Source organism: Candidatus Goldiibacteriota bacterium HGW-Goldbacteria-1, from assembly GCA_002839855.1.
Lineage (GTDB): Bacteria > Oederibacteriota > PGYV01 > PGYV01 > PGYV01 > PGYV01.
The window spans coordinates 187,191-244,861 of sequence record PGYV01000002.1 but is presented as its reverse complement, the minus strand read 5'-3'; the positions used below and the strand labels follow the sequence as shown (position 1 = coordinate 244,861).

At 42.3% G+C, this 57,671-nt stretch carries 52 protein-coding genes (2 of these 52 cut by a window edge); 4 read left to right on the top strand and 48 right to left on the bottom strand.

Features of this window, described 5'->3' with window-relative positions; all coding sequences use genetic code 11:
• A protein-coding gene (locus CVV21_02575; GenBank protein PKL92746.1) for a hypothetical protein crosses the window boundary here: on the bottom strand, positions 1-170 show its 5' end (the start). Its footprint begins 343 nt before the window's first position; the window shows 170 of its 513 coding nt (coding positions 1-170); it begins with the start codon at positions 168-170; its stop codon lies off the left edge, out of view.
• A gap of 150 nt (positions 171-320) precedes the next feature.
• On the opposite strand from CVV21_02575, the gene CVV21_02570 reads away from it, so the two are divergent.
• Positions 321-1,688, top strand: a complete 1,368-nt coding sequence (locus tag CVV21_02570) for a hypothetical protein (protein PKL92660.1) — start codon at positions 321-323, stop codon at positions 1,686-1,688.
• A 143-nt stretch (positions 1,689-1,831) separates the two neighbouring features.
• Here CVV21_02570 and CVV21_02565 read toward each other — a convergent pair whose 3' ends face one another.
• The 3 genes from CVV21_02565 to CVV21_02555 are packed head-to-tail and all read right to left on the bottom strand — an operon-like array spanning position 1,832 to position 5,996.
• Positions 1,832-3,775: a MacB family efflux pump subunit gene (locus CVV21_02565; GenBank protein PKL92659.1), complete on the bottom strand. Its 1,944-nt coding sequence runs from the start codon at positions 3,773-3,775 to the stop codon at positions 1,832-1,834.
• A gap of 3 nt (positions 3,776-3,778) precedes the next feature.
• Positions 3,779-4,750: an RND transporter gene (locus tag CVV21_02560; GenBank protein PKL92658.1), complete on the bottom strand. Its 972-nt coding sequence runs from the start codon at positions 4,748-4,750 to the stop codon at positions 3,779-3,781.
• Positions 4,737-5,996 (bottom strand): hypothetical protein, encoded by a 1,260-nt coding sequence (locus tag CVV21_02555; protein PKL92657.1) that lies wholly within the window; start codon positions 5,994-5,996, stop codon positions 4,737-4,739. Before CVV21_02555 ends, CVV21_02560 begins: the two co-directional genes overlap by 14 nt.
• Before the next feature lie 101 nt (positions 5,997-6,097).
• Here CVV21_02555 and CVV21_02550 point away from each other — a divergent pair, with 101 nt between their 5' ends.
• Complete coding sequence (locus CVV21_02550; protein ID PKL92656.1) at positions 6,098-6,580, top strand: DUF456 domain-containing protein; 483 nt, start codon at positions 6,098-6,100, stop codon at positions 6,578-6,580.
• A 3-nt stretch (positions 6,581-6,583) separates the two neighbouring features.
• On the opposite strand, the gene CVV21_02545 is transcribed toward CVV21_02550, so the two are convergent.
• From CVV21_02545 to CVV21_02500, 10 genes are all read right to left on the bottom strand, one after another.
• Positions 6,584-7,900 (bottom strand): hypothetical protein, encoded by a 1,317-nt coding sequence (locus CVV21_02545; protein PKL92655.1) that lies wholly within the window; start codon positions 7,898-7,900, stop codon positions 6,584-6,586.
• Positions 7,901-8,380, bottom strand: coding sequence for an rRNA maturation RNase YbeY (gene ybeY, locus CVV21_02540; GenBank protein ID PKL92654.1), 480 nt, complete (start codon positions 8,378-8,380; stop codon positions 7,901-7,903). It lies immediately after the preceding gene.
• Positions 8,310-9,260: a hypothetical protein gene (locus tag CVV21_02535; protein ID PKL92745.1), complete on the bottom strand. Its 951-nt coding sequence runs from the start codon at positions 9,258-9,260 to the stop codon at positions 8,310-8,312. The genes ybeY and CVV21_02535 overlap by 71 nt, the downstream gene beginning before the upstream one ends.
• Positions 9,261-9,320: 60 nt before the next feature.
• On the bottom strand, positions 9,321-9,758 hold the full coding sequence (locus tag CVV21_02530) for a hypothetical protein (protein ID PKL92653.1): 438 nt from the start codon (positions 9,756-9,758) through the stop codon (positions 9,321-9,323).
• A 12-nt stretch (positions 9,759-9,770) separates the two neighbouring features.
• On the bottom strand, positions 9,771-10,133 hold the full coding sequence (locus CVV21_02525) for a hypothetical protein (GenBank protein ID PKL92652.1): 363 nt from the start codon (positions 10,131-10,133) through the stop codon (positions 9,771-9,773).
• A gap of 2 nt (positions 10,134-10,135) precedes the next feature.
• Positions 10,136-10,882 (bottom strand): hypothetical protein, encoded by a 747-nt coding sequence (locus CVV21_02520; GenBank protein PKL92651.1) that lies wholly within the window; start codon positions 10,880-10,882, stop codon positions 10,136-10,138.
• Positions 10,883-11,008: 126 nt separating this feature from the next.
• The gene (locus CVV21_02515) at positions 11,009-12,772 is read right to left on the bottom strand and encodes an aspartate--tRNA ligase (protein ID PKL92650.1); all 1,764 of its coding nucleotides are present in this window, start codon (positions 12,770-12,772) and stop codon (positions 11,009-11,011) included.
• A 90-nt stretch (positions 12,773-12,862) separates the two neighbouring features.
• Positions 12,863-13,354, bottom strand: coding sequence for a hypothetical protein (locus CVV21_02510; protein PKL92649.1), 492 nt, complete (start codon positions 13,352-13,354; stop codon positions 12,863-12,865).
• Between the two features lie 86 nt (positions 13,355-13,440).
• Complete coding sequence (locus CVV21_02505; protein PKL92648.1) at positions 13,441-13,839, bottom strand: hypothetical protein; 399 nt, start codon at positions 13,837-13,839, stop codon at positions 13,441-13,443.
• Positions 13,840-14,046: 207 nt separating this feature from the next.
• Positions 14,047-15,183: a hypothetical protein gene (locus tag CVV21_02500; GenBank protein ID PKL92647.1), complete on the bottom strand. Its 1,137-nt coding sequence runs from the start codon at positions 15,181-15,183 to the stop codon at positions 14,047-14,049.
• Positions 15,184-15,253: 70 nt separating this feature from the next.
• Between CVV21_02500 and CVV21_02495 the strand changes: the two genes are divergently transcribed.
• Entirely contained in the window at positions 15,254-15,733 is a 480-nt protein-coding gene (locus CVV21_02495) for a hypothetical protein (GenBank protein ID PKL92646.1), read from the top strand.
• Between the two features lie 28 nt (positions 15,734-15,761).
• Here CVV21_02495 and CVV21_02490 read toward each other — a convergent pair whose 3' ends face one another.
• The 25 genes from CVV21_02490 to CVV21_02370 form a co-directional block, all read right to left on the bottom strand.
• A complete protein-coding gene (locus CVV21_02490; GenBank protein ID PKL92645.1) occupies positions 15,762-16,319 on the bottom strand; it encodes a hypothetical protein in 558 nt (185 codons plus the stop codon).
• Between the two features lie 32 nt (positions 16,320-16,351).
• Complete coding sequence (locus CVV21_02485; protein ID PKL92644.1) at positions 16,352-17,452, bottom strand: redox-regulated ATPase YchF; 1,101 nt, start codon at positions 17,450-17,452, stop codon at positions 16,352-16,354.
• Positions 17,453-17,570: 118 nt separating this feature from the next.
• Positions 17,571-19,865 carry a sodium-translocating pyrophosphatase gene (locus CVV21_02480; protein PKL92643.1) on the bottom strand — a complete coding sequence of 765 codons (2,295 nt, stop codon included), beginning with the start codon at positions 19,863-19,865 and terminating at the stop codon, positions 17,571-17,573.
• Between the two features lie 457 nt (positions 19,866-20,322).
• Positions 20,323-21,840 (bottom strand): hypothetical protein, encoded by a 1,518-nt coding sequence (locus tag CVV21_02475; GenBank protein ID PKL92642.1) that lies wholly within the window; start codon positions 21,838-21,840, stop codon positions 20,323-20,325.
• A gap of 237 nt (positions 21,841-22,077) precedes the next feature.
• Positions 22,078-24,489, bottom strand: a complete 2,412-nt coding sequence (locus tag CVV21_02470) for a hypothetical protein (GenBank protein ID PKL92641.1) — start codon at positions 24,487-24,489, stop codon at positions 22,078-22,080.
• A 359-nt stretch (positions 24,490-24,848) separates the two neighbouring features.
• Entirely contained in the window at positions 24,849-26,051 is a 1,203-nt protein-coding gene (locus CVV21_02465; GenBank protein ID PKL92640.1) for a hypothetical protein, read from the bottom strand.
• Positions 26,052-26,258: 207 nt separating this feature from the next.
• A complete protein-coding gene (locus tag CVV21_02460; GenBank protein PKL92639.1) occupies positions 26,259-26,807 on the bottom strand; it encodes a hypothetical protein in 549 nt (182 codons plus the stop codon).
• Positions 26,808-26,853: 46 nt separating this feature from the next.
• Positions 26,854-27,705 carry a hypothetical protein gene (locus tag CVV21_02455; protein PKL92638.1) on the bottom strand — a complete coding sequence of 284 codons (852 nt, stop codon included), beginning with the start codon at positions 27,703-27,705 and terminating at the stop codon, positions 26,854-26,856.
• 186 nt (positions 27,706-27,891) lie between these two features.
• Positions 27,892-29,214: a hypothetical protein gene (locus tag CVV21_02450; protein ID PKL92637.1), complete on the bottom strand. Its 1,323-nt coding sequence runs from the start codon at positions 29,212-29,214 to the stop codon at positions 27,892-27,894.
• Between the two features lie 52 nt (positions 29,215-29,266).
• On the bottom strand, positions 29,267-30,523 hold the full coding sequence (locus tag CVV21_02445) for a hypothetical protein (protein ID PKL92636.1): 1,257 nt from the start codon (positions 30,521-30,523) through the stop codon (positions 29,267-29,269).
• Between the two features lie 19 nt (positions 30,524-30,542).
• Entirely contained in the window at positions 30,543-30,722 is a 180-nt protein-coding gene (locus CVV21_02440; protein ID PKL92635.1) for a hypothetical protein, read from the bottom strand.
• Between the two features lie 502 nt (positions 30,723-31,224).
• Complete coding sequence (locus tag CVV21_02435) at positions 31,225-32,091, bottom strand: F0F1 ATP synthase subunit gamma (protein PKL92634.1); 867 nt, start codon at positions 32,089-32,091, stop codon at positions 31,225-31,227.
• Positions 32,078-33,595 carry a F0F1 ATP synthase subunit alpha gene (locus CVV21_02430; GenBank protein ID PKL92744.1) on the bottom strand — a complete coding sequence of 506 codons (1,518 nt, stop codon included), beginning with the start codon at positions 33,593-33,595 and terminating at the stop codon, positions 32,078-32,080. Before CVV21_02430 ends, CVV21_02435 begins: the two co-directional genes overlap by 14 nt.
• A 31-nt stretch (positions 33,596-33,626) precedes the next feature.
• On the bottom strand, positions 33,627-34,409 hold the full coding sequence (locus CVV21_02425; protein ID PKL92633.1) for a hypothetical protein: 783 nt from the start codon (positions 34,407-34,409) through the stop codon (positions 33,627-33,629).
• Position 34,410: 1 nt separating this feature from the next.
• Positions 34,411-34,689, bottom strand: coding sequence for an ATP synthase F0 subunit C (gene atpE, locus CVV21_02420; protein ID PKL92632.1), 279 nt, complete (start codon positions 34,687-34,689; stop codon positions 34,411-34,413).
• Positions 34,690-34,710: 21 nt separating this feature from the next.
• A complete protein-coding gene (locus tag CVV21_02415; protein ID PKL92631.1) occupies positions 34,711-35,382 on the bottom strand; it encodes a F0F1 ATP synthase subunit A in 672 nt (223 codons plus the stop codon).
• The gene (locus CVV21_02410) at positions 35,366-35,674 is read right to left on the bottom strand and encodes a hypothetical protein (protein PKL92630.1); all 309 of its coding nucleotides are present in this window, start codon (positions 35,672-35,674) and stop codon (positions 35,366-35,368) included. The genes CVV21_02415 and CVV21_02410 overlap by 17 nt, the downstream gene beginning before the upstream one ends.
• Before the next feature lie 12 nt (positions 35,675-35,686).
• Positions 35,687-36,001, bottom strand: a complete 315-nt coding sequence (locus tag CVV21_02405; protein PKL92629.1) for a hypothetical protein — start codon at positions 35,999-36,001, stop codon at positions 35,687-35,689.
• Position 36,002: 1 nt separating this feature from the next.
• Positions 36,003-36,392, bottom strand: coding sequence for a F0F1 ATP synthase subunit epsilon (locus CVV21_02400; GenBank protein PKL92628.1), 390 nt, complete (start codon positions 36,390-36,392; stop codon positions 36,003-36,005).
• Complete coding sequence (locus CVV21_02395; protein ID PKL92627.1) at positions 36,389-37,783, bottom strand: F0F1 ATP synthase subunit beta; 1,395 nt, start codon at positions 37,781-37,783, stop codon at positions 36,389-36,391. Before CVV21_02395 ends, CVV21_02400 begins: the two co-directional genes overlap by 4 nt.
• 303 nt (positions 37,784-38,086) lie before the next feature.
• On the bottom strand, positions 38,087-39,118 hold the full coding sequence (locus tag CVV21_02390) for a hypothetical protein (GenBank protein ID PKL92626.1): 1,032 nt from the start codon (positions 39,116-39,118) through the stop codon (positions 38,087-38,089).
• A complete protein-coding gene (locus tag CVV21_02385; GenBank protein ID PKL92625.1) occupies positions 39,115-40,146 on the bottom strand; it encodes a hypothetical protein in 1,032 nt (343 codons plus the stop codon). Before CVV21_02385 ends, CVV21_02390 begins: the two co-directional genes overlap by 4 nt.
• A 160-nt stretch (positions 40,147-40,306) precedes the next feature.
• Positions 40,307-40,573, bottom strand: coding sequence for a type II toxin-antitoxin system mRNA interferase toxin, RelE/StbE family (locus CVV21_02380; GenBank protein ID PKL92624.1), 267 nt, complete (start codon positions 40,571-40,573; stop codon positions 40,307-40,309).
• The gene (locus CVV21_02375) at positions 40,566-40,820 is read right to left on the bottom strand and encodes a hypothetical protein (protein ID PKL92623.1); all 255 of its coding nucleotides are present in this window, start codon (positions 40,818-40,820) and stop codon (positions 40,566-40,568) included. The genes CVV21_02380 and CVV21_02375 overlap by 8 nt, the downstream gene beginning before the upstream one ends.
• A gap of 171 nt (positions 40,821-40,991) precedes the next feature.
• Positions 40,992-42,704, bottom strand: coding sequence for a hypothetical protein (locus CVV21_02370; GenBank protein PKL92622.1), 1,713 nt, complete (start codon positions 42,702-42,704; stop codon positions 40,992-40,994).
• A gap of 183 nt (positions 42,705-42,887) precedes the next feature.
• Between CVV21_02370 and CVV21_02365 the strand changes: the two genes are divergently transcribed.
• Entirely contained in the window at positions 42,888-43,937 is a 1,050-nt protein-coding gene (locus CVV21_02365; protein PKL92621.1) for a hypothetical protein, read from the top strand.
• A gap of 592 nt (positions 43,938-44,529) precedes the next feature.
• On the opposite strand, the gene CVV21_02360 is transcribed toward CVV21_02365, so the two are convergent.
• From CVV21_02360 to CVV21_02320, 9 genes are all read right to left on the bottom strand, one after another.
• On the bottom strand, positions 44,530-45,285 hold the full coding sequence (locus CVV21_02360) for a hypothetical protein (protein ID PKL92620.1): 756 nt from the start codon (positions 45,283-45,285) through the stop codon (positions 44,530-44,532).
• Entirely contained in the window at positions 45,282-45,587 is a 306-nt protein-coding gene (locus CVV21_02355) for a hypothetical protein (GenBank protein ID PKL92619.1), read from the bottom strand. Before CVV21_02355 ends, CVV21_02360 begins: the two co-directional genes overlap by 4 nt.
• Before the next feature lie 73 nt (positions 45,588-45,660).
• Complete coding sequence (locus tag CVV21_02350) at positions 45,661-46,302, bottom strand: hypothetical protein (GenBank protein PKL92618.1); 642 nt, start codon at positions 46,300-46,302, stop codon at positions 45,661-45,663.
• A gap of 123 nt (positions 46,303-46,425) precedes the next feature.
• The gene (locus CVV21_02345) at positions 46,426-50,226 is read right to left on the bottom strand and encodes a hypothetical protein (GenBank protein PKL92617.1); all 3,801 of its coding nucleotides are present in this window, start codon (positions 50,224-50,226) and stop codon (positions 46,426-46,428) included.
• Positions 50,227-50,438: 212 nt separating this feature from the next.
• The gene (locus tag CVV21_02340; protein PKL92616.1) at positions 50,439-51,161 is read right to left on the bottom strand and encodes an RluA family pseudouridine synthase; all 723 of its coding nucleotides are present in this window, start codon (positions 51,159-51,161) and stop codon (positions 50,439-50,441) included.
• 58 nt (positions 51,162-51,219) lie between these two features.
• Positions 51,220-55,536 (bottom strand): activase, encoded by a 4,317-nt coding sequence (locus CVV21_02335; protein PKL92615.1) that lies wholly within the window; start codon positions 55,534-55,536, stop codon positions 51,220-51,222.
• 109 nt (positions 55,537-55,645) lie between these two features.
• The gene (locus tag CVV21_02330) at positions 55,646-56,104 is read right to left on the bottom strand and encodes a pyridoxamine 5'-phosphate oxidase family protein (GenBank protein PKL92614.1); all 459 of its coding nucleotides are present in this window, start codon (positions 56,102-56,104) and stop codon (positions 55,646-55,648) included.
• Between the two features lie 15 nt (positions 56,105-56,119).
• Complete coding sequence (locus CVV21_02325) at positions 56,120-56,905, bottom strand: hypothetical protein (GenBank protein ID PKL92613.1); 786 nt, start codon at positions 56,903-56,905, stop codon at positions 56,120-56,122.
• 444 nt (positions 56,906-57,349) lie between these two features.
• Positions 57,350-57,671: the 3' portion of a hypothetical protein gene (locus CVV21_02320; protein PKL92612.1), read on the bottom strand. The gene runs 326 nt beyond the window's last position; the window shows 322 of its 648 coding nt (coding positions 327-648); its start codon lies beyond the right edge, outside the window; it ends in the stop codon at positions 57,350-57,352.

The window sequence follows — 57,671 nt, the reverse complement described above, 5'->3', positions numbered from 1 at the left end:
CAATGGTCAAACGCTCCTATAATGCCGGCAAAGGCGCTTCCCACAAACCACCCTATAAACGTCATTCCCGCCTGAAAAATACCAAACATTATAGCCATCTTCAGCAGAATTGACGTTTTAACCTTTACCCTGCATGTGCCGGCTGACAGCGAAACAGCAAAACAGTCCATTGCCAGCCCCACCGCCGTAATTATTATCAGTGAAAGTTCCACTTTAAAATTTCCTCCTGTATAATATTAAAAAATTATACCACAGTAATCATATTGATAATACCGCGCTTTAGTATTAAAATATTGCCTGATTTTAATGAAGGAGTATTTATGAAAAATTTAACAGAAGGAAATGTCCTTAAAAATCTTTTTATATATTCCTGGCCCATAATGGCCGGCGACCTGCTGCAGTCTTTATACAGCGCAATTGACGCGTTCTGGGTGGGGCGGCTTTTAGGCCCCGACGCCCTTGCCGCCGTTTCCTCTTCCATGCCTGTAATGTTTTTCCTGATATCGCTTATCATAGGCCTTTCCGTATCCACAGTGATAATGATTGGCCAGGCATACGGAATGGATGACATGGAATTTGTTTCAAAAATAATATCAAATTCATTTATCACAATTTTCTCTTTATGCCTGCTTATCACGGTTTTAGGGACAACACTTGCCATGCCCATGCTTAAATTTCTAGGCACACCGGATACCATAATAAAAGACGCGCATCTGTTTCTGGTTATAATTTTCAGCGGCCTTATTTTTATGTTCACCCAGAACTGGTTTGCGGGAATACTGCGCGGCCTGGGCGATTCAAAAACCCCTCTTATATTTTCCTGCATTTACGTGGCATTAAACATCATACTTGCCCCCCTGCTTATAAAAGGATGGTGGCTGTTTCCGGAATTAAAAATAGCCGGCTCCGCGGCCGCCACGGTAATATCGGGAGCTGTCACCACTTTAATTTCCTTTATTTATCTGGCAAGAAAAAATGTAATCTTCAACGTGCTTAAATGGAAATTTCAGCTGAATTACAGCATTATAAAAAACATGTTCACAATAGGAATCCCCGTGACTTTTCAGATGGTTATTGTGTCGCTAAGCGCAATCGCGGTAATCTCTTTTGTAAACAGGTTCGGCCCCGGAATAATTGCCGCGTACGGAATAGGTTTAAGGATAGACCAGTTTTCGTTTATCCCCGCCATGTCGCTTGGCGCCGCGGCTTCATCTTTTACAGCTCAGGCGATAGGCGCGAAAAAAGAGGAATTAATACGCGAAGTGGCGCTTTGGGTTACCATTTTATCTCTTGCGTTTGCCGCGGCGGCGTTTACGGCTATTAACCTTTTCCCTTCGCAGATAACCGCTATATTCACCGGCGACGCCTCTGTTATTTCTCACGGCGCCGTATACTTTAGATACATCACCCTTACCTATTTCGCCTATGCCGTTATGTTCGCGTTTCAGGGTATTGTCCGTGGTTCAGGCGATACGCTGCCATCCACGCTGTTCGCGTTTATAACTTTAATTGTTTTACGCGTGGGGCTGTCGTGGGCGCTGCTGGATAAAGCGGGCATGGATGAACGCGGTATTTGGATTGGAATTACGGCAAGCGCTTATCTTGGCGCTCTGTTAAATTTCTGGTATTACAAAAGCGGCCGCTGGAAAAACCGTGAAAGGTTAAAACCATATTCAAGGGAAATTTAACAGCTAACAGCTAACAGGTTACAGGTTACAAGTTACAGGTTACAGGTTACAAGTTACAGGTTACAGGTTACAAGTTACAGGTTACAGGTTACAAGTTACAGGTTACAGCTGACAGTTGTAACTTGTTAGTTGTACGTTGTTAATCATTCGTACCTTAGCGCGTCAATAGGATTTAATTCCGCGGCCTGCCTGGCAGGCCATATACCAAAACCCAACCCTGTCGCGGCAGAAAAGAAAACGGATAAGAGTACAGAAAAAACAGAAACCTTTACAGCCCACCCTGCCAGCACGGCCATTAAAAAAGCAATCAAAGCGCCTAAAACAATCCCGGCAAAACCGCCTGTAAGCGTCATTAACACGGCTTCTATCATAAACTGATATAATATGTCAAAACTTCTGGCGCCCACCGCTTTTCTTAAACCAATTTCCCTGGTACGCTCTTTTACGGACACAAGCATAATATTCATAATACCTATTCCGCCCACAAGAAGGGATATGGCGGCGATAGAACCTAAAAGCCATGTTAATGTCCGGCTTGTGCTTTGTATGGCTTCCTGCATTTCCGCCATATTTCTTATTTCAAAAGCCGGGTCTTTTCTTAATGCGCTTATATTGTGCCTTTTATTCAAAAGCTCCATTATTTCCGCCTGCGCGCTTTCAAGTGAATCCGCGCTTTTTGCCTGCACATATATCTGATCAACATACTGTTTGCCCAGAAGCCTGTACATGGCCGTATTAATAGGAATTATTATGGTGTCGTCCTGGTCGCGCCATCCGCTTGAACCCTTTAAAGGCAGAACTCCTATCACCTTAAAATTTACCCTGTTAATTTTTATCGTAGCGCCTATCGGGTCTTCGCTTACAAAAAGTTCCTTTACAACCGTGGCGCCAAGAAGAGCCACCCTTTCCCTCTGTTTTTCTTCGGCCTGCGTAAAAAAACGGCCTGCTTCGGGTTTATAACTTCTTAATTCCTCATAGGAATGCGCCGCGCCTTCAACCCTTGTAGCCTTATTTTTATTGCCATATACAGCCTGAACATTGCCGCTGACCAGGCCTGAAGCGTTTTTTACCGAAACAAGCCTTGCTGCTTCCTGTGAATCCTGAAGGGTAATCCTTGTGGCTCCTTCCCTTGACACGCCGCCTGACCTGTTATATGCCGGGCTTACCACAAGAAGGTTTGACCCAAGTGATGAAAGCTGTTTATTTATTGACTCTTTGGCTCCTTCCGCCAGCGCAAGCATTGCTATGACAGAAGCCACACCGATAAGTATGCCAAGAACCGACAAAGCTGACCTTAACTTATTGCCCATTACGGATATAAGCGCCTGCTTAAGATAATCCTTAAATTCTATTTCAAGGACCGCGCTTCCCTGCTTTTCTTCGTGCTGCTGTACATTTAATAATTTTGTTTCGCCGTTTGAAGTTTTTTTATCGGACAGAATTTTACCGTCCCTTACGGTTATAATGCGGTGCGCGTACTGCGCTATTTCCGGCTCGTGGGTCACCATTACTATTGTCTTTCCCTGCTTATTAAGCGCGGTAAATATATCCATTATCTCTTTTTCACTTTTAGAATCAAGGTTGCCCGTGGGTTCATCCGCAAAAAGAATTTCCGGGTCATTAATCAGCGCGCGCGCTATTGCCGCCCTTTGTTTTTCACCGCCGGACATTTCACCCGGCAGGTTTTTTAGTTTTGTCCCCAGCCCCACGCTTTCAAGCAGCTCTTTTGCCCTGTGTTCAAATAATTTTTTCCCGGAATAAACAAGCGGCATTGCCACATTTTCCTCGGCGCTGCTTCTGGGCAGCAGGTGAAACTGCTGAAACACAAAACCAATTTTATCCTGCCTTAACCGCGCGTATGCTTCATCGGCCAGCCCCGCGGTCTCATTTCCTTCAAGCAGATATGAACCCGAATCCGGCTTATCAAGAAATCCAAGCAGGTGCATTAAAGTGGACTTGCCTGACCCGGAAGGCCCCATTATGGCTACAAATTCGCCCCTATTAATATCTATACTGACGTCATTTAACGCCTGATACTCCATTTTTCCGGACTTGTATATCTTTGAAATACCCTTAACAGATATCATCTTTTAGCGCCTTGCGCCCGGGCGTTTCGGCATAAAAGGGCTGGTCCCCGCGCTTCTTGCATTATCATTATTGGCGGTATAACCGCTTTTAACGGCAAGCACGGCTTCATTCTGCGTTATACCTGATTTTATCTCTACATAAGTGCCGTCATCAATGCCCGTTACAACCTCTTTTCTTTTGGGTTTGTCCCCGCTTTTAATCATGACAAATGAAACACCGTCTTTTATTTTTACGGCGTTAACAGGCAATGAAAGGGCCCCTTTACTTTCAGCCCTGATAATATTCACATTTGCGGTCATTCCCGACCTGAAGAAATCCGGAACCTTATCCGGTTTCACAAAAGTTTCATATATGGATACGTTATTCATTACGCTTGATTCATAACTTATGTGATAAACACTGCCCGGGATTTCGGTATCCGAATAAGCGTCAAGCGTTATCACCGCTTTCTGCCCCACTTTTACTTTTCCCACATCAGTTTCATCCACGGAAGTCTTAATAACAAGCCTGTCGGACAGGACAAAAACAGCATCGCCCGAACCCACAGTCTGCCCCGGTTCCGAACCCCTTACTATAACAGTGCCGTTTATGGGCGCGATGACAGAAATGGGTTTATAAATTTCCTCCCATTTTTTCACGTTGTCTTCGCCCTGCGCGCGCGCCGCGTCAAGCAGCGCCGCCCTTTCAGAAGAACTCATAAGGGCCAGCACCTTTCCTTTAGAAACCACATCACCTTCTCTGACAAGCACTTTTTCTATCCTGCCCGCAATAGGCGGTTTTATTTCCAGCCGGTTCATAGGCTGAACAACGCCTGTAGCGGAAATAACAATGGATATATCCCTTATTTCCGGGAAAATTTCTTCCATTTGCGGGCCTTTTTTTACGCTAAAAGGCTTCTTAACAATAATAAATCCGGCAATAAAAACAATAATTACAGCTGCCGCAATAATTTTCCCTTTATTATTCAGCTTCATCTTCTAATTTCCTCCCTATTGTATTAAGCCACTGTGAATACGAGCCGTGATAAGAAGCTACGGCGGCAAGCATGGATTTTCTTGAATTTACAAGGTCATCCTGTATCATTGCCCAGTTGTCAAATGTCATAAGCCCTGTCTGATATTGGGCGTCGGCTATCTGCGCCCGTTCTTCAATGGCAGACGCGGATTTTTCCCTTACATTTACTTCGTCAGCGGCTGACTGCAGGCTTATGAATTTTTCCCATAATTTGATCTCCATATCCTTAATCCCGTCATCAAGCGCTATCTGTGCGGTCTTTAGGTCCGACTCTGCCTGTGATAACGACGATAATTTATCAAGGCCTGACAAAATGGGAAGGCTTATATTCACCCCAAGCGACCAGTTCTCTTTTTGGGGAAACCAGCTGCTGCCGGACTTGCCGTAGCTTGCGGACGCCGAAACAGAAGGCATAAACTGCGCCCTTGATACCATCACCCTGTGTTTTGCAGCTTCAAGATTTGCCTGCATCTGCTTTATTCCGGAAGTATTAAGCGCGCCGCTTTTAAAGTCAGGCTGCGGAATTGAAACCCGCGCTTCATCCTGCGGTTGTACGGTAAAATCGCTGTTTAATTCCGACCCCATCAGCCTTGCCAGTTTAAGTTTTGCCAGCACCAGAAGGTCTTTTGCCTGCCTGTAATCAGCTTCCGCCTGAGCCATGGAAGCCTGCGCGTTTAAAAAAGCGCCCCTGTGTTCTTTGCCGGAATTATATTTTAACTCCACAAGTTCCAGCTGCTGCTTTCTTCTTTCCATTATAATTTTCGTTATGCCTTCAGCTTCCTGCTGTTTTGAAACCTCTATATACGCAAGTTTTAAATTATGGCGTATAAGCGCCGAAGCAGTGTCATATTCCGCACGCGCAGCCATCAGCGACGCATCTGATGCAAGTATGGAATATATATTTCTTAACCCCTGAAAAATAACCTGCGAGCCTGATACACTGTAAGAAAACCCTTCACCGCCGGCGTTTCTGCTGTATCCCGCGCCTGCGTTCACCGAAGGCAGTATGTTTGATATGGAAGAATTTTTTGCGGCCAGCGCCTTGTTAAGTTTCTCTTTTGCCGCGGCCAAATCCCCGCTGTTTACAAGCGCGTTTTTCGCGCACTGCTGCCACGAAATAACATCTGCCTGCAGCAACGCAGGAAACATCAGAAAAGGCAGAAGAACAAAACAGAATATTTTATTTTTCATATTATTACCCTTCATTGATTTATTTAATATTTAGACGTTTTTGTATGCTTTCCGGTTCCATCCGCTTTACTTATTATTATCTTTACAATATTACCATATCAAATTAAAATAATCATATGGATATTACATTTGTAATTGCAGGTTCTATCTTACAGTTATTGGCGCTTGTCGGATGCGTGGTTCCGGTCTTAATAGGGCCGCCTTTGGCTTACGCGGGGCTCTTACTCCTTCACTTTTCAAAGTACGGCGAATTTTCAACCGCTTTCCTTATTGTAGCGGGTATTCTTACCATTGCAGCATCCATACTTGACAATGTTTTTTCCATAATGGGCGCGAAACAGTTTGGCGGAAGCAAGCGCGCCATAATAGGAGCCACGGCAGGCACTATTGCGGGAATTTTCCTGTTACCGCCCGTGGGTATGCTGTTAGGGGCTTTTATCGGTGCTTTTATCGGGGAAATTTCAGCCGGAAAAGAAGTCTTAAAATCAGTGAAGGTCTCTTTTGGCACTTTTGTGGGTTTTATCGCGGGCATTGCCTTAAAACTTTCCGCCACTTTAATAATGCTGTTTTTCTTTGTGCTGGAAATTATTAAGAACTGATAATTATCCTTTTACCCCTTCGTCTGCCTTGGGTTCAGCCGCCGCTATTTGAGGCGTGATATCCATTTTTAATAATTCCACTTTCTTGGCGTCGCTTTTAAGCACCGTAAAAGAAATATTTCCAAAATCCGCTTTTTCCCCTTTTTTGGGAACCCTTCCAAAAAGCGCCATAACAAAACCCGCCACAGTATTTACATCTTCTTCAAGCGGAATATCTATGGATAAATCCCTGTTTAACCTTGTTATTTCGGCAAGCCCGTCCACTTCATAGGAATTTTCCGCCAGTTTTCTGAACTGCGGTTCTTCTACGTCATATTCATCCTTTATTTCCCCCACTATTTCTTCAAGGATATCCTCTATGGTAATAAGCCCGGAAGTGCCTCCGAATTCATCCACAACAATCGCCATGTGCATCTTTCCTTTTTTAAATTCCTTAAAAAGTTCGCCTATGTTTTTGGATTCCGGGACAAAATAAGGCATCCTTATAAGGTCGTGAAAAATTATAAGCCCGCGGTTTTTAATCATTGTAAGCATGTCTTTAACGTAAACAATGCCCACAATGTTGTCGTAGTTTTCTTTAAACACAGGCACGCGCGAATACCCGTCTTCAACAATAACATCAATTATTTTATCCACGTCCCATGTGATGTCAATACCCACCATTTTTGTCCTTGGCACCATTATATGTTTCACCTGGGTGTCTTTAATTTCAAGGATGTTCTGCATCATGGATTTTTCCTGTTCGTTTATAACTCCGGCTTCCATGCTGACGTCTATTACGGTGTCAATATCTTTCCCGGAAATCACAGGTATGCTGGAAGAAGATTTGCCCCCCAGTATTTTAATGGTAAGGTTGCTTATTTTTACAAAAAGTTCGGTGATAGGTTTCAGTATCCTGAATAAAAAAACAATAGGACCCACCAGCAGAAGCCCAAGTTTTTCGGTATTGTGAATAGCAAAAATCTTAGGCGTAATTTCGCCGAAAATTATTATTATAAATGTTATTATGCCGGCCGTAAGGGTCGCAACCAGCGCCGCGTCAAACCCTGTCACCTCCGCAAGTTTCATTGATAAAAAAGCGCCGATGGTGGAAGTGGTTATAGCAACTGCATTTACGCAGATGGAAAGCGTGGCCAGCAGTTTATTGGGGTCTGCCATCCAAACCTTTAAATATTTTGCCTTTGGGTGATTATTCTTAATGTGCGCAATTATTTTTATCCTGCTCATGCCTATTAACGCGGTTTCCGCGACTGACAGAGTGGCAGCAACAAAAAAAAGCAGGATTATTATATAAAGCTGAAACTGAGCGGCTATTTCCATTTAAACTCCTTTTTTTTTGAAAAATTCAAGGTACTTTTTTTCCTTAACATACATCTTTTTATAGTCATTATATTTAATGTGGTCATATCCCATTATATGCAGCAGTCCGTGAATTAAAAGCCTTAAAATTTCCTCGCTTAAGGTTATGCCAAGCTCCGCGGCGTCTGTCTTTGCGGTATCAACGGAAATATAAATGTCACCGCCGCTGCCGTTTTCAAAAGATATAACATCGGTTTTACTGTTTTTCATCCGGTAATTAAGGTTCATTTCTTTTATAAAAGCATCGCTTACAAAAATAATATTCGCCTGTATGCCCGGCTTTTTTTCAGATAAAATAATCTTTTCGGCGGCCTTTATTATATCAAATCCGGCATCCACCTTTTTTTTGTAAAAAACTTCTATGCCTGGATTACTTTTCATTTTTATCGTACTTTTCGTAGGCGTCCAGGATTCTTTTAACAACTTCCGCCCTGGAAACATCTTCTGTCCCGAAATAAGAAAACTTTATGTCCTGCATTCCCTGAAATATCTCTGTTGCGTGGATAAGCCCTGACTTTTTGCCCACAGGCAGGTCAATTTGCGTGACATCGCCTGTAATAACCAGTTTGGAATCATTGCCTGTCCTGGTTAAAAACATCTTCATCTGGTCCACAGTTGTGTTCTGCGCCTCGTCAAGTATTACAAATGACTTATTTAAAGTCCTGCCCCTCATGTATGCCAGCGGGGCCACTTCTATGATTTCGCTTTCCACCAGTTCGTGAAATATTCTTGGCTCTATCATGTCATAAATAGCGTCAAACAAAGGCCTTAAATACGGGTCTATCTTTTCCTTTAAATCACCGGGTAAAAAGCCAAGGTTTTCCCCCGCTTCCACCACCGGCCTTACAAGGACAATTCTTTCCACCAGTTTTTCCCGAAGAAAGTAAAGGCCCGCGGCAGTGGCAAGATAAGTCTTGCCGGTTCCCGCGGGCCCGATACCAAATACTATCTGATTATCAAAAATTGACTGTATATAACTTTCCTGATTCTTTGTCTTTGGCCTTACAAGGTCCCTTTTGCTTGAAACAAGAAGCCCGGAGCTTTTTATATGCTTTGCGTCTGCTTCCGGCACCGTTTCCCTGCCGCCTGCTTTGTCATTTTCAACAGTCTCTTCAACCAGTAATCTGGAAACCGCTTTTCCGCCTTCCGCGTATTTCTTTAACCGTTCAATAACGCGTTCGGCGCGGCTTATGTCTTTTCTTCTGCCATTGATAATAATCACGTCATTTCTGCCGACTATTTCAACGCCAAGAATCCTTTCCATAAACCTAAGGTTTTCATCAGCAATACCATACAGGTTAAAGAGCGCTTCTTTGTGCATATTGACATTTATCTTTTTTGAATCAAGCAACTTTGGCCATCCGATTCCTGCTTAAAAAAATTAATACCTTAAAGGCAGCGTCTTCCTTGCAGAAGTGTGCGGCTTGAAAGGCGGTGTATCCATAGCCTTCTGCCTTGCGTCATTAACTTCAGATTTGCTCCAGTCCTTTTTAACGATAAGTTCCTGGTCTACTTCAATTAAATCCGGGTCTTCAATCTGGTCCCTGTTTGCCTTAAAAAGAAGCGGCCACTGGAAATTGTCGGTGTAGATTTTGTTCATTGATGAAATATCCCACAGAGTATCGCCTTTCTTAACAACATACTTCTGAACCGATACCTTTGTCGGAACCGCTGTTGCAGCTTCTTCTACATCTGCTGACGCTGATGTGTCTATAGCGTCTGTTGTGTCGGGCTTAACTGTCTGTTTAGCCGCGCACCCTACCGTGAAAACTAGTGCAAATGCAATTACCGCTAAAACCGCAAGTCTTAATACCTTCATGCTCTTACCTCCTCAAAATGATTTTGTCAGCCTTATACCATAATAGTCTGATTTATTTTCATAACTTATATTAATATCGCCCTGCAGATTACCGGTTCTTTCCGGCGGTTTATTCTGCGCGTTGTAAATTGCGTGCCAGATTCCAACAGCAAGGCCCGCTCCCGCGCCTGCAAGCGCGCCTATTCCGCCGCCCGCCGCAAACACAGCAATGTTATTGCCTTCGCTGTAAGGCGCAATAGCGGTTAACGCGCCTATTGCGGCTCCCGCAGAAAATCCTATTAAAGTGTCCACAGCAACAGTATTGGCAATTTCACCCGCAGATACCGGCACGCAAAACATTGCTGCAATTATAAGAATCATTAATGTTTTTTTCATAATTAATACTCCGCCGTAAAAGCCATAGCAAAACCGTCGACTACGGGTATCTGCCTTATTGCGTGGCCTTTATATACTTTGCCTCTTAAATTTTCCGGCATAAAAAATTCCACGGTGGATAATATTATTCCGGATAAAGCGCCTATTGCCGCGCCATAACCCGCGCCTTCTGTTATTTTTTCCGTCTGTTTTGTTGAAGCATAAGACAAAGCGCCGCCGGACGCGCCTATTGCGCTTCCAAGCAGCGTCCAGACCGCTGTGTTTATTCCATAATCATCTGACGCGTAATATTTTTTTGTCTGCACCTGTGCGATTGAAAGAACTGATGCCAAAACCGCGCCTGAAACCGCGCCTATAATTGCCCCGTTTACAAGCGGATTTATATCCATGTTTTTTGTCTGCCCGTAACCTATAAGCCCGCAGCCGGCCCCTGCTATTGCGCCTTCAAAAAAGCCGCCCACAATATTCATTGCCGCCAGATTGCCCATTTCATAATTTACCGGCTCTGCTGCCTGAACCTGCTGCTTTGCTTTTGATTTATCAATCTTTATTTCTTCAACAAAAGCGCCGCCTTTATCGCCGGCTTTCTTTATGGCATCAAGCTTTTCCTGAACTTTTTCATTAATTATGTCAACTGTACTGCCGCCGGCGGAATATACCGGTATGTTTAAGGCAAAAACAAGAAAAGCCAGTAAAACATACAGTTTTTTCATAAAAATCCTTTTCCCTTTTTTAATAACATTACCCAACAATAAAAATCTTAACATAATATAAGCATATGTCAAGAGGTATAAGGTAAAAGCGTTATTTTAAGGGTAAAACCAAACAGGGAGCGCCATAAGCGCCCCCTGTTTAACCGTTTAAAGGAACTATATTTATTCCTGGACTATTTTTATGTGAAGCTCTTTTAACTGTTTTAAGTCCACTTCGCCCGGTGCGTCAGTTAAAAGGCACTGCGCTTTCTGGGTTTTGGGGAACGCTATAACGTCCCTTATTGACTGGCTGCCGGTAAGAATCATTATAAGCCTGTCCAGCCCCAATGCCAGGCCGCCGTGAGGCGGCGCGCCGAATTCAAGCGCTTCAAGAAGGAATCCGAATTTCATCTTTGCGTCTTCTTCGCTTATTTTAAGCAGCGTGAAAATCTTGCTCTGAAGGTCGCGCCTGTGAATCCTTATGCTTCCCCCGCCTATTTCCGTGCCGTTTAATATAAGGTCATACGCTTTTGCCTTGGAATTTACCGGGTCAGTGTCCAATAGATGCGCGTCTTCATCCTTTACGGTTGTAAACGGATGGTGGTTGGCATCAAGGCGGTTTTCCTGCTCGTTAAACGCGAACATGGGGAAATCCGTTACCCACAGAAAGTTAAATTTATTTTCATCAATGAAGCCGTATTTTTTTCCTATGTGAAGCCTTACCCTGCTAAGGACATCATTGGCCGCCTCGAATTTATCGGCTATAAAGAATGTGATGTCGCCTTTTTCAACGTTCATCTCTTTCTTTATCATTTCTATGCGCTCATCGCCAAGAAATTTAACAATGGGCGATTCAGGCTTATCCGCAAAACGTATCCACGCCATTCCGGACGCGCCGCATTTCTGCGCGTATGCCACAAGGTCATCTATTTCTTTTCTTGAAAGCTTCTCTCCCGCGCCTTTAAAGTTTATGGATTTTACCACTCCGCCTTTTTCTATCACACCGGCAAACACTTTAAAATCCGACCCTTTAAAAATATCGGACACGGTTTTTAAATGCATTTCAAACCTTGTGTCGGGTTTGTCATTGCCGTATTTTTCCATGGCTTCATCATAAGGCATCTTTGTAAAATGGCCGCTTAAGTTTGTGCCTTTCACGCCGTTAAAAACACTTTGTACAATACCTTCGGTGACATCCATTACGTCCTGCTCGTCCACGAATGACATTTCAAGGTCTATCTGAGTGAATTCCGGCTGGCGGTCAGCCCTTAAATCTTCATCCCTGAAACACTTTACTATCTGATAGTATTTATCCAAACCCGATACCATAAGAATCTGTTTTAAGGTCTGCGGCGACTGCGGCAGCGCGAAGAATTTGCCTTCGTTTACCCTGCTTGGTACAAGGTAATCCCTTGCGCCTTCAGGGGTGCTTTTAATAAGCATAGGCGTTTCCACTTCTATAAAGCCGCCGTTATTTAAATAGTTGCGGGTAATTTCGCACACTTTGTGCCTTATTATCAGGTTCTTCTGTATCTTGGGCCTTCTTAAATCAAGGTACCTGTACTGCAGGCGTATTTCTTCGCTTACTTCGGCGTCATCTTCTATCATAAACGGAAGCGGCTTTGATTCATTTAACACTTCCAGTTTTTCCGCAAGCACTTCTATCATTCCCGTGGGAATCCTTTTATTCTGCGTGCCTTCCGGCCTTAAACGCACTTTACCGGTTATCGCAAGCACAAATTCGCTTCTTAATTTATGCGCGCTTTCATGAAGCGCCGCGTCCGCTTCCGGATCAAAGACCACCTGTACTATGCCTGTCCTGTCGCGCATGTCAAAAAATATTACGCCGCCGTGGTCACGCCTTGTTCCAAGCCACGCGTTTATGGAAACCTGCTGCCCTATCTGCTTTTCGTTAATTTCACCGCAATAAACCGACCTTTTTATCATTTCTTTACCACTTCCTTTTTTAAATGTAAAAGACGGCGCCGCAGTTAAGCGGGGCCGTCTTTTATTATTATTTTAAATTACAGTTAATAATTAGAATTTATATGAATACATCAGGGACGGCGCGTACGATTCCTGCTGAAGCCTGAACTCCAGATTGTGTTCTTTATTGTACTGTTCCGCGGCAGGCCCGGCAAGCACTATGTCGGCAAGCCATGTTCCAAGAAACATCGCGATTCCAAAAGCAAATACAAGGGCTCCGCCCCTTCTTACTTCATCTAAATTTCCGCCGTATATACGGAGCATTTCCGGATTAGTGTTCTGAATATATCCAAAAGTCATTGCGCCTATTGATAATATCTCTATTCCCGTGAATAAAAGCCCCATTTTATAATTTTCGCTGTAAAACTGCCCCCAGCCGTGGACTAAAAGCCCGGGCCCAAAAGCGACAACAGTCGCTAAAATCGGGTCTTTGGGTTCAATTACCACTTCATCAATTACATAATCATTTGCCGCAAAAATTGCGGAAGCCGGAACTACAAGAATAGTAAGCGCAAGAAACAGCGCGACAGCGCGTCTTTTCATAAAATCCTCCTGAAATTAAATAATTGACATCCAAAATAACATGAAAAAATCCAATAGTCAACCCGTTTTAGCGTTATTTTAAAAGGTTATTCGTTATCCTTGCTGCCAAAATCATACATTGCCTGTATGGGAAACATATGTTCTTCAGTTGATATTTCATCTTTCACTTCCGAAGATTCAAGATACAGAAATCCCGGCGCGTAATCTTCTATTATTTTTATGTAAAGCCTTGCCTGCTTGGTATTTGGATCAGCGTCAGTCTGCCACGCTTTAACGGTAAGTTTGGACTTATAATCACCAAGCTGATATGTTCTGGTCTCATTATCAGAAAAATTTGGCGTAAGTGTGTCTCCCTTAATCATGTTCGCTTCCCACCAGTACGGGTGTTCAATTACAACCCTTACCGACCTTTTGCCTTTGCATCCAACGCCCATAAAAGCAATAAGTAAGAGCGCTATAAAAAGCAGAAATATTTTTTTATGCATAAAAAATCCTCCATATTGACCGTTTTAATTACCCGTTTTAATATGAAAACACAGCCAAAGTATTTTGTCAAGTTTGATTTTTAAAACGGCCGATATTTATAATTATTAATAATCAAAAAATACAAGCCGGCCTGAAATTCAAATTTGGCTTTACGGAAAACAACATATATAAAATGAACTTGTTTGGCCTTTATTACGCATTTTAATCTATCGGTATACTCTTGTCACAATCTTCCCGTTATGCAGGGTTCCTGTATCCTTAAAGGCCACATACGGAACTCCGTTATAAACATTAAGCGACGGGAAAATTGCGCTGCTGGTGCTAATATTATCATTGAATATGCCGCCTATCTGGTTCCATGAAACGCCGTTCCATGCAAACGCCTTGCCTGAATTGGAAGATGAAACATCCGTAAAGGCCACATTAATGGTTCCCTGATATACATCATACGAAAGGGATATATCCGCTGCCTCTACATTATTTACAATTCCGCCCACCGGCGTCCATGCACCCCCGCTTGATCTTATTACCTGCACGGGATAAGGGCTCTGCGGCGCGGCGTAAGCAAGGTATAAATAACCGCCGCCGTAAACCATATCTATATTACATCCGGTGCGCGCGGTAATTGTGGTGCCAACCTGTGACCAGGACGCGCCGTTGTATGTCATTACCTCCACTTTGCCCAGAACATTTCCGGTTTCTTCCTGGCACGCCACATAAGGCACAGCGCCAGATGCTACAACAACGTCCGTATCTTTTACCGCAACCGTGTTGAATCCCGAAAGGCCGACAAGCGACCACGCGCTTCCCTGCCCTGTCTTAAGCGAAGCTTTTCCCGCAGCAGCCCCGTATTCATCCCTGTATGATATATACTGGCTTGTGCCGCTGTAAACAAAAATATCCGGATAATTTGCATTGCCGTCCGATATCTGATATTCCGCCTGCCAGGTTAAAGCAAGCTTTCTTTTGAAATATACTTTGCCAAGCTGCGCGTAAGCGCAGTACATATCGCCGGAACTTAATTCCATGCTTGGATAGGACGCCACATCCGACGATATTCCGTCGCCTGCTGAACCCCAGGCAAATCCATTATGATACTTTGCGCTTAATTTTCCGCCCTGCGCGCCGTCAATATATAAAAGGTAGAACTGCGAACTGTAATTTCTTAAAACAGGCATGCCGCCCATATCTGAACTTACGGGATTTGTCCCAAAATCAGCCCATACAGGCAAAGGAGTGGCTGTCAAAGTGACGGTTACCGTGGCAGTGGGCGTGATTGTAATTGTGGCTGTTAAAGTGGGTGTTTCTTCTATTGTATCGGTAAGCGTCATCGTATTTGTCATTGTCCCCGTTAAAGTACCTGTCGCGGTCTGTGTCACGGTAGAAGTATAGGTATTTTCAGGGAGTGTTGCCGTGGCAGTCGCGCTTGGCGTTGAGGACGGTATGATATCGGTTGCTGTTAATGTTGCCGTGGCAGTCGCGCTTGCAGTTGAGGATAGTATGATATCGGTTGCGGTTAAAGTCGGTGATGCCGTTAATGTGGCTGTTGCCGTCCGTGTGTTTTCCGGAAGGGTTGATGTAACGGTAACAGTTGCGTCCGGCGCTGTAATTGTAACAGTCGGGGTTGCTGTTAACGTGCCCAAATCAGTTTCAGTTACAGTAGCTGAAACGGGAGGTGTTGTAGGTTCGGCTACAGGAGATGTGGGGCTTGCTTTTTTACTGCAGGATATAAAAACAAAAAGAAAAATAACAGATAATAACACAAGCAATTGCTTTTTTTTCATAAACCCTCCTATAATTGCTGGCATCTCCCCTTTAATTCCCGTTTTTATTATTATATTCGGATTGAAAATGATTTCAAGGAAAAATTTCAGAAAAGTTTTACAGCCTTAATCGCAGAATTACGGGCGCTTGTGTGAAATTAAACACCGGATTCCTGTATATAGTTTTTTATGTAGCTGATAATATCATTTGCCGCGTCAGATAACAGCCCTTTAATGGCATCAGAATGATATTTTTCGCCCGAAGGCATGCCTTTATCCACTGTTATTTCAGACACAGGCATCCTTGTTTTTACATCTATGAATTCCACTTTCATCTTGGCGTTTACGTCTTTTACATTTCCGACTCTTACAAACTCATAGTAAAGATTTAATCCCTGTGATTTAATTTCCTGAATTGAAACGTGGATAAGCAGGTCAGCGTCTTTTATGCCTTTTTTGTATTCTAAAACAACCGGAAAAACTTTCTGCTCTATAAGGCCGTCTTTAATAAGCCATTTAATGCCGTTTATTTCGCCCCCGGAAGGCACATAATAACTGTCATCCGCTTTTGTCACAAGAATAACGGCTGTTTTATAAAAACTTTTTCCCTTTTTATACCTGCTTGTTTCATAAACTCCGGCCGGAATGCCGGCGCATCCGTTAAGAAGAAACGCCGCTAAAACCGCCGGGATTATGGCTTTTACCGCAAAATTCATCTGCCCTCCCGCAATAATCAAGGCCGCATAATCTAAACATTAAACTTAAAATAAACTATATCCCCGTCCTGCATTATGTAATCCCTGCCTTCGCTTCTTACAAGGCCCTTTTCTTTCATCTTTAAATCATCTTTGACATCTTTAAACTCTTCAAACTTCATCACTTCCGCGCGTATGAAACCCCTTTGAATGTCAGAGTGTATCTTGCCCGCGGCTTCTTCCGCCCTGGAATTGCGCAGAATGGGCCATGCGCGGCATTCATCCGCGCCGGATGTGAAAAATGTTATTAAATCCAGCAGATTGTAAGCGTGCGTAATAAATTCGTCAAAGCCTTTGTATTCAAATCCAAGCTCTTTTAAGTAGTCAGCGCGTTCTTCTTCGCCTAATTCCATCATTTCAGATTCTATCCTGGCGGAAATAACGGCGTATTCGGCTTTTCTCTTTTTTATGTAATCGGTTAATTCCGGAAAGTTTTTTTCAAAGTTTTCTATTTTATCCTCGTCCGTGTTTAAAACATACAGCATTGGTTTTAGCGTCATTAAACCCAGTTCTTTAACCTGAAGTTTTTCTTCGGGTGTCAGTCCAATTGAGGACGCGGGCATGCCTTTTTCAAGGGTGTCTTTTACCTTTTTAAGCGCTTCGTATTTTTTTAACGCTTCTTTATCATTGCCGGATTTTGCAGCCCTTTCATTTTTCTGAAAGCCTTTTGTAACGCTTTCAAGGTCGGCAAGCATAAGTTCTGTTTCTATGGTTTCTATGTCGCCTATGGGGTCAAGCTTGCCTGTGGTGCGCACCACGTTCTGGTCGGTAAAGACCCTTACCACGTGCGCTATAGCGTCCACTTCCCTGATATTGCCAAGGAATTTGTTGCCCAGCCCTTCGCCTTTGCTTGCGCCTTTTACAAGGCCGGCGATATCTACAAATTTAAATGAAGCGGGAACCAGTTTGGTTTTCCCGTCATTGTAAAGGTTAAATAAAAAATCAAGGCGTTTGTCCGGCACCGCCACAATTCCCACATTGGGTTCAATTGTGCAGAATTCATAATTGGCAACCTGGGCACCTTTGGTCTTTGTTAATACATTAAATGTCGTGGATTTGCCCACATTTGGCAGCCCTACTATTCCTACTTCCATTATAATACCTCCGGTTAATCTGCCGAAAAAACAGGCGTGCTTACAGATAAATGCGTGTTAATGAAAAAGGGCCGGTTTGCACCGGCCCTTTTTCTATTACTTACGGAAAAAATCCCGTTTATTTCTTTTTGCCTTTGCTTACTGTTTTTGCAACTTCATCAGCTATTCCGCTGTCATCAGACCTTTTGGAAAAGAACAAGGCTGTGCCGATGATTGCAAGGCAGATTACAACAACTATTATAACCTGCGGGCCGTATCCCGGATTCTTGATGATAAGAGGCGCTATAAGAATAGCCACAAGGTTCATAACCTTGATAAGCGGGTTTAACGCCGGTCCTGCTGTGTCTTTGAACGGGTCTCCTACTGTGTCGCCGATAACCGCTGCTCTGTGAGCATCGGAACCTTTGCCGCCGTAATTGCCCTGTTCAATGAATTTCTTGGCATTGTCCCATGCGCCGCCCGAATTGGACAGGTACACGGCAAGAAGCTGACCCACAACGATAACGCCGGCCAGATATCCGCCAAGTCCTTCAGCCTTAAATAAGAAACCAACTATAACAGGCATAAGAAGAGCGATAAGCCCCGGTCCGACAAGTTCTTTTAAAGCCGCTGTTGTACAGATGTCAACAACTTTGCCGTATTCCGGTTTTGCTTTTCCTGACATAATGCCCTTTATTTCCCTAAACTGCCTGCGAACTTCATTAACAACAAGGAACGCCGCCCTTCCAACAGCCCTGATTAAAAGCGAGCTGAACAGGAACGGTACCGCGCCGCCGACAAGCAATCCGATAAGAACCATAGGGCTGCTTATGTCGATGTAATGCATTCCGGTGATTTCTTTGTAAGAACCAAAAAGTGAAACAGCCGCGATAACAGCAGTCGCGATTGCAAAACCTTTTGTGATAGCCTTTGTGGAGTTACCAACAGCGTCAAGTTCGTCAAGAACCTTACGTGCCTTTTCAGGAAGCTTTGCCATTTCGCCAACGCCCTGAGCGTTGTCAGAAATAGGGCCGTATGTGTCTTCAGCAACAATGATACCCGTTATTGTCAACATACCAAGTCCAAGAAGCGATACACCGTAAAGTGTCTGTTCAACAATAAGAATTCCTTCGCCTATCGGGTTGATGGCGAATACAAGTATTGAAGAAGCAATTGCCACAGCGATGGAAAGAATTGCCCATACGCTGCTTTCCATTCCTTCAGCAGTTCCGGAAAGGATTGTTGTTGCAGGGCCTGTAAGGGTCGCTTTCGCGATTTCCTGAACAGGTTTGGTTTCTGTTGATGTAAAGTATTCCGTCATTGCGGAAATAGCGAATGACAGGAAGATACCGATTGTGGTGATTCCAAAAAGCTTCCACGCCAGAATAACATTGGCGTCCGGGTTTGCCGCAAGAACATTTGCCCACTTTGCGTCCGTGGACATGATGTTGAAGATGCTTCCCTGTACATACATTACTGTAAGTATCGCAAAACCGATTATTGAAAGTACTGAAGAAACTATAAAGCCCCTGTTGATAGGCCTCATAGCCGGTTCGTTGTCATTTTTTGCCCTTACAAAATATGTTCCGATGATTGAAGTGATAACACCGACAGCGCGGAGAAGAAGCGGGAAAATAACACCCATGTTTCCGAATACTGTGGCGCCAAGAACCATGGAAGCAACAAGTGTTACTTCGTATGATTCAAATATGTCTGCTGCCATACCCGCGCAATCGCCTACGTTGTCGCCAACGTTATCCGCGATTGTAGCCGCGTTCCTGGGATCGTCTTCAGGTATGTTCTTTTCTACTTTACCAACAAGGTCAGCACCAACGTCAGCTGCCTTTGTGTATATTCCGCCGCCTACCCTCATGAACATGGCAAGCAAGCATCCGCCGAATCCGAATCCTACAAGGACTTCGGAAAGGTTTTCTTTATAGATAAGGAATATTGTTGTCGCGCCAAGAAGGCCAAGTCCGATTGTGAACATACCTGCAATAGCGCCTGTCCTGAACGCGATTGTAAGCGCTTCCACTTTGCCTTTTAAAGATGCCGCTGCAACCCTTACGTTTCCTTTAACTGCCATTCTCATTCCCATGAATCCTGTAAGAGCCGATGCTGTTGCACCAAGTACAAAAGCAATTGCCCTTCCAAGGTTTACTGCCGGGTCTGCCGCAGTACCTGTGAAATAAAGAACCACTGCCAGAACTACAACAAGTAATGCAACTGTCTTAAACTGCCTTGCAAGATAAGCGTTTGCGCCTTCCATGATCGCGTTATTAATTTCGATCATTTTGGCTGTTCCTGAATCTTTTGCATTGATTTCTTTCATCAGGATAAATCCGTACACAATTGCCACAAGAGCGATGCCCCAGATGATCCAGATCATGTTGAGTTCTGAACCTGTCAACGGGCTTAGTGCGATGTTTTCCATCTGTTCCTCCTTCAAGAAGTATAGTGTTTATAAAACACAGTTTTAGCGCAGAAAAACACTTTCGGAGTATTTTACAGAAAAAATTGATTTTGTAAAGGGATTTTTATGAAAGCCGTAAGACCGGAGGGACGGAGGGACAGATGCACAGAGGAACGGAAGCAAGGGCAAGGCATCTCGATTGCTTGTAGGATTGGTTTGGATCTGGTAGACGCGGGTCTTCAGCCCGCGGTAGTAGATTATTTTTAACTATCCACCCGGTCAAAAGGTCAAATTGCTTTTGCTTAACTGTTTATAGCTTAAAACGCTTTTTTAACCCAACCCTTCCCCGCAAAGCCCCAGATTGCATTCCGTAAGAAAAATCAAACAATAAATTTACTTTCTTTTTTAATGTCCGGCACAGATATTACTTTAACTGGTAATTTCGTTAATAGTATCCGATCAATTTAATGATTGAAAATTATTTCTTCTTAGACTTATGTTTTTTATCGTGTTCGCAAAATTCACATTTTTTAGTAGGAGGATGTATTGTATTTGTTCTAAACTCTTTGTTAATCAAATGATATACGAGCGCTTCGCTCGTGTCTAGATCTTCGCCGTTAACAGTGATGAAATTAAAAGCAAGGAAATCTCTATTATGACCAGCAACTCTGTCCTTTATGCTTTCGGCTTGCCCAACATACATATTCAGTTTATTTCGTTTTTTATTTATTAATAAATATATACCAGATACATCGTTTTTAATGTATTCTTCTATTTCCGTATATGGTTTCAGCGAAAAAGGATCCATTAGATGCTCAATACTATTAAGAACTTCATCATCAACTAAATCTTTTTTTCTATAATGTTCTAATAAATCCGAGTTCCAAAAAGAATACAATTCCGGAAACATTACTTCAGAAATTTCTTTTGCGTGTGTATAATATTCTTTTTGCGAAGTGCCCCATGATCCTGCGTGTTTGCTTCCCTTTTCCCAGAATTCTAACGGATATTTTTTTACAAACGTTGTCATTACTTCTTCGATATTTTCATACAAACCACAGGTTTCCATGGAATACATCAAACTCATAAAAATATGTATTGGCCCTATCGCGGTTCCTTTGGTTAACATATAATTATTCCCAGTCTCGCAATCAAATGAAGGGGCGTATTCTTTTTTAAGATAATTCCATGTTTTAATTAAAAATGCGATCTTTTCCTCGAGCGTTTTAGAAGTATTTGTAGCGCAAAATCTTCTGAGTGAATCGACAAATGAAGCCTGTTTGATAGGTACCCATTTTACCCCTAGTTCTTTCAATGATTGTTTTGATTCATTGGGCCTCATTATTAAATTAAACCATGGACTTCTTTGCCTGGTATTTACATCAATAGCGATGGCGGTCGCTTCAATCTGCCATCCATCTACTTTAAGTATTTTTCTCAATTTCGTTGCAAGTTGGTTCGTTTGTACATTCATTTCATGCAATATGGTCATGGTTAAATCGGTTCTAACTTGTTTTTGTTTAACGTTGATAATTAAAAACTGAGCCGCTTCATGAATGCGTTTTAACCCTTTGATAAATGTAACTGGTACTTCGAAATCATCTGCGATTCCATCGCTATAAGCTTTACAAACAGCCTTGACTCGATGCTGCCCATCTACGATATTCAATTTTGCTTTTTTATCAAGAATAATTTGGCCGTTTTTTTCATCAAAAGTTAGGTTAGAACTGTCGGGGACATTAATGATGATTGATGCTGGCAAAATCGGCTTTACAATATCATCATTCTTATATAATCTTAAAAAGTCAGCAAGTTCTCTAATCTTACTATGATCTTCGTTCCTTTGATAAGAATCTTCTTCGCCTCTTTGATATTTGTCGACGATTAATGATTTTTGATTAACTAAATATGCTACACTTTCAGCAGAAAGACTTGTTAGGTATAATTCGGTATTAAATTGTTTTAATCTTATTGCGGGATAATGAAATTTTTCCATATTTAATAAACCTCCAAATTTTATACTTTCGAATAAAATCACATTCTATCTGATAAATAAGAATTTTTTCTTTTGGATCTATTCGTTTTGAAAAATAAGTTTTAGAACTCTTTCTTAATGTTATTTCGAATGTCATATTGCTATATAATTACTCCCTAAAACATTAATGTAATTATAAGCTTTGTGCATTTCTACTGTCAATTTATCTTTCTGTTCCTTATTTAGATTCCATATTAATTAATCCTGATTTAAACTCTCTCCTAACATACCAAAAGATAATAAAAATTCTGAATAAAACTGCATCAATTGCGCTACTATCTCCTCAACATCTTCTGGTAATTCTTGATATTCTTCGGCTTTAAAAATATTCTCAAGAAATTTAAACAGAAAAATACTATGCCAATAAACAGAAAGGAAGTATCTATTCTTTGTTAATACCAGATCACTTGAAGTAATAACTTTATTTTTAGAAATATATCTTTTGATTACAAAACTGTCCATATTTATCGCTATACCCTCAATCAATTTTTTTTCTTTATTTTCATTATCAGTTATTATCTTTACAATATCATTGCCATCCCAACCATAATCACTCCACGTCCTATCATCGTCTTTGTCTTTGTTTTCAAATACTTTTATTGGCAAAGGTAGGTTAAGACTTTCTTTGTCTTTATTCTTTGAATTATTATCTTGCAAATTCTGAGGATCTATAATTTTAATGTAGAAAATACATTCCAAATCCCCCGAAGGAGATGTTAGCGTAGTGCTTATTTGAATTTCATCACCAACATTTAATTTCGCCTTAGGTTCAAAAGTCGCTTTAATTGCATTATCCGTTGGTCCGCTAAGAGTGACATCCAATAGTTCTTCAATCTTGGTTGGCTTTGCTTCCGTTCCACCGTCGGCATTATTGCTTTTATAATTTAATATTCCAATTCTTAGTTCGCCTTTATCTTTAGGCCTAAACAAATACTCATCTTCAACATCGGTTTCAAAATTGATAACACCTTTTCCGTTTATGGGTATTGTCTTAATTTTATCTTTATTGTTATTATCTTTTAATTGAACTTTGAAAATCGAAGGAAATCTTTTCGACTCAATCGGCTTTTTAGTTTTCTCACTTCCATCAGACGAATCAGTCCTATCATGTTTCTTATTTATATTTTTAAGATCAAAATTAAAATCATTTGACTGTGTAAACATTTTAATAAAATCATTTTGCAGAGGCATTCTTGTTATAATATCTTCAAATAACTTCTTATCATCTGCATTTTGTCGTAAAATAGAATTCTTTCTTTCCTGGTTAATTTTCCTTAATTCTTCATTGCCTTTTAAAACATTTATAATTTTATCAAGAAATTCTTCCGTTAAAACACTTTCATTCAATCTATCTCTAGAAGACTTAAATAAATCCGTTCGTATAGAAGTCCTTATATTTGTACAATCAACCCTAACAAGCATATGATCTTTCAACATAGGGAAATTTAACTCACTTGAAATAAAGTTTCTTTTTTCATAACCCTGAACCTGTCCATTTACAGTAAAAATCAATGCTTTGCCGTTGATAAACTCAGTTTGATTCACATCATTTTTAAACACATGAACTTCTATTGGAATTTCACCAAATCTTTCATCAATGATTTTTGTAGTTATCGTTTTTTCTTTTTTGTCTCTTTCATCAAGAATTAACCGGATCTTATTACCAAGAACTAGTTTTGACGGAGTTTTATTATCATATCCTCTTTTTTCATAAACAAGAAACGGCAGTGCTGGATGATATAGAAACTGATTCAATTCTCTCCACAAATCCCATACCACAGATGAACGAGCCCCTCTTGGCAATCCATATGAAAACATTTTAATAATTGAACCACACTCGAATTTTCTATTATACAGACCTAAATCAAGTTCGCCACAATTAAAGCTTGGTATTTCATTTTCAATAACCAAATATTCATACCAACTACTTTTATATTTGCTTTCTTCTTCTTCCGTTAATGGATGCCTACGCACTAATGTAAATCCAAATGGACTTTCAGAACTACCAATAGTTTTATTTAATTTCGACCCAATCAATTGATATTTCTTATTACCACAGAAAATTACCGCTCCAGTTGAACCCATATTATATTTACCTTGAACAAATGGTACATCATTCTTATTTCCTTTCAACAACGAAACAAATGTATCTTTAAACTTCTCTGGTAACTGACCTTCGCCGCAATCATATACAGTAATGTCAGGACTTTGTTTGTCACCAGTAGCTATCACTTGTATTTCTTCAGCTATATTTCGCCTAACATTTCTACCTATCTCACTAAAATCGCCATCTTTTATGTTAAAATATTTTTCTATCGCCTCTTCCATTGTCTTAGGAGCTAGTTTACTTTTCGGATCAACACCATTTTCTATGCATTTTAACATCAATAGCGAGTCAATAGAATTTGTAATTTTTTCTATTAAAGCGGGTATCGGATTTGCTTGCTGACTTTCAAACGTACCAAAATTATTTCTATCATCAATCGTCTTACCCCCATATGGAAACCAAAAAGAATTGTTATTCATTAAATCGTGTTTTTCAAGAATATTATGAATTTCATTTTCTCCAGACGCACGATAAAACTCCCAGAATAAATCTTCGTTACTCATATACTCCGCCTCCATACAAAACCATTTTATATAAACTATTTACTATTACAACTTACATAATTTATGAATAATAACCCGTGCCGGACCTTGAAAGTAGAAAGTAAAACCAAGTAATTATTCATAACTTTGCTTTTGGAAATCGAATTTAGATTCGCAAAATAGGCAAAAATAAACAAAGTTATTGTGAAGTTGTTGTTGATAACAGGCAGAAACGAAAAACGATTTTTGCTCCCAATTCCATCTTCCCTCCGATTCCTTTTATATTACCCCTTCCACAATTGGTATTATATGGCGATAACAGGTATTTGGCAATGGTATTTTTTATTAAAAGCAGCAGCTCGGGGTCAATCCTGTTAAATTCATTTTGTAACGGTAGAACTTACAAATTTAAGTGTTCCTTTATTTTTGCTATCAACAAATCCAAGCATAATTTTCCTTAATTTCTTATATTCCGGTTTTTTGTTCACTATCCCAAGAGTACCGTGAAAATCACCGTCAGAAGTATCATGATAATCATACGTATATACCCTCTCATCTTTTTTTATCTGTCCGGTCTCTCTGGCAATCTGCGTGTCTGCTTCAAACGACTCCAGACTAAGTTCATAAAGCGTCCTGCCTGTCTTAGAGTCGGTCAAAAGAAATACATACGGTTTGGCAAATTCGCCTTTTAACTCAAAGGCCTGCATAACTACTATCTGTACATCACCAGCCCATATTTGTTCCCTGCAAAATGAATCCTTACCTACTTTTCCCGCCCTATATAGCGCAAAAAGCATTTTCATATATTTATTCACTTCTTCATCGCGGTCAGCTGACTGGCTTATCTGTAAAAGTTTTGCTATCGCCTGCCAGTCTTCTTTGTTTTTCTTGACAACAGCCGAAAAACAGTCTGCTGCCTCTTTATTATTCCTTAGCTGCTGCAGTACCACCCCCAGGTTATATAAATCACTTACATTTTCAGGCCTGCGTTTAACTATTTCCCTGAAAAACGGAAGTGCTTTTTCATACATTCTCTTTTCCGCATATAATCCGCCAAGCTTCGACATAGCATCCGGAAATTCCGGATTTATCCTGAGCGCCGATTTAAAAGCCGCTTCAGCGTTCGCAAAATCATCTTTTTCAGAGTATCTGCAGCCCAACTCATAAAAACATTCTTCGCACTTCTTATCCAACTCAGCTGATGTTTTTAACTCTTTTATGGAACCGTCAATGTCCCTAAGATAATACAGTGATATTCCTTTTTTAAAGTGATAAACAGAAACCGCAGGAGACAGAGAAATGGCCTCGGAAAAGAACTTTATGGCGTTTGCATCATCCTCTATATAAAAATAAACATTTCCTTTTTTATAGAAAAGTTCAGGATTTTTGGCGTCTTTTTGAATCATACCATCCAGTTCTGCGATATATGACCTGCCGAGTTTCATTTGAATCGTTTTATCTTCCATCGTCCTTATCTTTTCCATCTTTTCATCTACAGCCTTGGAATTATTCGGTTTTTCCAAAGCAATGGCAGGAATAATGCCCATAACCAAAAATATAAACGTTATTAAAATATTCTTCATTCATACCCTCCTGTATCTCGATTTTCATAACAGCAATATAATAACCCGTACCGGATCTTGAAACCAGAAAGTAAAACCGTCCCGGAAGATAATTTCCGTCTGACAGGCTTATGCCATTTTATTATTATATGTTTTACCCTGCCACACAAAGAACGAAACTGCAGTTCGGAATAAAATATTACACAATAAAATTTATGCTTTCTTATCCTATGATCTGATACGGGTATTTTTTTTACGCCTTGTCCCTATCTTAATATTCAATCTGTTAATCTCATACTGCAGATAATACGGTGAAATAAAAAATACCGCTAAACCCGGCATTACCAGTTTTATTTTATGCATCTTCTGGTACGAAACCATAATCCTTCTGCTTCTAAAAGCCTGAACTGTGAGCAAAATAAATGTAATAAGTGAAAAAATACCCGCACGTGAACCAAATAGCACCGCAACCGCAGATAAAATTTCAAGAACCAGTGCAAAGACTAGCGCCGCTTTGGATATTTCCACTTCCCCTGTAATTTTTGCCATTTTATTAAAACTTTTCATCCTGCGCAAAAACCATATAGGATAATAAATACCAAGAGTAATTAACTGAAAAAGTATTACAAGCAAAACAGGCGTTTTCTTTATGGCAACGCCGCGGTTTTGCCCCGGCGGTTTAACCGCGGGTATGGCCTTTTTTGCCTTCGTTTTATCTGCTTTTTTTGCTCTCTTTTTAGTTTTATCCGCAGAAATCCGCTTTTTATTCGCCATCATTCTCCTGTTACGTTTTCACCCTGCCATGCAAGAGTTAAGACACGTTTTACTTCCCTTTTAAATTGACCAGATGTTCTTTTGCATCTGCCGAACCAAATTCCGCTGACAGTTCAAAATCGCGTATTGCATTTTTATATTTAGCCAGTTTCTCAAAACAAAAACCGCGAAGAAAGTACAATTCAGAAATATACTCATCAGGCGGCCCCTGATAACCTGTTATCAAAACACTAAAATCATCAACTGCTCCGTTATAGTCGTTTAGTTTCATTTTGATTTTTCCGCGTTTAACATATGCTTCTGCTATATTTTCATTTAATTTAAGTATCTCATCAAAATCTGCCAAAGCCAATTTTAACTCTCCATTTTTATCTCTGGCACTGCCTCTGTTATAATATGCGCCGATATATTTGGGATTAATTTGTATTGCCATGCTGTAATCTTTTATTGCTGATTTAAGGTTATTAATAGAAACTTTTACATTTCCACGGTTAAAGTATGCAGATGCCATTTTGGGTTCTAATTCTATTGCTTTATCATATGCTTTTAAGGCCTTTTCATATTGCTTAAGTTTATCTAATACTACACCCCTGTTAAAATGTGCATCCGCAAAATCAGGATCTAAAGCCACCGCTTTATCAAAATCAATAAGCGCTTCTTTTAACTTGCCGGCTCTTTCTTCAATTACACCGCGGTACGAATACGCCTTTGCATTTGAAGGATCTAATTTAATAACCTGATTATAATTTTTTAAAGCTCCTCTATCATCTCCTGAACCATCCCTTTCTATTCCCGCTTTCATATAATAAGCAGCATCTTTTGACTGCGCGGAAATAACAAATATAAACACAAAAAACATAACAAAAAAATAACGATTCAGCCGCATATCAGCCTCCCGCATAAATATAGTATTAAAGTGCCCATACCAAATCTTTAAAGTTGAAATAAATAATTAATAACCCATTTCCGCCTGACAGACTTATGCCTTTTTCCTAATTATATGTTTTACCTACCCCACAAAGAGCTAGAGTGCAATTTGGGAAACAATATCAAGCAGACATTTTACTTCCAATGTCTGCCACCGTTTTTATTCATACATGACACTTACCCCGTAAGTATTTTCAAGCAATTCTATGTCTGCTAATGCCGCGGCACTTAGCGGATTGCCTGTCAAGAAAATACTATAAGGACTCTGTCCACACGAACTATCCTGCGCATTTAACACAATGGGATGTATGTCCGTTATCATATTATTAGGCAGGTCAATCGAAAATAAACAAGACATAGTAGATATAGCACTTATATCTGATACTTTCGAACCAATAATAGAAAGGTCGGAAATACTTTTAGAATTTGCAAGGCCGCTTATATCATCAAGATTTATATTTTCCCAAAGAGTAACATCTTGAAGATTTGACAAAGCAGATAACGCGTTAAGGTTGGTAATAAGCGTATCATTAATAGTAAGATTAATCAAAGACGTACAATTAGACAAAGGAGAAATATCGGTAATTTCAGCACCCGACACTCTAAAAATCTCCAGATTTGTCATGCCTGCAAAAGGCGAAAGATCTGATACTATTGACCTTCTTATGTATCTTGGGAGATGAGTAAATGAAAATTCACGTAAATCTAATCCGCTTAAAACGGATAAAGAAGTAATTCCGCCGGCAACAATATCCAAATACTCTACATTCGTTAATCCCGAAATGGCCGAAATATCACTTAAATTCGAGGCAGAAACACTTAGATATACAAGTTTTGTAAGCGCTGATAAAGCCGAAAGATTTGGTAAAGACTCAGAATCAAGATCTAAAACCACCAGATTAAACAAATTACTAATTGAACTTACAGTGCCGGATATGTCAACGTTTATTAGTTTTAACGTTGATAAAATCGTGCATTCACTTAATGACGTTATATCTATCACCTGACCTTTGCCGTGAATGTGTATATTTACTAATTGCTTCATAGTAGCCAACTGCGCTAAAGTATTCCCCTTAAAAAAGTCAAGATCTAAATATTTTACATTTGTACAATATTCCAAACCCGATAAATCATAAATTTCAAAAACCACATCAATTTCATAAATCCCTGCCAGATCACAGTTATATATGTCTCCACTATACTTAGCAATCTTCGCTCTAATAAGTTGTTCTAAATTAGGATCGGCAAACGTGACAACAAAACATCCCGGAGTAGCAGTGGCAGTGGCAGTGGCAGCGGGGGTATGTGTCGGGCTGATAGAAGCCGCAGGCGTATGCGTGCTTACTGCTGTCAAAGTATATGTCGCGGTAACTGTAACACTTTCAGCAGGAATCACCACCGCAGTGACAGGTGACGGCGCTCTGTGAGCAGTACATCCCTCTATTAATACTATCAAAACCGGTATGATTGCAGCCACTCTCATCAAAACACCCCTTTTATATGTTAGAAACGCGATTTAAAAGTAAAAAACACCGTCAGTTTGATCTGACAAGTCTTATTGTTACTGCACCACCCATGTTCCCATAGAATAAATCACTCCAACTGAGATAATGAACACCGGAATCAAAAGAACTGATAGTAAAATAAGAACCCGCTATTATTCGTCCCGGATTTATCAGGCTACAGACATCCGGTCCCCTGTAATTTACTTTCGGCGTATTCGGGAAATAAGTATTACCCCAATCCCAACACCACTCTGAAACATTTCCGGACATATCATAAATCCCCAGTGCATTTGGGATCAACAAACCTACAATATGCGTATAATAATCTGAATTTTCCACGCACCACGCAACAGCCATTGTTGCATAACTGTTATATTCAAAATCCGCCGCTCCACTTGCGTAATTGGTTGGAAGCCAACTGGTTCCGTCAATATACCTTGCCGCGTATTGCCATTCTCCATATGTAGGTAACCTATATCCATTTGCATCCCATTTCACATACGGATAATCAATACTCCCGGGAGTTGGATCAATATCTGGTGGATATATTATCTTTGAAACATTATGCGGAATAAGAAATGCAGGATCTTTATAGTAAACAGGTGTCAATCCTGCCAGTTCACTATAAGCATTACACCAAATGATTGCATCATACCAGGACATGCCATAAGCCGGTTGAAATCTCGCGTTGGTCGGTTGTTTAGTTGTTCCTATAAAACCTTCACTGACACTGTAATTACTTGCATATACATAATTACCCGATTGTCTGGACCAATCATACACTTTATACCAAAGATCATAAGTAAGTTCATATTTTGCAATCTTAAATGGTGAAATTGTGTGAACGAAACTGTAATTTCCATATGAATCCGCCTGCGTAAACGTACCCCCGGGGACTGCCACCATTTCCGCAACTACAGTCTGCGTGGCTATTATCTGCGCCGAAGACAGTGTTGGAATAGGAGTTTTGGTATTTGTTGCCGTTCGAGTTGGTGTAAATGTATCTGTCATTGTAAACGTACTTGTTTCTGTATTTGTGTAAAAAACAACAGGTGTATCTGTATTTGTAAAAGTATGAGAAGCCGCAGCAGAGACAGTACCCGAAATAGCCGCAGTTGGAACCTGCGTTACCGGAGATGTTGAAATAGCAGGCGGGCTTAAGTGTCTGGAACAGGAAATGCATACCATAGTTGATACTGAAATTAATAAAAACGCGCAGACAATACCTTTAGAATGTAATCGAACAACTACTCGCAGCATACTTATAAAAGAAATATTTTTAGCCATTCGCAAAAACCTCCCTAATTCAAAATAATAATCTCATACCAGACCTTGAAATCAGAACAAAAAACTCGTTATTATCCATACCCTTGCGTTTGGAATTTGAATATAAATTCGCGAAATAGGCAAAACTTAACATAGTTTTAGGGAAGTTGTTGTTGATAACAGGCAGAAACGAAAAACGATTTTTTGCTCCCAATTCCATCTTCCCTCCGCTTCCTTTTATATTACCCCTGCCACAATTGGTATTATATGGCTGTGGCGGAGGTTTGGCAAGGGAATTTTTATCTTGAGAGATGCTTGGAGGCTTGGATGGTTAGAGGCTTGGAAGGTCAGTAGAACCGAGGGACGGAAGAACGGCGACAAGGCAGACCGTTCAAGAACAACTGCCGCACCCTAAAGGGTTCGCCTACCATGGCAAATACAAACATTAAATACAAATCAACTACCGCGGGCTGAAGACCCGCGTCTACCAATACCAATACCAATACCAATACAAATACAAATACAAATATAAATATAAATATAAATACAAACATTAAATACAAACCAACTGCCGCGGGCTGAAGACCCGCGTCTACCAGGACAAATCAAATACGCGGACAGCGCGGGAGCGCTATCCCTACAAATTCAAAGAAAAAAAATAAACCACTACAAAATCATAGCTATCGCTTATGCTTAACTGCTTATAGCTTAAATCGCTTTTTTTACTTCCCTTCCACCGCTTCTGCGCCGGCGATGATGTCAAGGATTTCAGAGGTGATGGCGTCCTGGCGTTCCATGTTGTATTCCAGTGTCAGCTCCTCTATGCGTTCTGCGGTATGTTTTTCCGCCGCCTGCATGGAAATAAGCCTTGCCGTGTTTTCGCTTACAAGCGATTCCACAAACGCCCTGTATAGCGCTACATAAATATAATTCTTAACAAGGCCGGAGAATAACTTCTCCCTATCTTCTTTATATATAGGAAGGCTGCGGGATTTCCATTCTTTTTTTCTTAACTGCTCCAGATATTCCGGCTCCATGGGAAGAATCTTTTTCATAACAGGATTGTACGACAGTGAATCTGCCGGTTTGTTATAGCATACACTTATGGAATTTATGCCTCTGGTCTCCCGCCACCCGTCAATTTTAAGAATTATCTCCCGCAGAAGCGGCACAATGCCCGCGGACAGGACTGCCGGATAAATAATAGTTTCCGCCGGCTTAACCCCTGCGTCTTCCAGCTTGGCGGAAACTTTGTCGCCGACCGCCATCACTGTATCTGTATTATTACCTGTTTTTTCCAAAGCATACGCTGCTATCTGGTCATTAAACCTTCCGCACATGCCCATATCCGAACCCAGTACAATATATCCGGTGTTTTCTTCTTCCGGCGCCGGATTATAATTTTTTTCTTCATTACCCAAAAACACCCTGAAACCCATTTCCACAATTTCGTTATACCTGTCAATAGCATCAGACATCTTCTCATACTGCCTGACATTTACCGCGGCAAGCACCTTCATTGTGCGCACTATTGACTTTAAAGATTCAGCCCCGGATAGTTTTCTTTTTACCTCCTCAGGAGACTGCATTGTTTTTACCTGTGCTTTCTGAAATTAGTTTTTTTACAGTATTCAGAATTATAATATTATCTTCCGGAGTGATTTCATTGCCTGCCAGTATCTTCTCCGAGATTGTTTTTAATTCCGCCTCTGCCTTTTGCCTTACAATATCCGCGGCTGCCGGCACGGCGTTTTCGGCAATTTCATCAAACACCCCGTTATTAACTGCGGTTAAAAGCGCTATCTGCCCCATAACAGATACGGGGTTATTCTGCTGCTGTTTTAAAACGGCGCGTATTCTGTGGCCGCGCAGCAGCGACTGTTTTGTCCGGTCATCCAGTTTGGTTGAAAACCTTTCAAAAATTTCAAGCTCTTCAAACTGGGAATATGAAAGTTTAAGGTCGCCTGCTGTTTTTCTGAAAGCCGGAAGCTGCGCCGCACCGCCAACGCGTGATACAGACTTGCCCACATCCACGGCAGGCAGGACCGACTGCTGAAATAGTTTAGGCGACAGGTATATCTGCCCATCTGTTATGGAGACAAGATTTGTGGGGATATACGCCGCAATATTCTGCGCCTCTGTTTCCACCACAGGAAGCGCGGTAAGCGAGCCGCCCCCTTTTTCCGCGGACAGGTGAGTTGCCCTTTCAAGCAGCCGCGAATGAATGTAAAAAATATCGCCCGGGAAGGCCTCCCTTGCGGGCGGGCGCCTTTGCAACAGGGAAATTTCCCTGTAAGAACGGGCGTGTTTGCTTAAGTCGTCAAATACTATCAGTACATCTTTTCCCTGCTCCATGAAAAATTCCGCCATAGAGCACGCCGAATACGGCGCCAGAAAATTCATTCCCGGCTGGTCATCCCCTCCGGATACAACTATAAAAGTGTAATCCATTGCCCCGGCGTCTCTAAGTGATGCAATTACCTTTGCCGCGGCTGAATTCTGCTGCCCGATAGAGCAGTACACGCATATCACATTCTTGCCGCGCTGATTTATTATTGTGTCCACGGCAACTGCAGTCTTGCCTGTCTGCCTGTCGCCTATAATAAGCTCCCTTTGCCCCCTGCCTATTGGTATCAGCGCATCCACCGCTGTAATACCTGTCTGCAGCGGCATATTTACCGGCGCGCGGTCCATAATAACCGGCGACGGCCTTTCCGACGGGTACCATTTTTCGGCCGCTATTTCAGCACCGTTATCCAGCGGCCTGCCAAGCGGGTCAACCACCCTGCCAAGCAGCGCTTCGCCCACAGGCACGCTTACTGTTTTGCCTGTTCTTTTTACCTGCATACCCGCGGAAATATCATCGCTTTTTGACAGAAGCACCACTAACACATAATCCGGTTCCAGATTAAAAGCAGTTCCGTAATACCCTCCCGGAAAACTTATAAGTTCATCTGATTTCACATTAAACAGCCCTTTTACGGATGCGATACCCCTGCCCACGGAAATTACTGTTCCGGTCTCTCCCAGTAAAAGTGACGCGGAATTCTCACCCGCTATCTTTTCCGCTTCTGTAAAAACGGAATCAAGCATATTATTAAGCGTGCTTTTTATATTTTTACTTTCATCCATCGTATCCGCCTTTTTTGCTTCCATCTTTAAAAACATCCATCACTTCTTTTTCTATACCGGAAAAATATTCCTCCCCGCCCCATGATATTTTATACCCTTCAGCCCCGGCTTCAATACCGCAGACCAGAGCTTCGTTAAGCTCATATATAACTGTTTTTTGGCTGCCTGTCTTGGCTGCAATTACACCGGAAATTTTATCCTTAATACCGGCATCTATAATAAACGGACTTGAAACCACCACAGGTTTTTCCGACCTGTTAACCGCCGCTTTAAATTCCGCCGTTTGCGCGCCGCCAAGCGCTTCCAGTTTTTTTAAAAATATCTCCGCGGCTTTATCATTTATCTTTTCATCAGACAGCTCCCTTAACATCTTTTCAGAAACCTTCCACGCGAATTTACCGGAATGCGCTTTAAGCATCCTTAAGTAGTTTTCCTGCTCTCCCGAAAATGCCTGCTGCCATTTTTTCTGCTGCTCCCGCTGCGCGCCCTGCGCTGCGGCTTTCATTTCTTCAGCTTCTTCACGCGCTTTTTTGCGGGCATTATCCAGCATTTCCTGCCTGCGGCTTTCCAGCAATTTTAATTCTTCTGCCGCAAGCGCCGCGGATTTTTGCGCTTCTTCCCTTAGAATACCCGCCTTTTCAAGGTCGCCGGCTATCTTTTTTTCCCTTTCGTCCATTGCGGCTTTAATCCTGCCAAAAAGAAACTTATTAAGCAGAAATACAAGCAACGCGAAATTAATAAGCTGCGCAATGAATGTAAACAGGTCAAAGTGCATCCTACTTTCCTCCGGCTGTTGTCATGAAATTCCAGAACGGATTTGTAAATATAAGAATTATTGAAATTACAAGGCAGTAAATTGCCAGCGATTCAATCATGGCAAGCCCCACAAAAAGGTTTCTGCTTAACACATTTGAAGCATCCGGCTGCTGCGTAATTGATTCAAGCGCCTTTATCAGCGCTTTCATCTCGCCGTACGCGGGAACCATTGTCCCTAATGTAATTGTCGCCCCTGCCGTAATGATTGAAACTACCGCCACTATCGTTGCATTGTCCATTATGACCCTCCTTTCATTTTTTTATTCCCCGTGTATTGACACGGAAGACCCTATGTAAACAGTTGCCAGAGTAAAGAAAATATATGCCTGAACCACGCCTATTACCAGCCCAAAGGCCTGCATAACAAGCGGCACAAATAGCGGCACAACCGAAAGAAACACGCCTATCATTAAACTTTCGCTCATGATATTTCCAAAAAGCCTTACCGCAAGGGACACTGTCCTTGAAATCTCGCTTATAATATGGAAAGGCAGCATAAAAAATGACGGCTGAAAATATGACTTGATATGCGCCCACAGCCCATTCTTTAATATCCCATAGAACGGCACAGCAAAAAACACGCTTACAGCCAGCGCGGCTGTGGTGGACAGCGACGACGTGGGCGGATGGTACAGCGGCACCACTTCCAACACATTACACACAAGTATAAATATTCCCAGCGTACCAAGAAAAGCGGTATAAGGCCGCGGGTTGCGCCCTATCACCTGCCTTATTTGATTGTTTACAAAAGATACAATTACTTCCAGCACGCCCTGCCACCGCGGTATCTTTGCCCCGGTTGAAAGGCGCGATGTAATAATAATAGAAAATAGTGTCAGCAGAGCCATAACAATCCACGTATAAAAAATAGTGGCATTGATTTTTATAATTCCTATACTGAACATCTGCATATTGTCAGGATTTATTTCCATAATTCCCCGCGCTTTTTAAGAAATCTGACTGTCTGCCCGCCCTGATTATTGAACTAATCTGCACAACACTGAAACCCACCAAACACGCAAGCACCCTGTCAAGGTGATTACCCCACGAAACCGCGGCAAAACAAATAATACAGATGGCTATCCGAAGAAAATATCCGAATATCAAAACAGCTGATGATTTGCCGGACGTAATCTGTAAAACAGTCCTTTTTAGCAGCATCAGATATATCCACGCCGTAACCGCACCCGCCGCCGCAGACACAACAAGCATTATATTGTTCATACGCGCCTCCGTTTATTTACTTTTATCTTTTTCCTTTTTATTCCGGCTTGCTTTTTGCACCCAATACCACGCGTTCCAGCAGCCAAGCGCCAACCCTGCAAACATTAACATTAAGGTAAACGAATACTGCCCCGGGAATTTTTCATCTATCCATCTGCCCAGAAATATCCCCGCCAGCAGAGGAATTGTGACTGACCATCCCACAATACCCATCATGCCTATCCAGTACAGGGCCTCTGAACCGGTTTTTTTTGCCTGCTCTTTTTTATCAATTTCACTTTCTATTTTTGTCTGAAATTCTTTTTTATAGTCATTATCCCTTTTCATATTATTTCATCTCCAGAAAACGCCTGACAAAACTGCTTTCCATCCGTGAAATCATTTCCCTTGTTTTTTTCTCTGCCTCATCAATTACTTCAAATTTTTCATGGACAACAGCTTTAAGCGCGGTTATTTGATCGCCTGACACGCCCTTTACCGCGTTCCTGCAGGAAATAAATACATCATCCCCTTTTTTCACAAGGACCCCTTCATCCACCGCCATATCTGTTACGCCTTTATCAGCGCCGCGGCATGTAAGTATCCCCGGGCATACCAGCGCGGTGTAGTCAATATGGTGCGGCAAAATCGTATAATTACCTTTTTCACCCGGAATATTAACGGCTTCCAGCCCGTCAAATTCAAAGTTTTCCATAAGGGATACAATTTTTAATTTCATAATTTCACTTCCGAAATATCCCCAATCATATACAGCGCTTTTTCATTCACCGCTTCAAATTCGTCATTTAATATCCTGCTGCACCCGTCAATAGTATCGGCAAGCGCTACAATTTTTCCGGCATTGCCGGTATATTTGCCGGATACAAAAAACGGCTGCGTTAAAAACCTTTCAAGCCGCCTTGCCCGCATTACGGTTTTTTTATCGGCTTTTGAAAGTTCTTCCATCCCCAGCATTGCAATTATGTCCTTTAACTCCTCATATTCAGAAAGGGTTTTTCGCACCTCTGCCGCGACAGAATAATGGCGCTCACCGGCAATCTGCGGGGTTAACATTTTTGATTTTGACAGAAGCGGTTCAACGGCGGGATAAAGCCCCTGCGCCGCCATTTTTCTTGAAAGCACAATTGTGGAGCTTAGATGGCCGAAAGTGTGAACGGCCGCAGGGTCGGTAAAATCATCCGCCGGCACATACACCGCCTGTATTGAAGTAATAGCCCCGCGGCTTGTGGTACAGATGCGTTCTTCCATCTCCGCAAGTTCGGTGGCAAGCGTCGGCTGATACCCCACGCGCGACGGAATTTTCCCCATAAGGCCGGACACTTCCGCGCCAGCCTGCACAAAGCGGAAAATATTATCTATAAGCATAAGCACATCCGTCTGCATGTCATCCCGAAAATATTCCGCCATGGTAAGCGCGCTATGCCCCACGCGGAACCTGGCACCGGGCTGTTCGTTCATCTGCCCAAAAACCAAAAGCGCTTTATCCAGCACGCCCACATCTTTTATCTGCCTGTATAATTCCTCGCCTTCCCTGCTTCTTTCCCCGATACCGCAGAACACACTTATGCCGCCGTGTTTCACGGCAGTATTGTTTATCATTTCCATTATAAGGACTGTTTTCCCGACGCCCGCCCCCCCAAACAACCCGGCTTTGCCGCCTTTTTCAATTGGCGCTAATAAATCAATTGCTTTTATGCCTGTAGCAAAAATCTCGTTTCCTGTTTTTCTTTCATTTAAAGAGGGCGGCGTCCTGTGAATTGACCTTTTCTCCGCGGCGTCTACAGCCCCAAGCCTGTCAGCACCATTCCCAAACATATCAAACATTCTGCCCAATACTTTATTTCCCACCGGCACCATAACCGGCCCGCCCGTATCATGCGCGGAATCTCCCCTGCCGATTCCGGATGCGGAAGTAAGCGCGATGCACCTGACGGTTTGTTCGTCTATATGCTCCGCCACTTCAAGCATTACAGTATTATTTTCCCCCGAGTATATAAGATTATTAATTAAAGGCAGTTTATTTCCTGCAAACCGAATATCAATAACACTTCCCCTTGCCGCATAAACCGTCCCCTTTTTTAATCCTTCAACATCCATCAACTCCCCCAATGTAACTAATAAGAGTAATTTTCTGATGAAGTCGCCCCATAAATTCCCTTGTAAATATAGTATATCTTATGAAACCCGGCAAAACAAGAGGCTTGGAGGCTTGGAGGCTTAGATGCTTGGAGGCTTGGAGGCTTGGTAAAACCGAGGGACAGAGGGACAGATGTACGGAGGGACGGTTTAAACTTTAAGCAATAACGAAAGTATAACACTTTAAAATATTAAGCAGTTAAGCTATAGCAAAAGAATTTCTTTATATCCTGCGCTTATGCTTATCTGCTTCTATGCTTATAGTTTAAGATTTATCTATGCGCTTTCCCTTTTTATCAGCTCCGGCTGCAGCACTATATCCGCCGGTTTTTTAACTTTTCCTTCCATTGCCGCCATCACAATATCAAACGCGGCTTTTCCCATTTCTGCCATCGGCTGCCTTATGGTTGTCAAAGGCGGCGTCATAATCCCCGCTATTGAAATATCGTCATAACCGGCAAGCGCTACGTCCTGCGGGATTTTTATCCCATATTGCCTGCACTGGTATATTATCCCTAAAGCCGTTGTATCGCCTGCCGCGCAGAAAATCCCATTCACCCTGGTGCCGGTATTATTAATACGCTGCATGGCTTTTTCGCCTTCTTCCCTGTTATAGAAAGCCACGTGATAGGACATCTTGTCATCATATTTTAAATTGTATTCTTCCAGCGCGTCTTTAAAACCCTTTAAACGCTCTGATACCACGGGGTTTTCTTCTTCGTCATAAACACTGGAACCCACCGGCCCGTTAACAATTGCAAGTTTTTTTCTGCCGGATTTTATAAGGTGTTCCGTTGCCATAAAAGCGCCTTTGTAATTATCCACAGTTACCGAACTTGCGCCCGCGGCTTTGTTTTCTATAATCACAAGGGGCATCCCCCTTTTTGAAAACTCTTTTACAAGTTCAGCGCTTGGTTTTACGGTAACGGTAATAACAGCATCCGCTTTCTTACCGTAAAGGATACTTTTTAACAGGTCTTCTTTTACCGACAGCGCCCCTCTTGTGCTGTGATGTTCCAGCCGGTAGGCAAACTTATTTAATTCCGCCTGCCTGCGTTCCACCCCTGACAGGATATTTATTACAAACGGCGATGACAGGTACGAACTGATAAGGGCAATATTGTTTGACCTGCCGCCGGCAAGCGTCCTTGCCATGACATCAGGATAGAATTTAAGTTTTTTAACGGCTTTTAAAACCTTTTCTTTGGTCTCCGCGGACATTCTGCCGCGCCCGTTTATTACATTGGAAACTGTAACGTGGGAAACACCTGCAAGTTTTGCCACGTCCCTTATGGTTATATTTTTCACGCGGACTCCCTTATTATTAATTCAGGTTCTATTATAACATTCATGTCCTTTGCCGGTTTATCCTTTATTGCCGCCATTACCATATCAAAAGCGGCGCAGCCTATTTCCTCAAAATCCTGCCTTATCGTGGTAATCTTCGGGGAAGACAACAGCGTAAGAGGTAAAAGGTCGTCAAAGCCGATAACCGCGATATCCGCGGGAACCTTAAGCCCGTCTTTCTTTACCGCTTCTATAATTCCAAACGCGACTTTATCCCCCGTTGAACACAATATTGAATTTATTCCGGCATTATTTTTTTTAAGTTCTTTATAGGCTGCCGGCGCTTCATGGTATTCAAAACCGGGGGTATATGCCACCATAGCATTGCGGAATTTTATCCCGTTGTCTTTTAAGGCGCTTTTAAAGCCGTTCAAACGGGCGTCATACACCGGGTTAAGCTCCGCGTCATTTGACCGTGCCGGCATAGACGATACAAATGTTATTTTATTCCCGTATTTTTTTATAAGGTAATCCGCGGCTTTATAAACACCCGCTTCGTTATCAATATTAATTGAATGCGCGCCTTTAACCTTGTTTTCCATAAGTATCATTGGAATGCCTTCTTTTTTATAAAGCTCCACGGTTTCATCATCCGGCCTTAAGGAAATAAGCACCACCGCGTCCGCCTTTCTGCCGTAAAGAATCTGCTTAAGCAGTTTTTCCCTGATATCAATTTTGTGCATTGTTGAATACGCCTGTATGCTGTGAAGGTATCTGCCCGTGGCAAATGCTTTTTCTTCAAAAGCATTCAGGACACTCATCATAAAAGGGCCGTTATACCTTGGCGCTATTACGGCAATTGCCCCGCTTCTGCCAAGGGCAAGCTTTCTTGCCGATTCATTCGGAATATAATTAAGCTCGCGGACTATATCCATTATCTTTTTTCCGGTTGCTTCCCCGATGCGTTTGGAACCATTTACCGCCATGGAAACAGTGGCTTTTGTAACTCCTGCCCTCTTTGCAATTTCCTGCATTGTCACACGTTTCATCTTTTACCCCAATACCACATTTTTACCCTCATAATCCGGGAGCAGAGTGCATTATATTATATCCCCCATGGGATTTCAATTGATTAACAATAAAAGCCTATGTATAAAAATATGTTTCCATATGCGGCCACAGAAAAAAAACGATGATTCAACCCGCTGATTATATCCCCCTGTATATTTCCCTTCTATGCCCTATTGCAACAATTATTACCTTCTTTTCTGTGACCGAGATTTCATACACAACCCTGTAATTCCCGTGCCTTATTCTATAATAATCTTCTTTCATCCTTAACTTCTCACAGCCGGGCGGTTTTGGATTTTCCGCAAGCTCCATTATTTTACCCTTAATGGCCGCAAGTTCCGGCATCCCCCCGGGAGCCATTTTCAGCCATTTATACGCGCTGCGCGAAAGTTCAATTTTATACATTCTTTTTCTTTCCGTAAAATCCAAGTTCTTCGGCAACGTTTTCAAGCGGTATAGTGTTTCCTTTTTCATTTCTCTCATAATTCTGAATACTTAAAAGGTCTTCTTTCATTTCTTCCCTTTCAATTTCATCCAGTATCGCCTTTTCAAGGAAAGATTTCATCATAAATCCCCTTGATCGGCAGAAGTCTTTTAAAAGGTCACGAACGTCTTTATCCACTTTCATTGTAAAGGTTACATTTTTAGCCATAGTTATCCTCCGTAAATCGTTTTAATAATTATATTAAAAACGGCTATGAAAAACAAGTACAAAATAATACCAAATAAAACTATTATACTCATTAATAAGCCGCAAGTATCCTTTAATAAATAAATGATTTTAATAACCCCTTATGATAATTTCAGCGTGTATAAACCGGTATTATTCCATCACCACATTATTTGATAAAAATTCCGCCAAGACGTATGCCAAAGGCGCGTTCCAGTTTATGGCAATTTCGTTGCTGGCGTATGAATCAATGTGGTCGGCGTAGTTTCTTGCCGGTGCGGTGCCAAATGGCAATGCTTTTAAAGGGTTGTCCTGCGGCCTTTTATTGGGCCCGCCGGCTAAAAGCCCCGGCCACGGCTCCGGATTTTTATCCCCAACCGTGGGCCTGTGGTGTATGTTCATGGGATAGTTAGAGCCGATTCCCGTCACATAGCTTCTTGCAAAAGGATTAATGCCGAATATATAACCCAGTATTTCAAGCGCGCCTTTTTTGTATTCCTGTTTTTCAAGGACATCCGCGCCTACGATAAGGTTCATGGCGTAATTTAACGCAACTGAATTTGACCCCCAGACGTAATCCTCTTCACCCATCACGTTCCTGTAACCGCTGTCGTTTATCTTTGCCATTAAAGTATCACAGTGAACCGCCATTGATTTCTTTATGGACTCACATGCCTCTTCTGATTTACCCGGCTGTACAGACACGCAATATGAAAACATTGCCATTTCTTTTACGTCGCGCCATGACGCAGCCCGGTCTATGGCTTTATCCCAGTTTTTATAATTAGCCGTAAAAAATTTATTATAGACTTCTTCGCCGGTAGTTGAAAACAATTCCGAAGCAGCCCAAAGCCTTTCATCTTTATCATCATTGTCGCCATACTGCCCGGTCTTTGTGTCAGAAGGATTTTTATAACCTTCTTTTGGAACCATAGCCGTGTTTTTCTCAAGATACTTCCACGCATCACGCGCGGCCCTAAGGCATTTGTCAGCGTATGCCGCGTCGTATTCTTTAAAGACCCTTGAGGCAATCGCCATAACCGCGGCAAAATCCGCGGTGCCGGTTGAAGTAATCTCATAAACAAAATATGTGTTCCTGTCATCTTCGGGCATCATATTTAAAGCCGGAAACTGTAACGGGGTAGCTTTGTGATACACTCCGCCGTTTTTCGCCTGCATCTTTAACATCCAATCAAGGTTCCATTTAATTTCATTTAAGACATCCGGCAGTTTACCGATAGCTGCGGACGCGGGTATTCCTGTTTTGATACTTTCAAGCCTGTTCTTGTACCTTTCAAACATTAAAAGAAGCGTCCCGGTAGAAATGCCGCTGTTAACCGTATATTTGCCGTAATCGCCGGCGTCGTGCCAGCCTCCTATCACGTCAATTTCGCCTTCCTCACCGGTGCTTTCGTGCAGTTCCGCGGGATTTAAGTGGCAGGCCTTATGTTCAAAACCGGTCCTGCTTATAATGTCAGTTCCGCAGCGCTGCTGGTAAAAAGCGTGCATCACCTTTTCAAACGCGCTGTCATAAATATTATCGGCAATTACAAATTCCGAGGATTTTCCGTTCTTCTCTATTTCAATATAATATGTACCGGGTTCTTTCAAACCGGAAAAGCTGCCCACAAAACAGTTATCCCCCGAAACAGAATCGCTTACAGGGCCTTTCATATCATTGGAAAACACCTTTTTACCGTCGCTTTTTCTGTGGACTGAAAAATACGAACACGGCTTATCACAAACCACATATTTATCATCCGCCGGCCTGTATCCTACCGTGTTTACTTTAATACTTTCTGAATATGCTGCCACATTTATAGCCATAAGCACCCCTGATACGATGATTACCAATTTTTTAAGCACTTTACACCTCTTTTGTTTTAACGTTAAAATAGATTATAGTATTTTGTATAAATTATTGCAATATAATTATTAAAAAATATGCAGTATGCCGTTTATGATATTTCCATTAATTTATTGACTAAAAAATCAAAATTATGCTAAAATCAATTATTCGTTAAAATCAATTTGCGGAGGTTAAAATAAATGTTTAAAAGAATTATTACTGTATTGGTTTTTGTACTGCTTGCTTCTACCCTTCTTGCAGAAGGCGGAATGAACGGAAAATTTGGAATTGAACTTCGCGGCGGGGCAACACTTTTGAATCCGTCGGCATTTGACGAAGACTACAAATACATACCAACAATGGCCTTCCCGAACACAGACCCCGGCGCTTCCACCTTTATAGGAATGGCGCCTACGGGCAGTTTATTACTTGAATACCTTGCCACACCCAATGTTGGAATTTTCTTTAAAACAGACTTTATGTTCGTGCAGGACGAAGTTTCCTATACCGATTTAAATGACGAAGAAATTTTTTATAACCACGCAGCTTTTTCAATCGGCTATTTTGGCATCGGCGGCAAGTACTACATTCCCGCATCCGAAAAATTCTTCATATCCCTTGGAGCGGACGCCGGTATGTTTATGAATTACCAGAGCTTCTGGGAAATTAACTTTTTCCACGATACCCCGATGGAACAGTATTACTCTGTTGACTTTACCGAAATGTTTTTCGGCGCGAACATTGAAGCAGGCGCAAAATTTATGGTAAGCGATACGGTTGGCCTTGGCGCCAACGTGGGTTACAGAATAGCAAGCATGCCCATAACCTACCCTGAAGAACTTCCTTTTAACGCCACAGACATAGACGGAGAACCTATTTTTAAAGCCGCATCTGTTGACCTTTCCGGTGTTTATTTTGGCGCGGGATTAAGTTTCTATTTTGGCGGAACAGAAGGTTCTTCTTCCTCCACATCAGCAACAGGCACACAGTCAACAGCAGTTACCGGCGCTTCATCCAAGTATGAAAAATGGGGCGATTATTACTACAAACAGAAAAACTATAAAAGCGCCCTTAAGTATTACGGCGGCGCTGTAAAACAGGCACCGTCCGCGGCGCTTTATAAGAAGATTGGTATGTGCTATTACTACATGGGCGACAAAGCAAGGGCTGCCCAGTACCTTAAATATTACATCCGCCAGAACCCTTCAGACACACAGATTCAGAACTGGCTTAAGAAGAACGCCCAGTAATTTAAATTAAAACCAAAAGCCCGGCACAAATCGTGCCGGGCTTTTTTTATGCCCGGAATCGACAGCTAGGCGGCTAGGCGGCTAGGCAGCTAGGCGGCTAGGCGGCTAGGCGGCTAGGCGGCTAGGCAGCTAGGCGGCTAGGCAGCTAGGCGGCTTGGCGGCTTGGCGGCTTGGCAGCTTGGCGGCTTGGCGGCTTGGCGGCTTGGCGGCTTCGGCAATACGGTGATATGAATAATTTGGTTTGGTTTTGGTTGGTTTGTTTTGGGTTTGGTAGGCGCACCCTTTAGGGTGCGGCAGTTGATTTAAAACAAACAATTTAGTAGAAATATATATTATTATTCTAATAAAAGAATTAAATTCAAACCAACTGCCCCGGATAAGACCGCATGACGTTTGATATAGATGCGGTATTAAAGATCCGCGTCTACTAATATATAAACAAACACAAACCAACTTCAACTGCCCCGGGCTAAAGCCCGCGGCTACCAAATCTAAAGCCCGCGGCTACCAAATCTAAAGCCAACCGCCTAGCCGCCTAGCTGCCTAGCTGCCTAGCTGCCTAGCCGCCCAGCTGCCCAGCTGCCCAGCTGCTTCACTTTATCTTCTTAAGTATCTCCTGCCATTTCATCATTGAATCAGCAATAAGGTGCTGGCGTTCTTCTTCAGACAGGGCGTTCCACCAGTACTTGGCTTTTTCTTTCAGGACATCCTTATCATCATCCGGCAGCGCAGCCCACTTGTTCTGCGCCATTAAGACAACTTCTTCTTTTGCCTCAAACGGCAGCAGCATCCACCAGTTTTTTGCGGTAAAGACAGCCGTCTGTTTTTCTTTTTCAGACATTGAATTCCATAAAGTTTCCACATATCCCACTGTTTTCTTCTTGGCCGTGTTGGACATCTTTGCCCATTTATCCTGAACTTTCACCATTACTATTTTCTGTTCTTCCCCGCCTATGCCCGTCCACCACTCTTTAATATTATCCACAATATCTTTTTTCTCGTCATCAGATAGCTTGTGCCACCGTTTTCTGGTCTTTGTAATTACCTTTTGCTGTTCTTTGTCAGATAATGAATTCCACCACTTTGTTATTTCACTCACAAAAGAGGATTTTTCATCATTGCTCATTGATGTCCATTTTTCTTTAAGCATCTTGGTGGTTTTCTTTTTCTGCCCGTTATCCATACTTTCCCATATTATCGCAAGGCTTTCATATGTCATCATAGCGGGGCTTACGGATGTGATGTCAAACATGGCGGAATAGTCTTCCTGCGGCTCTTCTTCGGCCGGCAATAAAACAGGGATTAAAAAAATTACGCACAGAAAAAACGCCGGGATAAGTTTTTTCATTTATCGTCAATCTTCTTTACTTCTATAACCGCGGCATTTTCATCTTTTTTTATCTTATTATCTTCAAGCACTTCTTTGGGTATAAGCGCGATTATAAACCACAATATCAACCCTGCCGCCGTGATATCATCTGTCCACCCAAGCACCGGAATATAATCATGTAAAAAATCAAAAGGAAAGATAATATATGCTATGCCTATAATACCGGCAGCTTTCACATACCACGGAGTCCGCCTGTCTACTATGGACTTAAATACCGTCTTAATGTCATTGCCAAATTTGAAGATACCAGTATTTTTCATAATTCTCCTTTTATTACATAAAAAAAGCCCCGGCTTTTAAGGCACGGGGCTTTATGGATCAAAAAATTAAAGCCTATTTATCATGCGAATGCGCGCCAAGCAGCATAAACTGCGAAACAGCCGCATCTTTAAATTTAGCGCCGGGATACACTTCACGTATTTCCGCCTTTATAACATCATCGGGTTTAAGCATTACTGACTGCGCGAAAGAAAAAGTCTGTATTGCCATTTCATCTTCCAGATAAGCGTCAAATAACGGCTCTCCGTTTAAGTAAACCCTAAAAGTCTTTACCCTTGCATTATTGTTATACGATACCGCATCCCTCATATCCCCGTTTACCACGCTAAAGCCGTCCCAGTTTACGGGTTTTAAATCACGGGCGAAAAATGTTGTCCTTGGAAAGAAAAACGTAAGATATTCGCCTTTTCCGTTGTTCTTATTACCTTCCACCCACGCTGTTTTAAACGACCAGTCATCCACATTATATGGCCCGTAATTTCTGCCCTTTGATGATTTAAGTTCGGAAGACGCCCTCATAATCCACCTGACATCCCCGCAGTGAAGCGAACAGAATTTATTGCCGTTAAAGTTATCATAATTGGCGTCTGTTATAAGATATACATCGGGCAGTAATGTTTCCAGCCGGGCTTTATCAGCCGCGTATAAGAACGAACCAAAAATTAACACTGACATTAAAAGCATTAATCTTTTCATTTAATCCTCCGGTTAATTATTTGACAGTTATTATAACATTATTTACGAATACGTCAATAATACAAGGTATTAATGGTGATAAAAAAAAAGCCGCCCTATTTTGGGCGGCTTTTTATATCCGGCTTATTTTACAGCCATTTTAATCTTTTTCCTGTTTAATTGCCCGTCATCACGTATCGCTTCAAGCACCACAACGTACACGCCGTTGGATACCTGTCCGCCGGATTCGGACTTTAAATCCCATTGCGCGGCGCCGTTCTGCAGCGCGCACCGTATTTCTTTTACCTTTTCCCCTGCCAGGCTGTATATCCTTATTTCCATTATGCCCTTTGCGGCGGATGGATTATACAGCGCAAGGGGGTCCCATACAATTAACGTACGCCCCTCTTTATGGGTAACAGGATTAGGCGCGATTATCGGGTCTGCAAGATAGTCTGTCTTTTCCGTAAGAATTATTACGCTTTTTGACGCCTCTATTAACCTTCCTTCCGCGGTCTTCATTATTACCTGTATTTCATATGTTCCGTTGGTTACGGCAAGGCCCGCTTCATTTGTGCCGTCCCATTCAAGATATTCATCTTCGTTGTAATACAATTTTATCTTCGCGCTTTGAGGCTCAATTATTATTATATCCTGTATTTTCAGCGCCACTTTCTGCCCTTTAGCAGAAGGCTGGGTTCTTAATAATTTTACAAGTTCGCCCGCTGAATTATATATTCTTCCTTCCACCCCTTCTTCATAACGGATGGACTGCATATCCTTGATAAGCGACGTGCTATGCCCGTATTCATCCAGCTGTTCAAGCTTAATATAGTAGGGGCCGTTTGACACATACTGTGCCTGGTCATTTTTTCCGTCCCAGACAAACGACGTATAACCATTGCCCATATTATACGGGGTTTCAACGCCGTTTAAAGTTATGGTAATGTCAGCGCCATTGCTTATAACATCCGTGGCATCGCCGTTTGAAAGAAAATCCACGTCGCTCATTAACTTATTGGTGGGAACGGAACAGATAAACCTTACCCTTTCACCCGCTTCATTATACACGCCTATCCTTAAGACATAAGGAAAAGGCGGAAGGGTCATTGTTATAGTGGGGCTTGGTGTTATGGTCGGTGTCGCGGTCATTGTAAAAGTATCCGTTACTGTTATCGTTATGGTTGCTGTATCCGTCTGCGTGGCAGTGGGTGTGACTGTGCGCGTATTCGTCCTTGTTGCCGTGCTTGTTGAAGTTGGGGTAACCGTTAATGTCTGCGTATGCGTGGGCGTGGGAGTCCTTGTCAAAGTCACTGTTTTAGTATTTGTCGCGGTATCCATATGCGTCACCGTTACGGTTGGCGTTGCCGTCCTTGTGGCGGTTACTGTCTTTGTATCCGTCATTGTGGATGTGAATGTGACAGTTTTTGTCTGTGTTGCCGTAGGAGTGGCTGTCCTTGTTATTGTAACTGTAGGCGTATTTGTCATTGATTCCCAGTAAGTCTGCGTAATTGTGGGAGTGGGCGTGTTAGAAGGCGTATTTGTCCTTGTAACCGTTATAGTGAAAGTGGGTGTCGCTGTGGGCGTGTTGGAAAAAGAAACCGTAGGTGTGGCTGTGCTGGTTATTGTCCTTGTAGCCGTCATTGTGGCAGATACTGTAAATGTAACTGTAGGCGTGGCTGTGCTGGTTATTGTCCTTGTAGCCGTCATTGTGGCAGATACTGTAAACGTAACCGTAGGTGTTGCCGTATCTGTAATTGTCCTGGTCGCAGTTGATGTCGGCGTTGCAGTTCTTGTAAAAGTCACCGTACTTGTTGCGGTAGCTGTCCTTGTTGGCGTTGCTGTATTTGTTATTGTCCGTGTTGCAGTCATTGTTGATGTGGGTGTGCTGGTCCTTGTGGGTGTTGACGTTACTGTAACAGTAACCGTGGGAGTTACTGTCGGCGAGCCGCAGTAAACGCTCATCACCACCCTGTTTGAAAGCACAGGCAGAACAGGGTCGTTTGCGTCAATAGCGCCGACATTGGTAATAGGGCCGCAGCCTGTAACTTCGCCCCACCATGTAAAAGAACCGCCTTCATTCATTATATTATTTAACTCCCATTCAACCATAGGATTGACTTTAACAGGCGGAGAGCTTGCTCCCACGTAATTAATATCAAGTGGCACAGTATCGTATAAAACCGCATTTTCAGCTATCCTTGGTTCGTATAGCATAAAATTATTGTAACTGTCCTGGGTGGAACCCATGGCGCCGCCCTGTTCGCCTATCCCGGCATACCAGCCTGCAGGATTTAGCGGGTCGCATGTCATACCCGCAGGTGCCGGGTCTGTCCATGTTATTGTATAACCTGTCGGTTCAGGGTCGCCTTTTGCCCAGACTTTCGCCCTGAAAGTTACGCCTTTCACGTCTATTTTTATCCTGTACCATTTATTTCCAACTATCTGAATAGTATTAACCGACAACGGCCAGGTACATGTCCCGCCGTTTATACACTTTTGAAAACCCACATTACCGTTTATATTGCTTCCAAAATTATCATCAATTGAAATACCCAGCGCGTAAGCCATATTAAGATTTCCCGGCTGCCCGTTGTTTCTTATTATAATAAGCGCGTCCGAACCCTCGTACTGGGCTGTTCCCGTATTGCCGGGATTTATCAAAGCATCCGCCACAATTGTCCCTTCACAAAACGGCTGCGCCGTATATATCATTGCGGGATACGCCTCGTTTGATACGCTTCCGGTTATCACCCTGTCGCCTGTATTACACACATCGCTTACAGTCCATGTTCCGTTTGTGCTGTTCTGCGGTAAAAAACCCCATCCCGCAGGCGGAGTTGAAGTATAAACGCCGCTTATATCATCAAAAGGCTGGTATGCAATTAACTTTGAACCGTTAATATTATATTCAAGTGTATACGTAACTATATCGCCGGGATAAGCAAGCGTATGGCTCTGCCTTTTTTCAAGGTCTATCGCGGCCTGCCCTGTCACAATGCTTGCATCGTCTGTTTTTGTAATACCATCCATAGACCCGCTTACGGTATTTGTGTAAGTCCTTGGCGAATCTACAGGCACTGTGGTTGTAAGCCGGTAAAGCATCCACACCGTGCCTTCAGCAACACCCTTAACGCCTGTCCTGTCGGGAAGCGTCCAGGAAAAAGTTCCGCTTCTGTCCCCGGGATTTGGCCCGCTTACTATTCCGCCGGTTATTGATGTCGGCCCAAAAGATACAAGTTCAAGATCGCCGTTCCACGCGGATGGAATCGTATCTGTTATGGTAAGCCTTCCGTTGGAATAAGAGTAGTCCACAGAAAATAAAACAAGGTCGTTTTGTTCCTGAATAACACCTTCAACCCTTTTTCTTATACTGAATTCTTCAGGCAAAAGAGGCATTGACCACGTAAGCGACGCACCCGCGCAGGCAGGCTGCTGCAGGTTGTGCCAGTCGCTTTCATTCATATTATTATCTTTAAATCCTATATGCATATAAAGGTTGTCAACCACGCATCCCGGAAAATTGTCAGCCGCAGGAACATGAACAACCCAGTCTTCAACATAAAGCTGGCCATTTGGATTTGTGCTATTGCAGTCATTGCAGACAGGTGCGGCTGTTGTGGTGGTGCTTACCTGATACCCAATAACCCCGCCCTGTGTTGTAGCAGGCCTTGATGTCGGCACATCAAAACCGGCGCGTGAGATTACAAAAACCTGGCCTACACCGGACAGCGCCGCGTTTACCCTTACCGGCTGGGTACTTACCGCAAGGGCCATCCATCCTGAATTATAATTCTGCGCACAGAATTCAACGTGAACCGTTACTGCATCTCCAAAGGAAGGGTTTGGCGGAGTCATAGAATAACTTAAGATTCTTGGTTCGGCAAAAAGAAATGAAGGTATTAAAAAAGCCATACAAAGAAAAAGCATCACCTTTTTACCCATCTTTTTCACCTCCGCGTATGTCTATTAAAACGTTTTAATTGATTCTATATTACTGTTTTAACGTCAAAACTAACCTGCTTATCTTTATCCGGAACGGTGTTTCACTCTTATTATAAGTTTAACCGGTTAAGTGACGAAAAGTCAAATTTTTTTCATGATTATTTTCGTAATTTGGTTAACCGTTTAACTAAGATGTATAAACGGAGCAATAATTACGCGGATTTTTGAAGGGTTTGTATTAACAAAGACATGTCATTGGGTAAAGGCGCCCCAAATTTTAATTTTATATTCTTTATACTTTCAAATTGAATCTGCGCGGCGTGAAGTGTAAGCCGGGATATCAGTTCCCTGTTGTCCGGTGTGTTTAAGATTTCACCGGATGTTATGCTTTGTTTATGTTTGTCCGTATAAAGAGTATCCAGTGCTAGCGGATTGCCTATTGCCCTAAAATGCGCCCTTATCTGATGCATTCTGCCCGTTAAAAGTTTTACTTCGGCTAAGGAGTAGCCTTTATACTTCTGCAGGATTTTATATGTAGTTACAGATTTTTTTCCAATTTTGTAATTTACCGACATAATGTTTTTATAATTTTTTAACGGCGCCAACGGCAGATCAATTGTTCCGCTTTCTTTTTCCGGAATGCCCTTTATTACGGCAAGGTAAGTTTTACGCGCTTCCCCTTTTTCAAATTTGATACTTAAGTCCCTGTGCGCTTCGGCATTTTTGGCAAAAACAATAACACCGCTTGTATCTTTATCCAGCCGGTGCACAATAAATATTTTTCCGTATTTTTCGTTAAGCGCGGTATAAAGGTTAAACAGTTCCGGCTTGTACCTGTCCGGAATGGTTAAAACACCCGCCTGTTTTTCAACCACGGCGTAGTCTTCATCTTCATATATCACACGAATTTCCCGGCTCACTTGTAACTCCCGAATAAAAAAAGCGTGAACTTAACGCCCACGCTTTTTTATTTTTTCATTTAGTTTATTATTTTCAGATGACTTTTACTGCCACCTTTTTACCCTGCTTTTCCGCCACCCTTGCCGCCTGCAGGCTGAAGCTGTCAAAACGCGCCTCAAGCAGCTGCGGATAAGGATTGCCGTCCGCTTCAATAGTTAAAAACGGCATTCTGTCTTCATCGCCGAATGCTCCCTGGTCAAGAGCTTCTCCCGCGAATTTATATGCTTCCTGCTTGCCTTTCATATCAAGGCTGTTTGACACAACAGCTTCCGTAAACCTTACCGGCATACAGGAGAACGGGCCTATATTTACCACACCCGCGTACTTATTAAAAACATCGCGCATCGTGACACCCATAATCATGCCCGGTTCGCCTTTTAACGCTTTTGGCAGTATGTGTTCTGAATACTTTACGATATCATCAATATCAACGGCTTCAGCGACGTACAATCCGGATTTTTCAAAAATCTTTTTAACTTTCATTTCCATATAACGCTGCGTGGCATCAGTAATTTTATATTCAAGCCAGCCAAGCATTGTGTAGTCCGGTATGTGCAGCTTATTTTCTATCATATACGTCAGGTAATACAGCCACTCGGAAATGTGCGCGGTTCTGGCAATGAAACCCTTTTCTGCCAGGCGTTTGGCTATGCCCTTATTAGAGAACGTGTCCCTTCTTACAAATATTTCCCCCATTATAGAAACTTCAGGGGCTTCGTGCAGTTTCATCTTAAGCGGTATCTTTGACAGGACTTTAGCGGACATTTTTATCTGCTTGTAAAAATCAATTCCCGACGACCCATCAAGTGACGCTTCTATTTTTTTATGTTCCTGGTTTAATATTTCCTCGCCTGATACCGGGTCTTTGGCTATTGTCCATATTGAATTTCTTATATCATCAAGCACATCCCCGGCTAAAAGCGCGTACCAGGCGTTTATCATAAGCTTGGGGCCAAAACCTGTGTAGCGTTCTTCATTGGCAAGCGATAACAGTGCCACATCCTTAATTTTTCTTTCTTTAACCAGCATGTTCATAAAAACATGGTACTGTCCAAGCCTGCAATAGCCCGCGGCCCTTGGCTGAAAGACCACAAGTTTTTCATCTTTGTTTGTCCTTGTTTCAAGGTATTTAAGCATGGAACCTATGCACAATACCATTGGAAGGCATTCTTTTCCCGTGGTAACACTTCTTCCAAGCCTTAAAGTTTCCTTGTCTGCCACGCCCATTGCCTCTGTGTTAACGCCTTCTTTTCTGAAAACAGACGCCACAAGCGGGGTTGTTAAATCGCCCATATTGGGCAGAATCATTTTAACGCGCTTGTCTGTAAGCTTGAATTTTTCGCCTTCGGAATCCACAAAAAACATCCCTGTATTTTCCACAAGTATGCGGGCGGGTACATAGGATGAATGCACCGGTTCTTTCTCTTTCTTTGTTATTTCAAGGTAATTTTTTACAACATCAATAAAAGCTTCCACCCTTGTGTCAATTCCCGCGTCTGCCGTGTGCCCGTCAATTTCAAGCGTCAGCGATGGTTTCTGGTTCATGATGCGCCTGAAATAAGTTACAAGCAGCGAATCAATAGCGCAAAGGAAATTAGTAATATACATTCCAAAAAGCTGGTTGTCTTTTTTTACAATCTGGGCGCCTTTAATAATCTTCTGCCCTATTTCCCAGTGCATATAGTCATCGTGCGGGTCTTCAATTACTTCATGCTCTGTGGGAAGTATGTCAAACGGAATTACCATGTAACCGCGAGTGGTAAGTTTTTTGGGAATACCCTTGTTTGTATCATCATTAAAAGCGTTATGAGGCGCGCCAAAAAGCACAACAGCTGTTTTTTCCGGGTGCTTATGCAGTTCTTCTATGACATCGCGCCCAAGTTTCTTCTTTTCTTCCCTGTAAGCCGCCTGCACAGACAGCGCTTTTTCAAACGCTTCCGCAGATTTCGCCGCAGTGAAGCCAAGCTTTTTTCCTATTTCCACAAACTTGCCTTTTTCTTTTTCATAACCCTTTGCAAAGTTCAGCGTGGGGGTCAGCATTTTATCTTCAAGCCCTTTATCGCGGAATATCTGTTTCATCCAGAACGCTTCGCCCTGCGTGAATATACACGTAGCGGAGAATTCTTTTCTTGGCTCCCCGTTTTCCACGTTCATTTCTTCAACGTGAGGCATAAAATAATAGTCAGGATTTTTGGAAATAAGGTCAGAAAACATGGCAAGTGAAACCTGCGCCGGGTAACAAAAAGAAGTGGTCTGTTTATGCAGCGCGTTTTCATCCATCTCTTCGGATGTGATTATTTTGCACCCAAGAGTTGAAAAGAAATTGTAATAAAGCGGGAAAATCTGATGCACAATAAAACTTCTGTTTATCCCTATTGAAGGGGCTTTTTCATTTACAGGCAGCGCCGGGCAGTATTTTTCAAAAGCCAGCTTATTTCTTGCGGATACAAAATCAAGTTTGTCCGCATCCACGTTTATCTTAAACCTCTGATTGTAATACCTGTTGCATGCGCCGCCAAAAGGATAAACTTTATCCTCTATGCGTATCATGTTTATTTTGCACTTTAAATCGCATTTTTCTTTTCCGCCCGCGCATACAAACGGTTTTTCATTTACTACCTGGCGGCCGATTATCTTTTCAAGGTCAAAATTTTCTTCTTTTAATAATCCCAGCGCAAGGCGTTTTTTAATTTCAAGCGCCACGCCGAACGCGCCCATAAGGCCGGGATCCGGCGGAACTATGATGGGTTTCTGCGTGATAGCCGCCATTGCAAGCGGAACCGCTTTGTTGTAACACACGCCGCCCTGCATAAAAACTTTATTGCCAACCGGCCTGTGCCCTTTTACCCTGTTTACATAGTTAAAACAGATTGAATAAACAAGCCCGGCAAGAATGTCTTCCCTTGTTATACCCTCATGGCTTGCGTTTTTAATGTCAGATGAGATAAACGCCGCGCACTGGTCATTGAAATTTGGCGGCCTTTTAGCTTTAATTGCAACATCCGCTATTTCCCTGTAATCCACGCCAAGCGATTCATAGGCGGCCTCTTCAAGAAAAGACCCTGTTCCCGCGGAACACGCTTCATTCATGGCGTAATCAGACGCCACGCCCGCGGTGATGTGGGTATATTTTGCGTCCTGCCCGCCAATTTCAAATATGGTGTCAACTTCAGGGTCAAAGAAAACCGCTGCCGCGGCATGGGCAATAATTTCGTTAATAATGCCGTCAGTTAAAGAATACAATCCGGCTATCTGCCTTCCGGAACCGGTAACGCCTATCCCGACAATTTTTGCCTTAATTCCCTTCATCTGCTCCAGAATGCTTTCATAGCATTTGCGCGACGCTTCTATGGGATTACCGTTTGTCCTTAAATAAATATCCGCAAGCACTTTGTCGTCATCCGCGCGTAAAAGCACCGCTTTTGTGGTGGTGGAACCCACATCAAGCCCAAGAATACACCTGTCGCCTTCTTTTAATATACCGCGTTCTGACTTATTAAAGGTAACAAGCTTTTCCGCTTCTTTAAGCGGGATAAGTGTGGTGAAACTTGTAACGCCTTCATTAAACATCTCTTTTGAAACAGCTTTGCCCTTTTCAAAAGCGGCCATAGCCGCGCCAAGCGCTTCCACATAAGGCGCTTCTTTAGGAACTATGACATTTTCAAGGTGTTGTTTTACATATTTAATAACCGCGGAATTAAGGGCGGTTCCGCCTGTTATCATTATTTTTTCATGCGGCACTTTTACCACAAGTTCAACAATTTTTTCCGCAATCATATCGCACAGGCCTGCCGCCACGTTTCCAACAGGGACGCCTTTGTTTAAAGCGTGCGTGCAGTCAGACTTGCAGAATACGGAACATCTTCCGGATACCGCGTACGGTTCGCCGTTTAACGCTGTTTCAATCGCGTTTTCAAGGCCAAGGTCCATCCTTTTTATCTGCTGAAGAAAAAATTCACCTGTCCCTGACGCGCATTTGTTGCCCGTGGAAATACCTGTTATTCTTGAATTGGAATCAAGACGGTAAACCATAAACGTTTCCCCGCCGGCAGATACCACAGCATCAAATTTTTCGCCTGTTGGATTAATAAACTGCAGCGCTTCTTCAACCGCTTCGGGTTCGGTAATTGACGGTAAATTAACATATGTACGGAACCTTCTGCCCGTTACCAGCACAGGAGCATCCCCGGTGTTAAGTTCTTTTACCACTTCAACAAAAACCTCTTTGGGGTTGCCGTCGTGCTCTTTTCTTATTACTTTTAAAACTTCTGTCTTGTCATTATTACGTCCAAGTTCAACAGCGCTTATTGTTGAAGCGCCAAGACAAATACCGTAAGCTTTTTTCATCATGATTTTTTATCTCCTGATTAATGAATTATGTTTTGATTATACGGCGTTTTTAAAAAAAAATCAAATTGAATTTGATTTAATTTCAGAGTTATTTTTCAGATTTAAACGGTTAAAAACCCGACTTTTTCCCCGTCATTTCGCCTATAATCACCTTAAAAACAGCCACTTTATCCGTCATCTCTTTTTCATACAGGGGATTATGAAGGCCTGCCTGCTGTTTCATAAGGATATTTAAACCCGATATTTTTTCCCATTCATCTTCAACAATTAAAGCTGTGCCGCTTCCAATTACGCACCTGTATTTATATCCAAATGCGCATGCGGTCTCGCCGGATTTCAGGGAATCATCAATTGTGACTTCAAAAGCCACTTTGGGGTTATTTCTGATTAGGTCAAGTTTTTTACCCACAGGCGCGCAGTGAATATATATCGCGCCCTTATTATACCCGTAATTCATGGGAAGCAAATACGGCTCCGGCCCGGAAAAGGCAATTCTTACAACCTTTCCCAGAGCCAGTATTTCTTCAATTTCCTGTTTGTCCTGAATCTGCTTGTCGTTCCTTCTCATGGTATTCTGTAATATTTAAAACGCGTATGAAGCAAGCGCCGCAAAGGTAGGAATAATACCGGACAACGTCACTGACATATCACCCATCTTTATATTTCCGGCGTTAAGCATTGACACACCAAGTGATAAATCAATTCCAATACCGTTATCAAAAATCCACCTGTATCCGCCATGCCCGCCAAAAGTGGTCATGGTATAACTTACATTAACTGTTTCTTTTGTTTCTGACATATCATAATAATCAATTGTAACAAGGTCATATTTTAAAGAGTATGAGTAGTAATAGAACTCCGGCCCTAAATACCACGCGTTTAAAGCGCGCTGCTGTGGATACCAGTTAACAAATCCGCCGACCACAAAGCCGGAACCCGAAGCTGAAGAACTGCCGGAAGGCACGCTTACAGAACCGCCCGTCCACGCATAACCGCCTTCCAACCCTACGCCAAGATTATTAAGTACCTGCCTTTCATACCTTAAACCAAAAACCCCGCTAAAAATAAACACGGTATTTAACCCGACAACATTCTGCCTTGTGGACCAGCCCGCGTATTCAGAGTCAACACCCGCGTCTTCAAGAAGGTCGTCGCCTGATTCTTCCACCTTTTTTTCAAGCATTGTGATGTACTGTTTAAGCTTCGGGCTTTGTTTTTCAGAATATGCCGCCCTGAAATATTTCAGCGCCGCCGCGAAATTCTTTGACTTATACGCCTTAACCCCAGCCGTTACATTTTCTTTATACCCCGCAAAAAGCATTGTGAACGAAAACAGAACAGCAATAAGGCAAATTACGAATCTTTTCATGTATTCCCTCCGCATTTTTAGTCAAAATTATAATTAAATATACCCTTTATTGTCATATGTTTCAACAGTAAATTTGGGGTTTTGCATTGTTTTTCTGAATTAATTATCTTGATTTGGTAGACGCGGGTCTTCAGCCCGCGGTAGTTTATTTTTAGTTTTGCCCTTTTCGCCTTGGTAGCCACTGCTTTTAAGCCGAATTGTTTTTATTTTAATTGGTTCGCTTTGGTAGACGCGGGTCTTCAGCCCGCGGCAGCTTGTTTTTAGTTTTGCTCTTTTCGCCTTGGTAGCCGCGGCTTTTAAGCCGCGTTGTTTTATGTTTAATTGGTTCGCTCTGGTAGACGCGGGTCTTTAGCCCGCGGCAGTTTATTTAATTGGCATTATCAATTCCTAATTTCGCCTTTAAAAACCTTCTATTCCTTTATCTAAACACAACCATTTCACACCCTACCAGATGAACAATTTCTCTATAACCCAGTAAACACCAATAAAAATCCAGCCCAAAGGACCGGGATTTCTTTTGATTTTCAAGGACACAGATACTGATGACATTTCCACCCTTGACTGTATGCCTTTCATCTGCGACTCCAGTGAATCTATATCCGTCTGAAGCCTGGAAAGTTCTTTTTCCATTTCTATTATATCGGACATTTGCCTGGATGCGTCAGCAAGCTTTCTTAATTTGTCGCGCAGAATTTTTTTATTATTTATAACCGCCTGCAAATCGCTTAATTGCGCCGTTACATCTTCACTGGTCTGGTTCCTTCTT

What these genes read in the sequence shown, in the direction of transcription:
- CVV21_02570 (PKL92660.1), top strand. Translation starts at nt 321, where the DNA reads ATGAAAAATTTAACAGAAGGAAATGTCCTTAAAAATCTTTTTATATAT.
- CVV21_02565 (PKL92659.1), bottom strand. Translation starts at nt 3,775, where the DNA reads ATGATATCTGTTAAGGGTATTTCAAAGATATACAAGTCCGGAAAAATG.
- CVV21_02560 (PKL92658.1), bottom strand. Translation starts at nt 4,750, where the DNA reads ATGAAGCTGAATAATAAAGGGAAAATTATTGCGGCAGCTGTAATTATT.
- CVV21_02555 (PKL92657.1), bottom strand. Translation starts at nt 5,996, where the DNA reads ATGAAGGGTAATAATATGAAAAATAAAATATTCTGTTTTGTTCTTCTG.
- CVV21_02550 (PKL92656.1), top strand. Translation starts at nt 6,098, where the DNA reads ATGGATATTACATTTGTAATTGCAGGTTCTATCTTACAGTTATTGGCG.
- CVV21_02545 (PKL92655.1), bottom strand. Translation starts at nt 7,900, where the DNA reads ATGGAAATAGCCGCTCAGTTTCAGCTTTATATAATAATCCTGCTTTTT.
- ybeY (PKL92654.1), bottom strand. Translation starts at nt 8,380, where the DNA reads ATGTTTCCAGGGCGGAAGTTGTTAAAAGAATCCTGGACGCCTACGAAA.
- CVV21_02535 (PKL92745.1), bottom strand. Translation starts at nt 9,260, where the DNA reads ATGCACAAAGAAGCGCTCTTTAACCTGTATGGTATTGCTGATGAAAAC.
- CVV21_02530 (PKL92653.1), bottom strand. Translation starts at nt 9,758, where the DNA reads ATGAAGGTATTAAGACTTGCGGTTTTAGCGGTAATTGCATTTGCACTA.
- CVV21_02525 (PKL92652.1), bottom strand. Translation starts at nt 10,133, where the DNA reads ATGAAAAAAACATTAATGATTCTTATAATTGCAGCAATGTTTTGCGTG.
- CVV21_02515 (PKL92650.1), bottom strand. Translation starts at nt 12,772, where the DNA reads ATGATAAAAAGGTCGGTTTATTGCGGTGAAATTAACGAAAAGCAGATA.
- CVV21_02510 (PKL92649.1), bottom strand. Translation starts at nt 13,354, where the DNA reads ATGAAAAGACGCGCTGTCGCGCTGTTTCTTGCGCTTACTATTCTTGTA.
- CVV21_02505 (PKL92648.1), bottom strand. Translation starts at nt 13,839, where the DNA reads ATGCATAAAAAAATATTTCTGCTTTTTATAGCGCTCTTACTTATTGCT.
- CVV21_02500 (PKL92647.1), bottom strand. Translation starts at nt 15,183, where the DNA reads ATGACAAATACGATGACGCTTACCGATACAATAGAAGAAACACCCACT.
- CVV21_02490 (PKL92645.1), bottom strand. Translation starts at nt 16,319, where the DNA reads ATGAATTTTGCGGTAAAAGCCATAATCCCGGCGGTTTTAGCGGCGTTT.
- CVV21_02485 (PKL92644.1), bottom strand. Translation starts at nt 17,452, where the DNA reads ATGGAAGTAGGAATAGTAGGGCTGCCAAATGTGGGCAAATCCACGACA.
- CVV21_02480 (PKL92643.1), bottom strand. Translation starts at nt 19,865, where the DNA reads ATGGAAAACATCGCACTAAGCCCGTTGACAGGTTCAGAACTCAACATG.
- CVV21_02475 (PKL92642.1), bottom strand. Translation starts at nt 21,840, where the DNA reads ATGGAAAAATTTCATTATCCCGCAATAAGATTAAAACAATTTAATACC.
- CVV21_02470 (PKL92641.1), bottom strand. Translation starts at nt 24,489, where the DNA reads ATGAGTAACGAAGATTTATTCTGGGAGTTTTATCGTGCGTCTGGAGAA.
- CVV21_02465 (PKL92640.1), bottom strand. Translation starts at nt 26,051, where the DNA reads ATGAAGAATATTTTAATAACGTTTATATTTTTGGTTATGGGCATTATT.
- CVV21_02460 (PKL92639.1), bottom strand. Translation starts at nt 26,807, where the DNA reads ATGATGGCGAATAAAAAGCGGATTTCTGCGGATAAAACTAAAAAGAGA.
- CVV21_02455 (PKL92638.1), bottom strand. Translation starts at nt 27,705, where the DNA reads ATGCGGGAGGCTGATATGCGGCTGAATCGTTATTTTTTTGTTATGTTT.
- CVV21_02450 (PKL92637.1), bottom strand. Translation starts at nt 29,214, where the DNA reads ATGAGAGTGGCTGCAATCATACCGGTTTTGATAGTATTAATAGAGGGA.
- CVV21_02445 (PKL92636.1), bottom strand. Translation starts at nt 30,523, where the DNA reads ATGGCTAAAAATATTTCTTTTATAAGTATGCTGCGAGTAGTTGTTCGA.
- CVV21_02440 (PKL92635.1), bottom strand. Translation starts at nt 30,722, where the DNA reads ATGGAATTGGGAGCAAAAAATCGTTTTTCGTTTCTGCCTGTTATCAAC.
- CVV21_02435 (PKL92634.1), bottom strand. Translation starts at nt 32,091, where the DNA reads ATGCAGTCTCCTGAGGAGGTAAAAAGAAAACTATCCGGGGCTGAATCT.
- CVV21_02430 (PKL92744.1), bottom strand. Translation starts at nt 33,595, where the DNA reads ATGCTTGATTCCGTTTTTACAGAAGCGGAAAAGATAGCGGGTGAGAAT.
- CVV21_02425 (PKL92633.1), bottom strand. Translation starts at nt 34,409, where the DNA reads ATGCACTTTGACCTGTTTACATTCATTGCGCAGCTTATTAATTTCGCG.
- atpE (PKL92632.1), bottom strand. Translation starts at nt 34,689, where the DNA reads ATGGACAATGCAACGATAGTGGCGGTAGTTTCAATCATTACGGCAGGG.
- CVV21_02415 (PKL92631.1), bottom strand. Translation starts at nt 35,382, where the DNA reads ATGGAAATAAATCCTGACAATATGCAGATGTTCAGTATAGGAATTATA.
- CVV21_02410 (PKL92630.1), bottom strand. Translation starts at nt 35,674, where the DNA reads ATGAACAATATAATGCTTGTTGTGTCTGCGGCGGCGGGTGCGGTTACG.
- CVV21_02405 (PKL92629.1), bottom strand. Translation starts at nt 36,001, where the DNA reads ATGAAAAGGGATAATGACTATAAAAAAGAATTTCAGACAAAAATAGAA.
- CVV21_02400 (PKL92628.1), bottom strand. Translation starts at nt 36,392, where the DNA reads ATGAAATTAAAAATTGTATCCCTTATGGAAAACTTTGAATTTGACGGG.
- CVV21_02385 (PKL92625.1), bottom strand. Translation starts at nt 40,146, where the DNA reads ATGAAACGTGTGACAATGCAGGAAATTGCAAAGAGGGCAGGAGTTACA.
- CVV21_02380 (PKL92624.1), bottom strand. Translation starts at nt 40,573, where the DNA reads ATGTATAAAATTGAACTTTCGCGCAGCGCGTATAAATGGCTGAAAATG.
- CVV21_02375 (PKL92623.1), bottom strand. Translation starts at nt 40,820, where the DNA reads ATGGCTAAAAATGTAACCTTTACAATGAAAGTGGATAAAGACGTTCGT.
- CVV21_02365 (PKL92621.1), top strand. Translation starts at nt 42,888, where the DNA reads ATGTTTAAAAGAATTATTACTGTATTGGTTTTTGTACTGCTTGCTTCT.
- CVV21_02360 (PKL92620.1), bottom strand. Translation starts at nt 45,285, where the DNA reads ATGAAAAAACTTATCCCGGCGTTTTTTCTGTGCGTAATTTTTTTAATC.
- CVV21_02355 (PKL92619.1), bottom strand. Translation starts at nt 45,587, where the DNA reads ATGAAAAATACTGGTATCTTCAAATTTGGCAATGACATTAAGACGGTA.
- CVV21_02350 (PKL92618.1), bottom strand. Translation starts at nt 46,302, where the DNA reads ATGAAAAGATTAATGCTTTTAATGTCAGTGTTAATTTTTGGTTCGTTC.
- CVV21_02345 (PKL92617.1), bottom strand. Translation starts at nt 50,226, where the DNA reads ATGGGTAAAAAGGTGATGCTTTTTCTTTGTATGGCTTTTTTAATACCT.
- CVV21_02335 (PKL92615.1), bottom strand. Translation starts at nt 55,536, where the DNA reads ATGATGAAAAAAGCTTACGGTATTTGTCTTGGCGCTTCAACAATAAGC.
- CVV21_02330 (PKL92614.1), bottom strand. Translation starts at nt 56,104, where the DNA reads ATGAGAAGGAACGACAAGCAGATTCAGGACAAACAGGAAATTGAAGAA.
- CVV21_02325 (PKL92613.1), bottom strand. Translation starts at nt 56,905, where the DNA reads ATGAAAAGATTCGTAATTTGCCTTATTGCTGTTCTGTTTTCGTTCACA.